The sequence below is a fragment of the Glycomyces tenuis DSM 44171 genome, from assembly GCF_000427885.1.
In the GTDB taxonomy this organism is placed as follows: domain Bacteria; phylum Actinomycetota; class Actinomycetes; order Mycobacteriales; family Micromonosporaceae; genus Glycomyces; species Glycomyces tenuis.
Map to the genome: position 1 here is coordinate 57,672 of NZ_ATYW01000011.1, position 54,909 is coordinate 112,580.

Consider the following 54,909-nt stretch of genomic DNA (forward strand, 5'->3'; position numbering starts at 1 on the left):
CGCGGGCGGCTTCGAGCGGCTCGCCGGTGGACAGGTCGGCGACCGTCCCGCGCACCAGGCCGCCCTCGATCGGGCCGCATTCGGCGGCGTCGCCGACGAGGACGTTGTCGATCTGCCACCACCAGGCCCAGTCCTCGTTGTCGGTGTAGTGGAACTTCAGGCGGGCCTCGGTGGCGTCGGCCCACTCGGACAGGTCGACCGAGATCGCGGTGCCGCGGGCGTCCCCGTCGGACGCCCACGCCTCGGTCCAGGTCTCGCCGCCGTCGGTCGAGACGGCGACGTCCGCGCTGGTCTCGTAGGAGCCCTGGCGGTAGTCGGTGTCGAACGTCAGCGTCGGGTCGTCCACGCCGGACAGGTCGAAGGCCGGCGAGATGAGGTCGGTGTCCATGAGCTTGCCGCCCGAACCCTGCGCGTCGGAGTTCGCGGTCGCGAAGCCGCCCGAGCCGGGCGTCTGGTTTCCTTCGTCGCCGAAGTCGTCGAAGCGCCACGGCTCGACGCCGCGGTTGACGACGGACCAGCCCGGCGGGGCCGCCTCGGACTCGAAGCCGGTGCCGATCGGGCCCAGGGCGTAGCCGGGGGCGATGCATCCTTCGGCGATCGGCACCTCGATCAGCGTGTCGGCCGCGGCGACGACGTCGACGGCGACCTCCTGGTAGCCGGGGTACTCGGCGTCGACGAGGAGCTCCCATTCGCCTTCGGGGAGGGTGATCGCGAAGTCGCCGGTGAGCGGGTCGGTGGCGGCCGAGGTCTCGCCGCCCGCGGTCGAGACGGTCGCGGCCAGCGGCCAGCCGTGCCCGGAGCCGTCGACGACGGTGCCGGTGACCGTGGTGGACGGCAGCGCGGTCAGCGTCGGGTCGAAGGCGGTGGTCTCGTCGGCGGCCACCGTCACCGAGCCGGTGGCGGTCTCGTAGCCGAACTTCGAGACGGTCGCCTCGTAGGTGCCCACCGGCAGGCGCGGCACGCTGTAGGCGCCGTCGGCGCCGGTGGTGGCGGTGCGGGTGAACTCGCCGGCGAAGACGAGCGCGGCGTCCTCGACCGGCGCTCCGGCGGCGTCGGTGACGGTGCCCTCGACGGTCCCGGTGTCGCCGATCGGCGAGGCCAGGACCGCTTCGAGCGCGTCGAGCCGGCCGTGGCCGTAGACGTTGTTCAGCTCATCGGTGCCGCCGCACTCGTCGTCGGGGGTGGCGATCGCCGTGGAGGTGAGCAGCTCGTAGACGGCGTCGTAGTCGCCTTCGAGCGCGGGCGCGGCCGACAGCATGAGCGCGACGGTGCCGGCCACGTGCGGTGCGGCCATGGAGGTGCCGTCGCCGAGGGCGTAGCCGCCGCCGGGGTAGGCGGAGCGGACGTCCACGCCGGGGGCGGTCAGGTCGGGCTTGACCTGGCCGTCGCGGCCGGGGCCGCGGGCGGAGGTGGGGCTGATGACGTCGTCGATGTCGTGGGAGCCGACGCCGATGACGTTCGGATAGAGGCCGGGCGAGCCGGCGCTCTCGCAGCCGAGCTGGCCGTTGTTGCCCAGCGCGGCGACCGGGATGATCCCGGCGGCGTGCCACAGGGCGACGACGTCCTCGTAGAACGGGTCGTCGACCGCGGCGGTGGTGCCCCAGGAGTTGTTGACGATGTCGGGCGCCTTGGACGGGTCGGGGTCGTTCCCCTCCGCGTCGGTGGGCGCGGCGATCCACTCGCCGGCCGCCAGGAGCGTCTCGGCGTCGGGGCAGCAGGCGTTGACGGCGATCCACTCGGCGCCGGGGGCGACGCCGATCTGGTTGCCCGCGCCGTCGTCGCCGACCATGGTGCCCATGGTGTGGGTGCCGTGGCCGTCGTAGTCGCACGGCTCGCCTTCGCACAGGCCTTGGATGTCGTAGAAGTTGTAGTCGTGGGTGAAGGTGCCGTCGCCGTTGTTGCCGCGGTACTGCTCGACCAGGGTCGGGTGGTCGTACTGGACGCCGGTGTCGATGTTCGCGACGACGACGCCGGTGCCGTCGAAGCCCATGTCCCACACGCCGGGGGCTTCGACGTTCTCCAGGTTCCACTCGGTGGCGGCGGGCGCGGCCTCCATCGAGACGGGTTCGACCAGTTCGTATTCGGGCGCCTCGACGACGGCCTCGACCTCGTCGAAGGCGACGATGTCGGCGAGGAGCCCGGCGTCGCCGGTGACCTTGACGGTGGAGGAGGCCCAGAAGGACTCGTAGTCGGCTCCGGCCTCCTCGAGGGCGGCGATCACGTCGGCCTGGGACTCCTCGGCGAAGTCCTTGGCCGCCTCGACGGCGGCGGCTCCCTTGTCCGTCTTGGCCTCGGCGCCGAAGGCGGGCTGGTAGTCGGGGGATCCGCCGAACCGCAGCCAGAGTTCGGCTTCGCCTTCGGCGTCGAGGTGGGAGAGGAGGTCGGCGTCGACCTTCTGTTCGATCAGTTCGTCGACGTCGGACGCGGGCTGGGCCCAGGCGGCGGTGCCGGCGAAGGCCGATACCAGCGCGCCCGCGGAGGCGACCGCAAGCGTGTGACGCCATCGTTGTGACTGTGCCACGACGGCTCCTGTTCTGTTGGGGGGCTTCGGCGCGGGGGTTGCCGGCACCGACGCTTCGGGTGTGGCGGGGAACACGTTGGCCCCCGCGAGCCACCGTGCCAGTCCACACGAGAATGCACAAGACCCCACTTTGCACACATGCGGGGAAGTCCGGGTGCAAGGGAGGTAACGGACACGCGATCGAAACGGCACACGCCGCTCGAAATATTAAGGAGGTTGTCGATATATCGACGTCTCCTAGCTCGCGCCATTACCATCCGTAGTGGATAAAAGGGACTCGCTCCACCGAGCGGACACATTGGACCTTTGCATCGCCGATCGGGCATTGAATGTGACAAACATCACAAAAAAGAGCGGCTCGGCGGCAGTGCCGCCGAGCCGAGGCCATAAGGGACGTCAGAAGTCGAATCCGCCGAAGTCGCCCCCGACGTCACCGCCCCCGAAATCGCCACCGGCGTCGCCGCCGTCGCCTCCGGAGTCGCCGCCGCCGTCACCACCGCCGCCGTCGCCTCCGGTGTCGGCCGAGGCGCCCTCGACCGCCCCGGCGGCGTAGGCCGGCGCCAGCATCGCGTTGAAGACCATCATGCCGACCAGGGCGCCGCCGACACCGGCGAGCGCCGGCTGCCACCACGGCGTGTTGTACCAGCCGGCCGGGACGGGACGACCGTCCACGCGCCCGCCCGGGTAGTAGTGGCGGTTCTCGTCGTCGGGCGTGGGCGAGCCGGTGTAGGAGCGGCCCTCGACCTCGGCCGACACCGGCTCGGTCAGGGAGCCGGCGCCGCGCTGGCCCGGCAGCGCGGGCACCTCGGGGCCGGGGTCCATGCCCATGGCCTCGCGCGCGGCGCGGATGTAGTGAAGCCCCTCGACGGAGGTCTCGCAGGCCAGCCGGTACTGGCGGATGGTGGAGGCCGACTCGAGCTGCGAGCCGGCGGCGGTGTAGCGCTCCCCGGCGTCGGCCAGCGCCTGGCCGGCCGCGGGGTTGTCACCCGGCGCGGTGAGGTTCATGGTCTGGCCGCCGAGCCGCTCGTACAGGCGCCTGGCCTCGGCTTCGGCGTCGGCCAGCTCCCGCTCGGCGCGCCGCTTGTTGGAGTAGACCACGAAGGCGATGACCGCGATCGCGATCACGAGCAAGGTCAACCACAGTCCCATGTTCAGATCCTACTCGCGTCCGGGCTTCTAGACTGGCCGCTATGACGTGGGTCCTATTGGCAGTGGTGTGCCTGGCCGCGGGCGCGGTCGGAGGGTGGTTCGCCGGGCGTTCCAGGCAGGCGTCCGAGCTGGCGGCGGCGACGGCCCGGCTCGAGGCGGCCGCGGACAACGAGGAGCGCCTGGAGGCCAAGCTGAAGGCCGCGGCCTACGAGGCGACGGACCACTCGCGGCACGCCGTCGGCGAGGTGCTCGCGCCGATCGCGGAGACCTTGGCGCGCTACGAGACGCGCCTGGGCGACGTGGAGCGGGCGAGGCTCGACGCGTACGCGCAGCTGCGGATCCAGCTCTCGGGCGTCGCCGACATCTCAGAGGCCCTGCGGGACCAGACCGGGCGACTGCTGGGCGCGCTGCGCTCGCCGCAGGTGCGGGGGCAGTGGGGCGAGGTGCAGCTGCGGCGCCTGGTCGAGGCGGCCGGGATGGTCGAGCACTGCGACTTCGCAGAGCAGGTGTCCTCGTCCGTGGACGGGCGGGCGGTGCGCCCCGACCTGGTGGTGCGGCTGTCGGGCGGGCGGTGCGTCGTCGTCGACGCGAAAGCCCCGCTCCAGGCGTACCTGGAGGCGCTCGAGGCCGACGACGAGGAACTGCGCGAGGAGTCGCTGCGCACCCACGCCAAGCACCTGCGGCGGCACGTGGAGACCTTGGCGGCCAAGGAGTACTGGCGGGCGTTCGACGACTCACCGGAGCTGGTGGTGCTGTTCGTGCCCGCCGACGCCTTCCTCGACGGGGCGCTCAAGTCCGATCCGGCGCTGCTCGAAGACGCCTTCGCGCGCAACGTGGTCGTGGCGTCCCCGGCGACCTTGATGGTGCTGCTGCGCACCGTGGCGCACACCTGGCGCCAGGAGGCCCTCGCCGCGCACGCCAAGGAGGTCCACCAGCTCGGCCGCGAGCTCCACGAGCGGCTGGCGACGGTCTCGGGCCATTTCGCGCGGCTCGGGACGTCACTGGAGTCGGCGGTGGGCTCGTACAACGCGGCGGTGGCGAGCGTCGAGTCGCGGCTGATGGTGACGGCGCGGCGCTTCAGCGAACTGGAGGTGGCCGCGGCGCCGCCCGAGCCGCTCGCGCCGGTGGTGACGCCGCCGCGCAGGCCGGCCTGGGAGACGACGCAGGGCGCCCTCGGCGAGACCGACTGACGGCCCGCCCTCAGACCGAGCCGTTGGCCTTCAGGTCGCGGACGAGTTCGCGCGGGAGCTGGAAGGTGATCTTCTCCCTGACCGGCTCGACCTCCTCGACCTCGCCGAAGCCGCGCTCGGCGAGGTGCGCCAGCACCTCCCGCACGAGGTTGTCCGGCACGGAGGCCCCGGAGGAGACGCCGACCGTCGCGGCGCCGTCCAGCCAGGACTCCTCGATCTCGTGGGCGAAGTCGACCAGGTGCCCGGCGCGGGCGCCGTGCTGGACGGCGACCTCCACGAGCCGTTTGGAGTTCGACGAGTTCTGCGAGCCGACGACGATCACGACGTCGCAGTCGGCGGCGATGTCCTTGATGACCTGCTGGCGGTTCTGCGTGGCGTAGCAGATGTCGTCGCTGGGCGGGTCCTGGAGCATCGGCAGCCGCTTCTTGAGCCGGTCGACGGTCTCCATGGTCTCGTCGACCGACAGCGTCGTCTGCGAGAGCCACACGACCTTCTCGGGGTCGCGGACCTCGACCGCGTCGACCGAGTCGGGGCCGTCGACGAGCCGGATGTGCGCGGGGGCCTCCCCGGAGGTGCCGACGACCTCCTCGTGGCCCTCGTGGCCGATGAGCAGGATGTCGTAGTCGTCGCGGGCGAAGCGGCGGGCCTCCTGGTGGACCTTGGTGACCAGCGGGCAGGTGGCGTCGATGGCCTTGAGGTTCCGCTCCCGGGCCTGCTCGTGGACCTCGGGAGCGACGCCGTGCGCCGAGAACACGACGACCGAGCCGGGCGGCACCTCCTCGTTCTCCTCGACGAAGACCGCGCCCCGGGCCTGGAGGGTCTCCACGACGTGGCGGTTGTGCACGATCTCCTTGCGGACGTACACGGGAGCGCCGTAGAGCTCCAGCGCCTTCTCGACGGTCTCCACGGCCCGGTCCACGCCCGCGCAGTAACCGCGGGGCTTGGCCAGCAACACTCGCTTCTTGGGGTCTGCCACGCTCCGATGGTAACCGGAGACCCGGTTCTGTCCCAGGCGACGGATAGGCTGACCGCGTGACCGAAGCCGCGCCACGCACCGGACCGAACGCGCCGATGAGCGCGGAGAACCCTTGGCCGCTGCGGGTGGTCTCCAAGAAGATCGGGGACTGGATCGCACGCCTGGGCGAGGTGTGGACCGAGGGGCAGATCACGGAGATCAGCCACCGGGGCCGCACCGTCTACCTGACGCTGCGCGACCCGTCGGCGGAGGTGTCGATGCGGGTCGTCGACTTCACCGGCGCCGCCGCGGCGGTCGAGCCGCCGCTGCGGGACGGCGCCCAGGTCGTCGTCCGCGCCCAGGCGCAGTGGTGGGACAAGAACGGCTCGCTCTCGCTGCACCTGCGGGAGATCCGCCAGGTCGGCCTCGGCGAGCTGCTGGCGCGCCTGGAGCGGCTCAAGAAGCTCCTGGCCGCCGAGGGCCTGTTCGCGGCCGAGCGCAAGCAGACGCTGCCGTTCCTGCCCTACCGGATCGGGCTCATCACGGGCCGGGCCTCCGACGCGATGCGCGACGTGCTGAAGAACGCCCGCGCCCGCCTGCCCTCGGCCGATTTCGAGGTCCGGGAGGTCGCCGTCCAGGGGCCGAGGGCGGTCACCGAGGTGTGCGCGGCGCTCGCCGAGCTCGACCGCGACCCGGACGTCGAGGTCATCGTCATCGCCCGCGGCGGCGGCTCGATGGAGGACCTGCTGCCGTTCTCGGACGAGACGCTGTGCCGCGCCGTCGCCGACGCCGCCACACCGGTGGTCTCCGCGATCGGGCACGAACCGGACACGCCGCTGCTCGACTACGTGGCCGACTGGCGCGCCTCGACGCCCACCGAGGCCGGCAAGAAGGTCGTCCCCGACCTCGCCGAGGAGCAGCGCGGCCTCAACATCAGCCGCACCCGGCTGCGCCAGAGCCTGAACGCGCTGCTGACGCGCGAGGAGGACGGGCTCGCCGCGATGCGGGCCCGGCCGGTCCTGGCCCGGCCCGAGACGATGCTCGAATCGCGCGCCGAGGCGGTCGAGCAGCTCGTCCACCGCATGCGCGCCCGCGTCGACTCCCGCCTGGAGCGCTCGGTGGACGACCTGGGGCATCTGCGGGCGCGGCTGCGCTCGCTCTCCCCGCAGTCCACACTCGACCGCGGCTATGCGATAGTCGCCGATTCAGGCAGCGGCGCGATCCTGCGCGCCGCCGCCGACGCGGGCGAGCACATCAGCGTCCGCCTCGCCGCTGGCAGCCTGCGAGCGGCCGTCACCGAGAAGGAAGAGGGCCCATGACCGACAGCGAGAACCCCCGGGAGCAGCTCACCTACGAGGAGGCAAGGGCCGAGCTCATCGCCACCGTCGAGCGGCTCGAGGCCGGCGGCGCCACCCTCGAGGAGTCGCTGCGGCTGTGGGAGCGGGGCGAGACCCTCGCGGACCTGTGCCAGGCCCACCTCGAGGGCGCCCGCGAGCGGCTCGCGGCCCNCGCCNAACCGAACGGCGACGACTGAGCGGACGGCCGCTCACTCCGGCAGGCCGGCGGCGACGCCTTCGGCCAGCTCGGGCAGTTCACCGACGCCGTCCTGCTCGGCGGTGATGACCACCGTCGAGGCGTCGAGCACGGTCACCCACGCCTCGCCTTCGGGGATGTCGTACGCGGCCCACGACACGCCGCCGGCCTCGACCGGCTCGCCGGACCCGCTCAAGCCCTCGTGAACGTCGTCGACCGGGCCGGTGGTCTGCACCAGCTGCAGGCCGAAGCCGTCCGGCGAGTACCAGCCGGTGCGCAGCGTCACCGCCTCGCCCTCCGCGGCCAGCGCGCTCGAGATCGGCTTCCACTCCTGCGAGAGCTCGGGGCGCACGGCCTCCATGCCGAGCCCCTCGGCCGCCTGGCGGTCCTGGCTCGTGTCGACGACGCTGACCTCGCGGTCCTCGGCCGCCCAGTCCCACGCCCAGTAGAAGATCCCCAACGGGACGAGCAGTACCGCGAGGGACAGCGCCATGTCGCGCATCCGGCGCTGCTTCGGTCGGCGCGCGGGCTTCGCCGACTCGGCCGGTCCGGCCGCGGCCTTGGCGTCATCGCTGGACATGCCCCCATGGTGACCGACCGGTCCGCGGCGGGCCACACCGCCCCGCCGGCGGGTGGCGCGGTCGACGCCCCGCCCGGGCACCGGCCGCGCCCACTTGTCCACAGGCCGCGCCGGACGGTGCCGAAATGTGTTGGAATACCCTCACCATCACCGAAACTCCATATGCCCGCCCTTGACGAAAGGAGCCCCCTTGATCCTCGTGGCAGGCGAGAACGTGATCGACCTCGTGCCCGCGCCGGGAGGCCAGCTGCGCCCCGTCTGCGGGGGCGGACCCGCGAACACGGCGGTGGCACTGGCCCGGCGCGGGGTGCCGACGGCACTGGTCGGCTCGGTCGGCGGCGACCACTTCGGGCGGCAGGTGTGGCGGCGGCACATCGCCGCCGGAGTGCGGCGCGACTACCTGGAGCGGACCGACCAGCCCTCGACGCTGGCGCTGGCGATCGTCGACGAGGACGGGAAGGCCGACTACGACTTCTGGACCATCGGGACGGCCGACTTCGACTGGACGGGGCGGGAGCTGCCGCGGCCGGACCCCGCCCGCGTCGACCTCGTCCACTTCGGCTCGCTCGCGGCCTACCTCGAACCCTCGGCGCAGGTGATCGAGCACTGGGTGAACCGGGCCAGGGCCTCGGTGCCGGTCTCGTTCGACCCGAACCTCCAACTGTCGGCGATGGGCTCGCCCGAGCACGTGCGCAGGCGCACCGAGCGGCTCGTCGGCCTGTCGAACCTGGTGCGCGTCTCCGAGCGGGACCTGTCCCGGATCTACCCGGACACCGACATCGACAAGATCGCCGACGAATGGCTCGCGCTGGGCCCGGACCTGGTGGTGGTGACCCTCGGCGACGCCGGATCGGTGGCGTTCCACCGCAACCACACGACGGAGGCCCCGGCGGTGCCGGTGGACGTCGTCGACACGATCGGCGCGGGCGACGCGTTCACCTCGGGTCTCCTGGGCTGGCTGACCTCGGCCGGCTGGATGCGCCTGGACCGGATGGCGGCGTGGGGCAACCGGACGGTCGTGGCCGCGGCGCTGCGCTACGCCGGGCGGCTCGCGGCGCACGCCTGCACGGTGCCCGGCGCGCCGTGATCAGTGCGTCGGCCGCGACGGCGGCATAGGATCAGAGGGTGGCAGAACCAGAACTGCGAGTGTGCCTCGACGAGGACGACCTGGACGCGGCTCTGCGTTTCGAGGCCCGGTACGGCCTGACGTCCAGCCCGAAGCGCCTGCCGATGCGGCTGCACTACGACGGCCGCGGCGCGGCCCTGTTCGGCGAGCTGACCCGCCAGCCGGAGTACTACCCGACCCGCTGCGAGCGGCGGATCCTGGACTCGCACGCCGACGCGATCGCCGACGTCCTGGCGACCGAGTTCGGCACCGGCGGCTTCGAGAGCCCGATGGGCGCGCCGGTGTCGGTGATCGAGCTGGGCGCCGGCGCCGCCGAGAAGATCCGGGTGGTGCTGGACGCGCTGCACCGGGACGGCCTGCTCGCCTCGTTCTGGCCGTTCGACGTCGACGCGGGCTCGGTGCGGGACGTGCTCGCCGAGCTGGCCCCGGCCTACCCCGACGCCAGGCTGGGCGGCATCGTCGGCGACTTCACGATCCACCTGCGGCACCTGCCCGAGGACCACCACAACAGGCTGGTGGCGTTCCTGGGCGGCACGTTCGGGAACTTCACCGGGCCCGAGAGGGAGCAGTTCCTGCGGGACCTGCGGGAGGCACTGCACCCGGGCGACTGGTTCATGCTCGGGGCCGACCTGGTGAAGGACCCGGATACCATCCTGGCCGCCTACAACGACGCCGCCGGCGTCACCGCCGAGTTCAACCGCAACGTCCTGCACGTCCTCAACCACCGCCTCGGCGCCGACTTCGAACCCGAGCACTTCGAGCACGTCGCGACCTGGGACGGCGACGCCCAGACCGTCGAACTGCGGCTGCGGGCGCTGAAGCCGATGGCGGTGGCCCTGCCCGCGATCGGACTGGACGTCGCCTTCGACACGGGCGAGGAGATCCACACCGGCATCTCTGTGAAATTCCGCCCCGCCGAACTCGAGGACCAGTTGCGGGCGGCGGATTTCAGGCCGGAGCACCGCTGGAGCGACCCCGACGGCGCCTTCGCGGTCTTCCTCGCGCGGGTCGGGTGAGCGAACCGGCGCCGGCGACCCCTTAGGGTGGTCGGCATGGGAGAAATCGTGCTGATCCGCCACGGGGAGACGACCTGGTCGGCCTCCGGCCGACACACCTCGGTCACCGACCTCGACCTCACCGAGAACGGTGTGGCCCAAGCGAAAGCCCTCGCTCCGCTGCTGCGGCGCCGGGACTTCGCCGCGGTCTGGACGAGCCCCCGCAAGCGGGCCGTGCGGACCGCCGAGCTCATCGGCCTGCCCGCCGCCGAGGTCAAGGCCGACCTGGCCGAGTGGGCGTACGGCGACTACGAGGGCCTGACGCGCGAGCAGATCAACGAGACCGACCCCCAGTGGACGATCTGGACGGACGGCGGCAAAGGCGAGGGAGGCGAGACGGCCGCGCAGGTCGAGGCGCGGCTCGACCGGGCCCTCGCTGAGGCCGGGAGGCTGCTCGGCGAGGGCGACGTCGCGTTCGTCGCCCACGGCCACAGCCTCAGGGTGGCCGCGGCGCGCTGGCTGGGCCGCCCCGCCGTCGACGGCCGCGACTTCACCATCGACACGGCCTCGATCGGGGCGCTCGGCTTCGAGCACGGCCGCCCGGCCGTCACCTGCTGGAACCTGACCGCCGCCCTCGCCGAGCCGGACGGCGGCCCAGCGGCCTCGTGAACCGCGCCCGCGGTGCGGGGCGACTACGCTGGAAAACGGCAGGAGATCGGAAGGACCAAATGGAAGCGATCCTGATCTCGGTCGCCGCCGCGGCGGCCGGCAAGGCGAGCGAAGCGGTGGTGAAGGGCGGCGCGGTGGCCGTCAGGAAGGCCGCCGAGCTGGTGCGCGCGCGGTTCGCGGGCACGCCCGAACTGGAGCGGGCCGAGCGCGGGGACATCGCGGTCGAGGACCTCGCCGCGGCGATCCAGGCCGCCTGCGCGAGCGACGAGGCGTTCCGCCGGAGCCTGAGCCAGGCGGTCGGCCGGCCGATCGGGGCCGCGACGTTCCACAACGAGTTCCACGGCAGCGTCAAGAACGTCTTCCAGGCCCGGACCGTCAACGAACTCCACCTGAACTGAGCCCGCCTCGCGAACCCCCGCTCGGGGCTGATCGGCTCTGGTACGCTTCGGCAGCCATGAGCCCACTCCTCACGCTGGTCCGGTCCGCGGCCGCGCGCTGCCCCGCGCCCGTGTGGCTGGCCGCCTTCGCACTCGCGCTCGCCGCCGACCTGGCGGCGATCACGCTCGGCGCCGACGGCGCCCGATGGGTCACCAAGCCCGCCCTGATGCTCTCGCTGCTGGGCTTCCTGACGGTGTCGGCGCCGCCGGGGAACGCCGCGGCGCGCCTGCTCGGCGCCGGACTGGCCCTCGCCTGGGCGGCCGATGCGGCACTGCTCGTGGACGGCACCGAGGCGTTCCTGACCGGTATGGCGCTGTTCGGCCTGATGCAGCTGTGCTACCTGGCGGTCTTCGTCCGGGCCGGGGCCGTGGAGCGCCTGCGCCGCCGCTGGCCGGTGCCCGCGGCCTACCTGCTCTTCTGGGCCGCGGCGATCGCCGTGCTGTGGCCGCGCCTCGGCGCATTGGCGGCGCCGATCGCGGTGTACGGCCTGCTGCTGGTGGCGATGGGCGCCGCGGCCTCGGGCCTGGGCCGCTCGGCGGCGGCGGGCGGCGCGCTGTTCGTGGTCTCGGACCTCATGCTCGGCGCAGGGGTCGCCGGCCTGGACTTCCCGCTGCGCGAGCAGGCGGTCATGGCGAGCTACGGCGCGGCGCAGCTGCTGATCGTCCTCGGCTGCCTCAGGAACGCCGCCTTCGCCCCGGCGGTGGTGACGCGCCGGGCGCGGATCGAACCGGTCTAGTCCTCCTGGACCAGGCGGGCGATGCTGCGGCGCAGGAACGCGTCCCGCATCACCGAGATGAACGCGCCCTCACCCGGAGGGGCGAGCTCGCGGAGCCCGACGCCCTCGGCGAGCCGGCCGGCGTCGCCGCCGCGCCTGAGATAGTCGGTCGCCAGCGCCAGCCCGAACTCGGAGTCGAGGACCTCGGCGGGACGGCGGAGCACATCGCGGCGGGTCCGGACGATCAGCAGAGTCGTCTCGTTCAGCACGAGCATGGCCATGACCATCCAGGCGAGCATCACCTCCGGCAGATCGGCCGCGACCGCCACGGTGACCGGGACACCGAGCACGAGCAGCAGGAACACCGCCGCGACACCGAAAAGGTTCGCGAGGCCGGGCTCCTCGCCGTCCCGCCGGGCCCGGCGTCGGGCCTGGCCGACGCCGCTGACCGCCCGGACGACGCCGGCGGCGTCGACGGTGAACGAACCCATGCTGAACACCCCCAGGCGCTTCACGACCGGCCTGACGGCCAGGTAGACGGCCACCGCGCCGACGTCGGCCACCAGGCCGACCACCGGTCCGGCCAGCGTGAACGGCATCACCAGCGTGGTCACCAGGCAGCCGACGCAGAACAGGAGCAGCAGCACCAGACCGGCGCCCAGCTCGCCGCGCATCCTCCCGCGGGGCAGCGCCGCGGCCAGCATCCGCGGATCCGAGCGGGCCCGCAGCAGCCGCCGCATCCCCTCGTGGTCCGACTCGGGCTCCTCCAGGCGCTGCATCTCCATCACGAACCGCAGGTCCTGCCGGCTCATCCCCTCGGCCAGCTCGCGGGCCTTCGCCTCCGGCAGGCCGTCGGAGCGGGCCATCGAGAGGTATTCGGCCATCGTCGCCTCGTCAGGCGGATCGCCTCGCGCCATCGCCGCGCCTCCGTTCCCCTCCTGCAGCCGAAAGACCGTAGGCTCTCAGTGTATGAAACGCATTCTGTGGGGCCTGGCGTTCGTGGTGGGCGGCTACTTCGTCGTGCGGGCCCTGCTGGAGCCGTTCGTGATCGACTTCTCGGACCCCTCCAGCTACGAGGACGACTGGGGCGGCCCGAGCCTCATCGGCGTCCTGGCAGTCCACATGGGCCCCGGCGTCATCGCCGCGGCCCTGTTCGTCCACTGGCTCCTCAAATCCGACCGCAGAAAACCCACCGGCTCGACCGCTCCGGAATGATCCCCCGTGGCCCCCTCGACGATCCTGATCGACATCGCCGCCGTCGCGGTCTTCGCGTTGCTCGTCGCGGGCGTGGTCGGGGCGGCCCTGTGGCTGTTCCTGGGCCGCGACGCCGAGACGGCGCCGAACCGCCCCGCACCAAGACCGACGTTGCAGCGGCGGTTGCTCGGCTTCGCCAAGCTCGCACTCGCCCTGGCGGCGATCATGTTCGCTCACGCCGCCCAAGCGGCGTTCGGCGCTCCGGTGGGCGAGCGGAGCTCGCCGGTCCTCGAGGTGGTCGAGGCCCGCGAATGCGACCGCCCACTGACGGGATTCGGCCTGATCCGAACATGCGAACTGCAGGTCTACCGCTCGACCGAGGCGATCGAATACCCTGGCCGCCCGGGCACGGTCGTCGGCGACACCCCGGTCGAGCCGGGCGACCGCGTGGCCGAGTACTCCTCGTCGGGTTGGGTGCGGTGGATCCAGGTCTTCGGCGACGACCCGCAGTGGCGGTCGCTGGACGATGCCCGAAAACCGAATCTGGACTGGCTCCCGGCCGCGGCGCTCCTCGGCGCGGCGATCGTCCTGTCTGGGGCGGGACGGCGTGTCCGCCGCCGTCCCGCCCCCGAGGAGGCCGTCAGGTGATGTCGATCCTCGTCAGGCGCTGCGTGGACCGGGTCAGCACCACGTAGGCGACACCGGGGCCGTGGTGCTTCGCGATGCCGTCCAGGTCGGCGGCGATGACCGCGTCCCACTCCAGGCCCTTCGACTCCAGCGGGCCGACGAGCGTCACCCGGTCGTCGTGGACGACGCCGGCCAGCTCGCCGTGGCGGGCGTACGGCGCGATGATCCCCACCGTCCCCTCGACCGCTTCGAGCGCCTCGGCGACCGCGCCGGCGACCTCCGGCAGGAGCGCGTCGGCCGCCACCGCCCGCTCCTCGACGTCCACGCCGGTCTCGCGGACCGCCTCGGGCAGGTCGATGTTCTTCAGCCGCGGCTTCGCCCACTCGGCGGCGTAGTCGAAGACCTCTTTGGAGTTGCGGTAGTTCTTCGTCAGGTGGAACTCGTGGATCCGGCCCCTCGGCACGGCCCGGCGCCTGGCGTCGGCGCTCTCCTTCGGCCTCGGCCAGCTCGACTGGGCCTCGTCGCCGACGATCGTCCAACCGGCGCTGCGGCCGCGGCGGCCGAGCATCCGCCACTGCATCGGCGACAGGTCCTGCGCCTCGTCGACGATGACGTGGGCGTAATCCTCGTAGAAGGCGTCGCGGGCCTGGCGCTCGCCCCGGTCGTAATAGCGGTCCTGCGCCGTCGAGACCTCCTCGACGCCGCTCCAGGAGCGGATGCGGTCCCGGTCGCGCGGCTCGGGTTTGACGCCGAGGAGCAGCCGCAGCTCGTCGAGCAGGGCCACGTCCTGGATCGAGAAGTCCGAGGCCCGGAACGAGTCGGCGACGCCCTCGATCGAGGGGCGCTTCAGGTGGCCTTCGGCGGCCGAGGCGAGGCGGCGCTCCTCGCCGGCCCAGCCGAGGACCTGGGCCGGGTCGAGATCGGGCCACCAGTGGTCGAGGAAGGTCAGGAACTCGCCCCGGGAGCCGACGTCGCGGGAGAACTTCGCGGGCTCCGCGTCAGGAATCACCGGCTTGACCTTGCGCCACAAGGCGACCAGCAGCGCCCGGCCCGCCTCGGTCTTCGCGAGGTTCGGGCGCTGCTCCTTCTCGAAGACGCGGGCGCGGGCGGCGCCGAGCTCGGCGGCGTCGAGCCGGAACACCTCCCCGCGGTAGACGATGCGCAGCTCTGAGGGGGCGCCCGGCGGGGTCTGGCGGACCAGGCGGCGCAGGATCGGCAGCATCACGGTGCCGCCCTTGACCGAGGCGACCTCGGGCCGGTCCTGCCTGGTGGCCTCGACGCCGGCGTACAGCTCCCCGAGCGAGTACAGGGCGGCGGTCTCCTCGCCGAGGCTGGGCAGCACGCGGCCGATGTACCGCATGAACACCGCCGACGGGCCGACGACGAGGATCCCGGCGGCCTCGTAGCGGCTGCGGTCCTGGTAGAGCAGGTATGCGGCGCGGTGGAGGGCGACGACGGTCTTGCCGGTGCCGGGGCCGCCGGTGATGAGGGTGGCGCCGCGGCCGGGCGCGCGGATCGCGGCGTCCTGCTCGGACTGGATGGTGGCGACGATGTCCCGCATGCGCCCGGTCCGCTTGCGACCCAGGGCGGCCATGAGCGCGCCGTCGCCGATGACGGGCAAGCGGTCGGCGGCGTCCTCGTTGAGCAGGTCGTCGCTGATCTCCTCGACGTCGCGGCCGAAGGAGCGGATGACGCGGCGGCGGGCCACCTCTTGGCGGTCGACGGCGGTGGCGCGGTAGAACGGCGCGGCGGCGGGCGCGCGCCAGTCCACCAGGAGCGGCCGGTACTCGGCGTCGCGGACGCCGAGGCGGCCGACGTGGCGGACGCGGCCGTCGTCGAAGTCGAGGCGCCCGAACACGAGGCCCTCGTGCTGCGAGTCGAGGTCGGCGATGCGGCGGGCGGCGCGGTAGACGAACACGTCGCGTTCGAACTGGGCGCCGGGCACGGTCGCGTCGCGGTGGGCGTAGCCGGCCTCGCGGTGGCCTTCGGCGTCGGCGCGGAGCACGTCGACCCGATCGTAGACGCGGTCGACGAACGCCTGCTCGACGGCGATCTCCTCCTGCGGGGTGTTGGACGGGTTCGGGGTGGGGACGGCGTGGGACGTGTCGGCATCCTGTTGGCGTCGGGCGTCGACTGAGTCTGGTTTCTGGGACACAGCGCTCCTCGCTCGAATTCGGGAACGCACCAGCCTAGCGCGTCCGAGCGCCGGTCGTCCGCCAATCGCGGCCTATGTGCGGCCGGGCCAGCGCTTGGCCATCCACGTGGAGGAGTCGTCGTCGACCTCGGCGAAGTCGAAGCGCCGGTAGAACTCTTCGGCGCCTTGGGTGGCGAGGAGGACCCGCCGCAGCCCCATCCGGTCGAGGTCGTCGAGGACGTGGGCGACCAGCCGTTTGCCGATGCCGTCGCCGCGCGCTTCGGGGTCGATGTAGACGTCGCACAGCCAGGCGAACGTGACGCGGTCGGTCACCACTCTCGCGATCCCCAGCTGCCGCCCCGAACTGTGGTAGACGCCGTAGCACAGGGAATGCTCGATCGCCCGATCGCTGCGTTCCCGCGAGCGCCCTTCGGCCCAGTAGGTGTCGGTGGAGATGACCTTGTGGATCCATGCAAGGTCGAGTCGCTCGGGGTCGCCGCTGATGACGTATGGGGGCTCGCCCATGTCGTCCCTCCGGTTCCGTCAGCTGGTCAGGCCACCCTACCAGCCTGCTTGCGCCGCAGGTGGATCTCGATGAACAGCCAGTTGAAGACGACGGACGAGACGGCCGCGGCGGTGTAGGCGACGGCGAAGAGCGACTCGAACTCGCCGCCGTAGGCCGACTCCAGGAACGGGATCTGGAGGCCGATGAACAGGCCGAGGTAGAGCCGCAGGGTGACCGCGGCGAAGGTGAAGGCCATGTTGCGCAGCATCCAGCGTTCGTGCTCGGCGAAGTCGCGGGCGCGGACGGCCTTGTACGCGCGGTAGGCGGAGTAGAACCAGACGACGTCGAGGGTGATGAACGTGACTACCGCGATCGGCCCGGAAACGCTCAGCGCCGCCACGACGATGCCGGTGAGGCTGCTGGGAAGGACACCGCCGAGCAGGTAGGTGCGGCCGATGATCCGGTGGACCTTCGGGTGGCGGCGGCGGATGCTCGCGAAGAACTGGAAGGGCCCGAGCAGGAGCGCGATGCCGCCGGTGGCGGCGTGGACGATCAGGAACGGCAGGTGGATCGCGACGTCGTCGCGGACGCCGACCCGCGGTTCGACGTCCCCGGGGACGAGGTAGGCGGGCACGGCGTAGAGGACGATGCCGACGCTGAGCGCGGCGACGACGGCGACTGCGATGCGGCCGCGGCGGCGGGCGGGCGCGGGCCTGGGGGGCGTGGAGAGCGAGACCATGGGGTGGCTCCTTATCGTGAGTGATACTATCGATAGTGAAGGTATCACTAATTCGAAGCCGGATCAAACGAGGAGTCGGGTAAGAAAGACCAATGCGAATCGGAGAGCTCAGCGTCAGAACGGGCGTGCCGGTGGCCACGATCAAGTACTACGTGCGGGAAGGGATCCTGGCCGGCGGGGAGCGGACCGGCTACAACCAGGTCAGCTACGGCGAGGAGCACGTCCGACGGCTCCGCCTGGTGCGCGCGCTCGTGGAGACCGGGTCGCTGCCGATCGCGAAGGTCCGCGAGATCCTGGACAAGGCGAGCGACCCGGAGCGCGACGTCGACAGCGCGCTCGGGGTGGTCTCCCGCGCGATGGACAAGACGCGCGAGGTGGCCGAGCCCGCGCGGGACGACCTGGCGGAGGCCTACGCGATCGCCGAACGGCACGGCTGGAAGAGGGCACTGCCCCAGCGCGAGCGGGTGAAGGTGCTCGCGGACGTCATCGGGACACTGCGACTGCTCGGCATGGACGAACTGATCGAACGCGCCGACGACTACGCGCGGGCGGCGCAGATGGTGGCCGAGACCGACATCGAGATGCTGTCGGCACAGAGCGACCGGGACGAGATCCTCGAGTCGATGATCATCGGCACGGTGCTCGGCGACGCCTTCTTCTCGGCGATGCGGCGCCTCGCGCACATCGAAGTGTCGGGAAGACGATTCAAAGCACCCAGAGAAGCGCGGGACGACACCGACCGCGAGTAATCCTCAAGGGACACATCCCATACGGCCCGCAGACCGACCACATGCGCGAATGGCAATGTCTGCACCTGTCGGGTTTTTGACTTCGCAAGGCGATTGTGCCGCTGTACGGTATTTCCATATCGCTCCGTGATGGGCAGGCTACGGCAAGGTCACTGCTCGACAAGAGACATTGCCTCCATCACCAGGAGGCCGCTCGGCGAAAGTGGGGTAGACCGAGCGGCCCGCGGCGGGACTCCGATTACCTGGCCCGGAGTCCCGCCGCTCAAATCCGCTGGGATTTGCGTGGTGGGACTCCGGGCCAGGTAATCAAAGCAGCAGGGCACCTGGCCCGGAGTCTGCTGCGCAGCAGCGGTGCGAAGCGCCGCGGCTCGAAAATCCGTCGCCACATGTTCGGGCGTAAGCGGCCGGGCTTGGCAGGCCCGGCCGCTTCCGCCCCCGCGGGCGTCTGGTGGAGGTGCCGCGGCGCGGGTGCCATCCCGCGTCGCGATCTTTCGGCGGTCCGCGCGGCCCCCATCAACCGCCTACCTACACCAAAACTGAGCGCAGCGTTTCATAGGAAGTCAAGACCTTCAAGGAAAAGTTTTTGCCCTGTGGATAACTTCCGATGAGGGTGGTGGCGTTGCGGTTCGGAGGCGTGGGATTGGATTCCGGCGGGCTCGGTCCCTACGATGGAGGCCGACCACCGATCTATCCCAGGAGTGCGATACCCGTGTCACTCAACTCGAACATGGTGCCGCTCGGCACGCCCGCGCCGGACTTCACGCTGCCGGACCTCGAGGGCGTCGAGCGTTCGCTCGCCGATTTCGACGCGCCGGCCCTGCTGGTCGTGTTCGCCTGCAACCACTGCCCCTATGTCAAGCACATCGAGCAGGCCTTCGGGTCGTTCGCGGCCGGGCAGGCCGATCTCGATGTCGTCGCCATCTGCTCCAACGACGCCGAGAACTACCCCGACGACGCCCCCGCGGGCCTCGCCGAGCAGATCGCCCGCGCCGCTTGGACGTTCCCGTACCTGGTGGACGAGTCGCAGGAGGTCGCCCGCGCCTACAAGGCCGCCTGCACGCCCGACTTCTTCCTCTACGGCCCCGACCGCACCCTCGCCTACCGGGGCGCGTTCGACGGTTCGACGCCGGGCAACGGCGTCGCGGTGACCGGCGAGTACCTCGCCGCCGCCGTCGAATCCGTCCGCAAGGGCGAGCCGGTTCCCGAGCCGCACTACCCGTCGACGGGCTGCGGCATCAAATGGCGCGATTAGCGATGCCGGCCGCGCGGGCTCCGGCCCGCGCGGTCAGGACCGCCACAGGTCGGTCAGGGCGATCTCGAGTTCGCCGAGCATGCCGCGCAGCAAGGGCATCGAGAGGCCGATGACGGTGCCCGGGTCGCCTTCGATGCGGTCGATGAACGCCGATCCGTAGCCGTCGAGTGTGAACGAGCCGGCGACGTGGAGCGGCTCACCGGTGGCGACGTACGCGGCGATCTCCGCGTCCGAGACCTCCGCGAAGTGGACGACGGTCCCCGAGGCGCGGATGATGCGCCTGTCGGCGGCGGCGTCGATCAGGCAGTGGCCGGTGTGCAGGGTGCCCGAGCGTCCGCGCATTCGCTTCCAGCGGGAGCTCGCCTCTTCGGGGCCGTCGGGTTTGCCGAGGATCTCGCCGTCGAAGTCCAGCACGGAGTCGCAGCCGAGGACGAGCGATTCGCGGCTGACGAGGTTGAGGACGGCCTGGGCTTTGAGTTCGGCGAGGGTGGAGGCCAGTTCGGCGGCGTCGTGGCCGATGACTCGGCTCTCGTCGACGCCGGAGACGATCACCTCGGGGGTGAGGCCCGCGGCGTCGAGCAGTGCCCGTCTGGCGGGTGACTGGGAGGCCAGGACGAGGGGGCGGGTCAACGGTCCGTCCCCCGGCGGGCGGGGACGGCGGTGTCGCGCCAGGAGCGGCGCACTCGCAGCCGCAGGCCCGGGTCGGTCCAGGAGGCGCGGCGGCGGGCGGCGTCGTCGGCGGGTTCCTCCTCGCGCGGCAGTGCGGTGAGGACGCCGACGAGGGCGGCGAGTTCCTCTGCGGTGGGGTTGCCGTTCAGGACCTTGACTTCAAGGCTCATCGCTGTGCTCACTCCTCGATGTCGAATTCGCGGTGGACCCTCTCCCAGAATCCGTCGCGGACCCAGATTCTGGCTTCGGGGTGGTCGCGTAGAGAGTAGCCGAGTTCTTTCTCGGCCTCGACGAGCAGCTCCTTGTCGATGACGGTGGGGAGCTGGGGGCCGGGGAGGAGGTCGGCGATGTTGTCGGCGCCGCGGGTGAGGAGCCATTTGTGCCCCACGTACTCCCCTACCGAGCGGACGGTCTCGGGGTCGAGTTTTTCACCTGTCTGGGTGGTGCGGACGAATTTGGGCCGGGCCGATTCGGCCTGGGCGAGGGCGTCGGCGGCGTTCATGGTGACGGCGACGGACTGGCGTTGCCCGAAGACGGCGGCCGGGCTGGGCACGACCGGTTCGGGTTCGGCCATGGGGGCGCCGACCATGCCGCGGGTGGCGGCGGCGGCGGTGCCGCTTTTGGCGAAGTAGGGTTTGAGTTCTTCGGCGTCGATGGTCTCGACGGTGTCGGATTCCCAGACGAGTCGTTCGGCCTGGTTGGTGCCGTACGGCGGTTCGACGCCCCATAGGTGTATGCGGACGCCGTAGGCTTGGGCGACCTCGACGGCGGGGACCATGTCCTCGTCGCCGGCGAGGAGGATCGCGTCGTGGATGGCGCGGTGGCGGGCGAGCAGTTCGAGGTCGGATCGGATCTGGGCGTCGACGCCTTTCTGCTGGCCGCGTGAGTTGAGGTTGCCGAGTCTGACTTTGACGAATTCCATGTTGGCGATGACGCGCTGGTCGACGGTGGGGACGCGGTCGCGGGCGGCGTCGAACCAGTACAGGCGCAGCAGTTCGCCGTCGGGGAGGTGGTGGCCGGCGCGTTCCATGAGGGTGCCGATGAGCTTCTCGGCGTCGACGCGGTAGTCCTTGCGCGATGTGGCGTCCAGGAGGAGTTCGGCGGCCGCCGCGTAGAGGTAGCCGACGTCGATCAACATGGCGTATCGCCTGGTCAGCAGCCCAGGAAGCATCCCTACAGTCTGTGTCATGGCCCACTCCCAATCTCGGGCGGGACGAAATGTCCCGCTTCCCCCGGCTCTCTAAGACGGTACCCGGATCGGGCTCTTGAGGTGGGAGTGGTGGGGTCGGCCGCGCGTGCCGCGACTGGTCGGCGGGGTGGGGCGCCGGGCCCCGGGCGGGTGGCCGGGGCCCGGTGTCGGGCCGGTCAGAGGGGGATGTTGCCGTGCTTCTTGGCGGGTAGTTCGTCGCGCTTGGAGGCGGTCATGCGCAGGGCTCGGGCGAGTTGGGCGCGGGTCTGGCGGGGTTGGATGACCGCGTCGATGTAGCCGAGTTCGGCGGCGATGTACGGGTTGTTGAGCTTCTCCTCGTAGTCGGCCATGAGTTCGGCGCGTTTGGCCTGTTCGTCGTCGGCTTTGGCGAGGTCGCGCCGGTAGAGGATGTTGACCGCGCCTTGGGAGCCCATGACGGCGATCTCGGCGGTGGGCCAGGCGAGGTTGAGGTCGGCGCCGACGTGTTTGGAGCCCATGACGCAGTAGGCGCCGCCGTAGTTCTTGCGGCAGACGACGGTGAGTTTGGGGACGGTGGCCTCGGCGTAGGCGTAGATGAGTTTGGCGCCGCGGCGGATGATGCCGTCGTGTTCCTGGGAGGTGCCGGGCAGGAAGCCGGGGACGTCGACGAAGGAGATGACGGGGATGTTGAACGCGTCGCAGAAGCGGATGAAGCGGGCGGCCTTCTCGGAGGCGTCGATGTCGAGGCAGCCGGCGAAGTGCATGGGCTGGTTGGCGACGACACCGACGGGGCGGCCGTCGAGGCGGCCGAAGCCGGTGATGATGTTCTTGGCGAACAGTTCTTGGGTCTCGCAGAATTCGCCGTCGTCGAGGACGGCTTCGATGACCGTGTGCATGTCGTAGGGCTGGTTCGCCGAGTCGGGGATGAGGGTGTCGAGTTCGATGTCGGTGGCGGTGAGGTCGAGTTCGGCGTCTTTGCTCTCGTAGATCGGCGGTTCGTCGAGGTTGTTGGAGGGGAAGTACGACAGGAGCTGTTTGACGTATTCGAGGGCGTCGTCTTCGTCGCTGGCGAGGTAGTGGGCGTTGCCGGCGACGGCGTTGTGGGTGCGGCCGCCGCCGAGTTCTTCCATGCCGACGTCTTCGCCGGTGACGGCGCGGACGACGTCGGGTCCGGTGATGAACATGTGGCTGGTCTGGTCGACCATGACGGTGAAGTCGGTGATGGCCGGGGAGTAGACGGCGCCGCCGGCGCATGGGCCCATGATGAGGGAGATCTGGGGGATGACGCCGGAGGCGCGGACGTTGCGGAAGAAGATGTCGCCGTAGCCGCCGAGGCTGGCGACGCCTTCTTGGATGCGGGCGCCGCCGGAGTCGGAGATGCCGATGATGGGGCGGCCGGTGCGCAGGGCGAGGTCTTGGATCTTGGTGATCTTCTCGCCGGAGACTTGGCCGAGGGAGCCGCCGAGGACGGTGAAGTCCTGGGCGAAGACGCATACTTCGCGGCCTTCGATGGTGCCGTAGCCGGTGACGACGCCGTCGCCGTAGGGCCGGTTGGCCTCCATGCCGAAGTTGGTGGAGCGGTGGCGCGCCAGGGCGTCGAGTTCGACGAACGACCCCTCGTCGAGCAGCGCCTCCAGGCGCTCGCGTGCGGTGCGCTTGCCCTTCTCATGCTGCTTTTCGATGGCGCGGGGGTTGCCGGTGGCGGCCTCGTCGAGGCGCTCGGCGTGATCGGTGAGCTTCCCGGCCGTCGTGTGGATGTCGATGTCGGTCACGCTTCGGATCGTATCCGTCCCGTCTGTGGCTACGCTGGGTGCGTGAGCACACCGATGAGGACGCCACTGGACCGGGCCCGGCTGCGGTCCTTGTTGTCGGAGAAGTCCGACTTCTGGACCGAAGTGGATGTGGTCGAGGTCACTGGTTCGACGAATGCGGATCTGGTGGGGGTCGCGCGGCGCGGCGGCGGGGAGGGGCGGGTCCTCATCGCCGAGCAGCAGACGGCGGGGCGGGGCCGCCTGGACCGGCGGTGGACGTGCCCGGTGGGGGCGGGGCTGATGATGTCGGTGCTGCTGCGGCCGGGCCGTCCGCGGCGGGAGTGGGGGACGTTGAGTCTGGCGGCGGCGGTGGCGTTGGAGGAGACGCTGCGGGCGGTCGCGGGTGTGGCGGCGAGGCTGAAGTGGCCCAACGACGTGCTCATCGGCGGGCGCAAGGTGTGCGGGATCCTCGCGACGGGCGGCGCGGAGGACGGCTCGGTCGTGCTCGGGCTGGGGCTCAACGTGTCGCTGACCGAATCGGAGCTGCCGGTGCCGGAGGCGACCTCGCTGCTGCTGGCGGGGGCCGCGACGCTCGAGCGGGAGGTGATCGCCGCGGAGTTCCTGGCGCATTTCGCGGCCGTCTACCGCACGTGGGGCGAGTCCGGTCCGGCGCACGTCGTCGAGCGGTGGCGCGAGTATTCGGCGACGCTCGGACGCAACGTTGAGGTATCTTTCCCGAACGGCCGCAAGGTGGCGGGCGTGGCGACCGACATCGCCGCGGACGGCCGGCTGGTCGTGGCGGGACGCGACGGGGAGGGACGCGAGGAGGTGGTGACGGTCGCCGCGGGCGATGTGGTCCACCTCCGGCGAGGCGACTGAGGAGTGGCGTATTGACCGAGGACGTGCGGGCGGAGCCCGAGGACACCGCCACCGGGCTGGGAGCCGACTCCGAGCGGCTCTACCGGGTGCTGCTGTCCAAGGCCGACGCGTCGGTGGCGCAGCTGGCCGCCGAGAGCGGCTTGTCGGCGTCGGACGTGCACCGGCTGCTCGGCGAGCTCGTCGACGCCGGTTTCGCCACCATGACCGCCGATTCGCGCTATCGCGCCGTCGCGCCGGACCTCGTCTTGGGCGGGCGGCTCGCCTCGCGTCTGGATGCGGTCCGTTTCGGCTACGAGGCGCTGCGCGAGCTGCTGGAGATCCACCGCACCGGGCCGGGTCGGGGCGGGCGGGACGACCGGGGCCGCTGGGAGCAGGTGACCGGCGCCGTCGCCATCCAGTCGCGCCTGACGCAGCTGCGCGACACCGCCGAGCGGTGCGTCCGCACCTTCGTCAAGCCGCCGATGGTGCTGCCGCTGCCCGACGGCGCCCAGCATCGCGAGCTCCAGGCGCGGGGGGTGGGGTACCGGCTGCTGTTCGACCGCTCCGTCCTCGACGCCGACGGTGAGGGCGCCTATCTGCGTCAGCATCTGGACTGGAGCGATGAGATCCGTTTCGCCAAGCGTTTGCCGCTCAAGCTGCTCGTCATCGACGACCGCGCCACGATCATCGAGGACCCCGGCTCGGACAAGCCGCGGGCGCTCATCACCGCGAACGAGTCCATCGTACGGCTGACCGCGGAGCTGTTCGAGCAGTTGTGGGAGACGGCCATCCCGTCCCGGTCGGGGCCGCGCGAGCGGGCGGGCGCGGGTCTGGACGACGATGACGCGCTGCTGCTGAGTCTGCTCATCGCCGGGCTGACCGACCAGTCCATCGCCTCCAAGCTGGGGATCGGGCTGCGCACGGTGCAGCGCCGCGTCCGCGATCTGATGGATCTCGCCGAGGTGGACACGCGCATCCAGTTGGGCTGGCACGCCGCCAAGCGGGGATGGGTGTCCTAACAGGTCGGTTCGGTGGGCCGGGGCCGGCGGGCCTCGAATCTGGCGGACCCGTGTGCGGACGCGGTGTTGTACTGTGCAGGAGCAACGATTACCGCCCTTTCATCACGGCGACGCTCGCGAGCCGCGCATCGGCGCAGCGGTGGCATTCGCGGACCGCACAGCGGTGCGGCTCGCGGGGCCGCGGCCCGGTGCGGCGACGGCGCCTGCGGACCGTGCATGAATACCGCCCGTCACGCTCACTCCTGGAGGTCACGCAGTGGGGTATCCCGACGATCAGCTTGCCCGCGGCGAGCAGGTCAAGCTTCATTCGCACCCGCACTGGAAGGAGGCCGTCGGGCCCGTCCTCTGGTTCGTCGTCTTCCTCCTCATCGGCGCCATCGCCGTCTACTACACCGCCGGCACCGACTGGTCGGTCAAGACGTGGCTCATCCTCACCGAGGTCGTCGCCACCATCGGCCTGCTCGTGTGGCTCTCGGTCATTCCCTGGATCAAGTGGCAGACCACGCATTACGTCATCACCGACCAGCGCGTCATGTGGCGGACCGGCATGGTGACGCGCGAGAGCCGCCACATCCCGCTGGTCCGCGTCAACACCGTCTCCTACACGCAGTCGATCTCCGAGCGCATCTTCGGCTACGGGGACCTGAAGATCGACTCGGCCACCGACGACGGCGAGATCGAGCTCACCGACGTTCCCAAGGTGGACAAGGTGAAGGCCGTCATCTACCAGCTCGCCGAGGACGACCGCAACCGCCGCGCCCAGGCCGGCGACGGCACCTGACGGCGGGGCCGACGCACGCGGAACGGCGGGCCTTCCGGGGCATGGTCTCCCGGAGGGGCCGCCGTTTCGCGTTGCGGCTCAGCGGTGCTCGGAGCGCCGGAAGACCCAGGTGCGGTAGGCGTAGAAGCGGAACGTCGAGGCCAGGCCGACGCCGACGAGGTTCGCGGCGATGTTCTTCGCGAGCACCGTGTCGAAGTACTGCGGCCAGACCTCGGCGAGGCCGTTGTTGGCCCACAGGCAGGCCAGCGAGATGAGCAGGCCGATCCCGTTGAAGAAGAAGTACAGCAGGTACTGGCGGTGGGCGGCGCTCGAGCCGAGGCGTTCGCGCCACGTCCAGTGCCGGTTGCCGAAGAACGCGAACGTCGTCGCGATCACGGTGGCGACGGTCTTCGCGGCCCAGTCGGGCCAGTCCAGGCCGAGCAGCAGCAGGTTGAACAGGCCGACGTCGAGGACGTAGGCGGTGCCGCCGACGCCGACGAAGCGGGACAGCTCGCCGCGGTGCCGCATCAGCAGGCGCCAGCCGCGCGCGATCGGGTTGCGCGGCCCTGAGCGGGAAGGCGTCTCAGGCGAGGTATCGGTGGAGGTGCTCGGCACCGTCTCAGCGTAGCGTGCGGCGGCCCTCACCCGCTCGGTGCCGCGACGGCCACGGCCCCGACGATGAAGGGGTCGCCGCCGCGTTCGAAGCGGATCACGCCGTCCTCGGCGGGCTCGGCCGAGTGCACGGCGACGTCGACGCCGAAGGTGTACCAGTCGGGGTTGTTCAGCGCGCCGTTCGCGTGGCACCGCGCCGGCTCCCCCATGGCGGCGCCGCCGATCGCCAGGCCGTCGCCGCCGCTGTAGGCCGAGCCGCCCCACAGGGTGTGGGCGACGGTGACCTCGCCGCCGCCGCGGACCTCGATCGCGGTGTCGGCCGCTCTCGCGCCGTCGTAGACGGCGGCCTCCCGGGGCTCGGCGCCCGGTTCGGCGTAGACGACCGCCAGGGACCACCCGGCCCAGTGCGGCTCGAGGCAGTGGGCGTCGCCGTGCGGCGGCCAGTGCTCGCACTCCGAGGCGGGCAGGGCGTGGTTGTCGACGGCCACCCAGTACTCGCCGGGGCCCCGCACCAGCTCGGTGACGTCCGCGAAGGCCTGCTCGCCGGGTTCGGTGTCGGTGACGGCGGCGGCGCTCAGCTCGGTCCAGGAGCCGCCCGGCCCGGCCAGCGCCACCTGTTCGGGCAGGTCGTCGTGGACGCCCGCCCAGTACAGGCCCGCCCACAGGATCTCGGCGTCGGCCGGGACGTCGAGGGCGGCGCCGCTGGCGGTCTCGCCGTCCTTCCCGGCGGGCGGCTGCGGGTGGCCCGGGGAGGGTTTGTAGGGCCGCATCGGGTAGCGGTCGCCGAGGCCGGCGCCGGTGGTCTCGCGGCAGGCGATGACGTCGCAGGTGAGCCAGGTGTTGCCGGCGGCGGTGACGCCGGTGGCGTCGAGGTCGGCGTAGGCGACCGCCGAGCCGGCGGGGGCGACGGGGACGCGCAGCTCGGTGGTGCCGGAGAAGCCCGGGCCGCGGGCGGTGACGGTGAAGGTCTGGTAGCCGCTGACGTCGTCGGCGATGGCGATGCGGACTTCGGCGACGGCCGGGTCGGGCAGTTCGCGGATGGTGCACCGGGCGAGGGGGCCGTCGCCCTCGCAGCGCCAGCCGGGCGCGGCCGTCTCGGAGGCGAGGGTGATGCCGGCGGGGAGGGTGATCTCGATGGCGACGCCGCCGTCGGCCGCCTGCCCCCACGCAGCCGGGCGCGCGGGCGCGGATTCGGGGGTCCGGTCGCCGTGGCGGGCGGCGGGCGCGTATCCGCCGCCGGAGCGGCCCGGGTCCAGGCGGATCGGCAGGACGCTCTCGCCTCCGGCGACGAGGCCGGAGCTGCCGAGGCCGTGCTCGATGCCGTAGGCGGCGGGTTCGGCCTCGGCGGGCTCGTCTTCCTCGTCGGGGGCCGGTTCGGCCGGCTCGTCCGGGTCGGGCTCGGGGTCGTCCGGTTCGGGCTCGGGTTCGGCGGGCTCGTCCTCGTCGTCGGGCGGCGGGGCCTCCTCCTGGGCCTCGGCGGCGGGCGGCTCGGGTGCGGCCTGCGGTTCGGTCTCGTCGCCGGAGGTGAGCACGAAGACGGCGACGGCGGCGGCCACGGCCGCGGCGGTGCCGCCGGCGATCGAGCCCTTGGTGCCGATCTGCTGGACGATGCGCCTGATCCAGTTGCCGAAGGCGATGAACGGGGAGAGGAGGACGCCGAGGACGCCGCCCGCGGCGATGCCGGCGGCGGAGGCGGCTCCGGCGAGGTAGGGGCCGGCGGCGGTGCCGAGGATGACCGGGCCGAGGATGAGGCGCAGGCCGGAGTTGAGCTCGGTGAGCTCGGCGAACAGCAGGTTGCAGGAGACGCAGCCTTCGAGGTGGGCGTCGACGCGGTCGGCGTCGCGGGCGCCGAGTTTGCCGCGGACGCGCGCGCCGAGCCGGTCGACGGTCCAGCGGCACTCCTCGGGCGGGGAGTCGGCGGCGTGCTCGGTGAGGTAGTTCTGGCGCAGCTTCTCGCGGGCGCGGTAGGCGAGGGCGGAGACCCCGCCCGCGGTCATGCCGAGCATGGTGGCGATCTGGGCCGGGGAGTCCTCTTCGACCTCGGTGTGCCACAGGACCATGCGCCAGCGTTCGGGGAGTTTGCCGAAGGCGAGGGCGGCGTAGCGGCGTTCGGCGCCTTCGACGGCGCTGTCGACGGTGGGGTCGGTGTGGATCTCGCCGGTGTCGAGGGCGGAGAGGTCGTCGGTGAACTCGACGCGCTGGTCGCGTCGGAGGCGGTCGTAGAAGGTGTTGCGGAGGGTGCGGAGCATGTAGGGGCGGAAGGCGAGGTCGGGGCCGCGGCCTTCGCGGAGGGTGTGGAGGAGTTTCGCGAAGGTCTCGGAGACGAGGTCGTCGGCGCCGGCGGCGTCGTTGGACAGGACGCGGGAGAGGCGGCGGGCGGCGTGGACGTGGCGTTCGTACAGGACCGCGTAGGCGGCGGTGTCGCCGCCGCGGGTGGCGGCGAGCAGTTCGGGGTCGGACAGGGCGTCGGGCTCGGTGGTGTCGACGCTGCGGGGATCGCCGGCGGGCGGGTCGTCGGGCATGGTTCGCCGGGGCTCCTTCCTCATGGCGCCGAGCTCGTAGGATTCGGGGGCTCGGGTCGTGCTCGTGTGCGTCGATGCCGAACGGGGCCGTGAGCGGTGTTCGTCACCGTCATCGGGTTAACGAGTGACTACGGTTCGGGTTGTGCCTAGAGATTAGGCGAAATCTCAACACCCACAAATAAGACATAACACGCATTTTACCATAAATAGCCATCATTATCGTGAATCGTGATTCGATTGTGACCATCCGTGACGGTATCGGTCATGCTCAGCGACGTTCCAGCCAACTGTCGGAAATCTGTCAGGCTATTGCGTACCGTTGGGAAACGCACGGATCTCGCGAACGACCCCGGGAGGTGAGCAATGCCCGCTTCGGTCCTATTGGCCCTGCTGGTCGCCACCAGCCTGCTCGCGTTGACCCCGGCGCTGGTGCGCCGCTACGACCCCGACGAGCGCATGATCGCCGACCGCGCCGCCTCCGACGCCCGCGTCCTCACCCGCGAGGCGCGCAAGCCCGGGCCGCACCGCGGCGAAGGCGCCGACGACCAGGGCGAAGCGCCCCCCGAGGAGCCGTCCGCGTCCCCGACGTGGGAGCGGCGCGGCAGAGGCCGCGGCGAGTCGGTACGGTTGGAAGCCGACCAGTCGGTGACCGGCGAGGACCCCGAGATGCGTGAGACGGCCAGGCTTCGAGCAATGCGGGCGGAATGGTGGCGGCGGCGCCACCGCCGCATCCTCTACGTCCTCATCGCCTTGACACTGCTCGAACTGCTCGGCGTCGTCCTCGCCGGGCCCGGCTTCTGGATCGGCGCCGGACTCGCGCTCGCGCTCCTCGGCGCCTACGTGTACTTCCTGCGCGCCCGCGCCAAGCGGCTGCCGCGCGGCAAGGCCGCCCGCGCGGCGCGCGCCATGCTCACCGCCGAGCCCGAGCACGCCGAGGAGGGCCCGCCGACGTACGTGCCCGAGCAGCCCGGCGGCGAGGAGGGCTACGAGGAGGACGAGGAGCGGCGCGAGTCGTTCCTGTTCGAGAACGGCACGCTCGGCGAGGACGAGGACCCGCCGCCACCGCGGCCCGAGGCGCGCCGCCCGGACTCCACCGGCGGCATCAGGGGCCGCTCCTATGAGTCCCCCGCTAAGCTCGAAGGGTTATGCCTGAGCAGACCGAGCACCGCCACATCCTGACGTTCAACTTCCGCCAGGGCCGCAACAAGCCGCGCCACGACGAGGCCATGGCGCGGCTGTGGCCGCGCTACGGCGTGGAGTGGGACGCGGCGGACGGCCCGATCGACTTCCGCGAGCTGTTCGGGCGCACCGCCCCGGTGATCCTGGAGATCGGCTCGGGCAACGGCGAGGCCGCCGCCGCGATGGCCGAGGCCGAGCCGGGGCGGGACCTGCTGGCCGTCGAGGTCTACCCGCAGGGCGTCGCCGACCTCATGGCCCGCGCCGAGCAGCGCGGCCTGGGCAACGTGCGCGTCTACTCCGGCGACGCGCTGCCGCTGCTGTGGCACGGGATCGAGCCGGGCTCGCTCGACGAGATCCGCGTGTACTTCCCCGACCCGTGGCCCAAGCAGCGCCACCACAAGCGGCGGATCATCCAGGAATCGCACGTGGCGTCGATGCGCCGCCTCCTGCGCGGCGGCGGCGTCCTCCACTGCGCCACCGACATCGCCGACTACGCCGAGCAGATGCTCGAGGTCCTCACGGCCGACGAGGGCCTGGAGAACACCGCCGAGGGCTACGCGCCCAGGCCCGAGCACCGCCCGGTGACGAAGTTCGAGCGCCGCGGCACCGCCGCGGGCAGGGACATCTTCGACCTGGTCTTCCGCAAAGCCTGAGTCCCGGCAGCGAACACATCAAGACGGGGCGATGCGCCTATGACACTGCGGTCACCGATATCGGGGGGAACATGTCCGTCACGCAGATCGACCTCGACGACGAGGTGCTCGGCAAGGCGATGAGCCTCATGGGGACCACGACCAGCAGGACACCGTCAACACGGCCCTACGCGAGTACGTGAAGCACATAGAGCGGCTGGAGGCGGCCGAGCGCCTTCACGAACAGGGCCGGCGCGGCGAGCCTGGCTGAGCCGCAGCGGTATCCCCAGCGATCGAGTCGCCCCCGAGAGACAGCTGCGAACAACGGCACCGCCCATTCAGCCGGAGCGGTCGGGGCCGAACCATTCGAGCGGCTGTCCGGTGACGGCCGCGATGCATTCGAAGTCGCGGTCTCTGTGGAGCAGCGACAGATCATGCAGTTCCGCCGTGGCCGCCACAAGGAGGTCGACCGGACCGGCGCTGCGGTGCTGTCCCCTGCGGGTGAGCGCCTGTTGCACCTCAACGGCTCGCCGGAACATGCGATCGTCCATCGGGACCCATCCGAACAAGCCTATGAAGACTTCTTCGAGACGCTGCCGGTCGGCCCACGAGCGGGCACCGTACAAGTACTCGAGCTCGACTACGGAGCAGAGCGCGATCAGACCCGCTTCCGCCGCCCGGTCCCAGCCGTGCTCTTCCGAACTCTTCAACAGCAACCTCGAAAGCGCGCTGGTGTCGATGAGGTACCGAGCTGGACTCATCGACGATAATTCCTCTTGTCCTCGAAGATCGACGTGTCGATCGCACCATCGGCGACCATGGCACGGAGCCTGGTCAGCGCCATCGCGCGCCGCCTGGTCTCCAGGACCTCCTTCAGCGCCGAGTTGACGGTGTCCTTCTTGGTCGAGGTGCCGAGGGCCTTGCTCACTTCAGCGAGCAGGTCGTCGTCGAGATCGATCACAGTACGGCTCATGACCGCACCTCCTTTGATATCACTCATGCCACCGAAGCTATCGGCAAGTATATCCAGATTCGGGCGGGACACACCGACGCGAAGAGCTTTTCTCAATGCCCCTGATCGGCGGACGGTCCGGGACGTCCGCCGGGGACCGAGCCGCCCGAATACACGTTTCGTTCTCCTCGGGCTGGAAAACCCAGGGGTCCGGGCCGAGCGGCTCCGGGGTGGGGGGACGTGCCATGGACACTCACTTCGAGCGCGGCGTCCTCGCCATGCTCGTCAGCCTGCTGGACGCGAGCCACCTGGTCGCCTTCAACGACATCCCGCAGGAGGTGAACCGGTGCGCGGCCATGGCCGACCTGGAGGACGTGGCGATCTACCTGGTCGACATCCAGCAGGAAGTGCTGCGGGAGATGACCGGCGTCGGCCTCGACGCCAAGCTGGACGCGCACGAGTGCGCCGTCGAGGGCACGCTGGCGGGCCGCGCCTTCCAGTACGGGCAGCCCGTCTTCGGGACGGAGGGCGAGCAAGGCCGCCCCCAGTGCTGGGTGCCGCTGATCAAGGGCACCGAACGCCTGGGCGTGCTGCGGGCGGACGTCGCGGACGACAGCCCGGAGACGCAGCGGAAGGTGGAGCGCTTCGCCTCGATGGTCGCGCTGGTGCTGCTGGCCCGGCGCCGCTCCAGCGACGCCTACCCGCGCCTGCTGCGGACCAAGCGGATGGGGATCGCGGCCGAGCAGGAGTGGCAGCTCATGCCGCCGCGGACGTACGCGGACACCCACGTGGTGATCAGCGGCGTCATGGAGCCCGCCTACGAGGTCGGGGGCGACGCCTTCGACTACGCCATGGCCGGCGAGGTGGCCCACCTGGCGGTGTTCGACTCCATGGGGCACGACACGGCCGCCGGGATCGCGGCCAACCTGGCCGTGGCCACCTACCGGAACCGGCGGCGCCGGGACTTCGGCCTCGCCGAGACCAGCGTGGAGATCGAGCGCGTCCTCATCGAGCAGTTCGGCGGGGACCAGTACGTCACCGGCGTCCTCGCCGCCCTGGACACGCGCGACGGCGTGCTGACCTGGGTCAACCGCGGCCATCCGCCACCGATCGTCATCCGAGGCCAGCGCTGGTCGACCGTGCTGGAATGCCCCCCGGCCCACCCGATGGGCACCGACCTGGGCCTGGAGCCCGTGGTGTGCGACGAGCAGCTCGAGCCGGGCGACCGCGTCGTGCTCTACACCGACGGCATCATCGAGGCCCGCAACCACAGCGGTGAGGAGTTCGGGCTGGACCAGTTCACCGACTTCCTCATCCGGCGCCACACCGACCGGCTGTCGACGCCCGAGACGCTGCGTCGGCTCGTCCGCAGCATCCTGCACCACCACGGCGGGAAGCTGACCGACGACGCGACCGTGCTCCTGGCCGAGCGGATCGACTCCGAGGCGATCGGCCGGCGCCGGCTCGAACGGCTCGCCGGCCTGCCGCAGCTGTGAGCGCCGCCTCAGGCGGTCGAGAGCCCGGCGTGCCAGGCGGTCGCCGAGGCGTCGGTCAGGGACGCCACCTGGTCGATCACGACGCGCAGGCGCTCGGCGTCGTCGCCGGCCGAGCGCCAGGCGGCGGCGAACATCGGCTCCATCGCCTCGGGGCCGCGCTCGCCGAGCAGGGCGACGAGCTCGGTGAGGATCTCCCGCTGGCGCGCGTAGTAGGGCTCGGCCGTCCTCGGCCGCATCACATAGCGCCAGGCGATGCCCTTGAGGAGGGCGCACTGGATCCGCTCGCGTTCGGGGACGACAAGCCTCGCGTCGTAGCGGCGCAGCGGCGCCTCGCCGTAGCGTTCGCGGGTCGCCGCCACCGCGGCGTTCACGAAGCGGCCCACCATGGTCGAGGTGAAGGACTTCAGGGCCACCATCGCCGCGAAGGAGCCGTCGTAGTCGTGGAGGCCCCGCATCACCGGATCGCGCAGCAGCTCCCCCAGCGCCTCGGCGAGGGTCGCCTCGGACTCCTCGGCGTAGCGTCCGGCCGCGTCGGCGCACACCCCGGCCTGCTCGTCCGCGTCGTCCATCAGCGTCGCCAGGTCGATATAGCCGCCGTGGAGGCCGTCCTCGAGGTCGTGGACCGAGTAGGCGACGTCGTCCGACCAGTCCATCACCTGCGCTTCGAGGCACTGCTCCCCCGCCGGCGCCCCGGCGCGGAACCAGTCGAAGACCGGGCGGTCGTCCGCGTAGACGCCGAACTTGCGCGTCCCGGGCCGGGCCTCCCACGGGTACTTGCAGGCCGCGTCCAGGGAGGCGCGCGTCAGGTTGAGGCCCACCGAGGCGCCGCCGGCGTCGAGGACCTTCGCCTCCAGGCGGGTCAGGACCCGCAGCGTCTGGGCGTTGCCCTCGAAGCCGCCGCACGGGCCCGAGACCGCGTGCAGCGCGTCCTCGCCGTTGTGGCCGAACGGCGGGTGCCCCAGGTCGTGCGCCAGACCCGCGACGTCCACCACGTCCGGGTCGCAGCCGAGCTTGTCGCCGGTCTCGCGGGCGATCTGGGCGACCTCGAGGGAGTGCGTCAGGCGCGTGCGGAGGAAGTCGTCCGTGCCCGCGGTGTGCACCTGCGTCTTGGACGCCAGGCGGCGGAAGCCCGCCGAGTGCAGGACTCTCGCCCGGTCCCGCTGGAACGGCGAGCGCACCGACGCCGCCTCGCGCACACGGCGCTCCTCGGCGGGTCCGAGGCGGGACGCGCGAAGCACGGGATCGGTCACGCCGTCGAGCCTAGCGTGACCGATCCCGTGCTTCGAGGCGTTACTTCAGGTAGAGGCGGGCCAGGCCGGTGCCGTCGCCGTCGACCGAGCCCTGGGCCCAGGCGAAGGCCGACAGCGGCTCGGCGCCGCTGAACTCCTCGTACGAGGAGACGTCGGCCAGGTCGACCCACACGCCGAAGGCGGCGCTGTCGGGCGCGGCGTCGGCGAAGGCGCTGAAGCGCTCGTCGTCGGCGAGGGTGCCGTCGGCGACGCCGCCGCCCTCGTAGGACAGTGACGAGCCGTCGACCTCGACGCCCTCGGGGAGGGCCTCGCCGCCGCTCATCTCCTCGATCATCGTGTTGAGCTCCTCGGCGCGGTCCTCGGACAGGACCACGGAGGCGAACAGCGTCTCGGGGTCGAACTCCCCGCCTTCGGCGGGGAAGTCGGCCGCGATGGACAGCTGGGCGCCGGAGAGCAGGTCGATGAACTCCTCAGCCTCGCCGAGGGCGTCCTCGTAGTCCGAGCCGGTGTCGTAGTCGGTCTCGACGGGGTCGTCCTCGGTGCCGTAGGTCCAGTAGCGCTGCTCGAGTTCGTAGTAGCGCTCCTCGTCCTCGGGGGCGAGGGTGTCGTCCCACCACTGCTGGTCGAGTTCCTGGTATTCGGCGTACTCCTCGTCGGTGAGCGGGCCGCTGTCGGTGGTCTCGGAGCCGCCGTCGGTCTCGCCGGAGAGCCCTTCGAGCTCGCTCGTCCACTCCTCGGTGATCTCGGCGAGGTTCTCGGGGACGTCGGCGGTCACGGCGATGTCCGAGGCGGGCATCTCGCCCATGTCGGCGAGCAGCTCCTCCGAGCCGGTCCACGGGTTGTCCTCCTCGCCGAAGTGGCGGTAGGACAGCTCGAAGCCCTCGTCGAAGGCCGAGAAGCCGGCGATGAAGTGGCCCGAGAACGTCGAGCCGAGCGCGGTGACCGTGCCCTCGTCGCCCATCATCCCGACCGTCTCGGTGAAGGCCTCGACGTCGAACCAGTAGACGGCGAGCTGGTCGCCGTCGAGCCAGGAGCGGGCCTCCTCGTAGGAGTCCGAGCCCGACAGCGGCGAGGAGCCGGCCTCGGACTCGGCGGCCTCGAGCGCCGCGGCGGCGCCCGAGTCGCCGGCGACCATCAGGACGGAGTCGTCGCCGACGGTGTAGGCCCACTGGTCCTCGCTGACGCCGGAGGACTCGCGGATCTTCTCCAGGCCGGCCTCGGCGGCCTCGGCGTCGGTGCTGGCGAGGTTGACCACGGCGTACGGCTGCTCGTCGTGGGACCACATGGCCATGCCGTGGCGGCGGCCGAGCCAGGAGGCGATGTCCTCGTCGGCGTCGACGTCCTCCATGCCGGCCTCTTCGAGCACGTCGGCGAGGATGTCGTTGGTGTCGTCGTAGTCGAGCCCCTCGAACTTGTTCAGGTGGTCGATGAGCTTCGGCGTCTGGTCGAACGACGGGTCGAGGTTGACCTCGAGGTACATGGACGCCGAGGACGGGAACCGCTCGGCCGGGTCGGGGCCGGAGGTCCAGAAGAAGTTGAAGAACACGAACGCCCCGATGGCGGCCACGAGCGCGACCGACAGCACTGAGGCGAGGATGACGGGCCCGCGGCGGCGGCGCGGCGCCGGGCCGGGCGGCATCGGGGCGTAGCCGCCCGGCGGCTGGAACGGCGGCTGCCCGCCGTAGGCGCCCGGCGCGCCCGGCGGGGGCGGGGGCTGCTCGGCGTAACCGGGCGGCGGAGGCTGCATCTGCGGCTGCGGCTGGTACTGCGGTGAGGGCTGCCCTCCCGCCGCGGCGGGCCCGGGACCGGGCTCGACGTTGTACTGCTGCGGGTTGTTGAAGCTCGACATCCTTCGACGCTAGGCCGTCAGTGCAACACGAACATCCCGGGATTGTGCCAAGCGGGTATCAAAACTCGTAGACCTGTCCCGGCCTGACCACTTCGACGGGGCCGGTGTAGGCGCCTCGGGCCTCGGCGAGGGTCGCCTCGCGCGAGCCCCACGGCTCCACCAGGTGGGTGAGGAGGAGGCGTCCGGCGCCGGCCTTGGTGGCGTAGTCGCCGGCCTCCTTGCCGGTGAGGTGGACGTCCTTCGGGTTCTCGCGGCCTTCCAGGTAGGACGCCTCGGCGAGGAGCACGTCGCAATGGGCGGCGAGGGATTCGAACGCCTCGCACGGGCCGGTGTCGGAGGAGTACGCCAGGGAGGACCCGGCGTGCTCGACGCGGACGCCGAAAGTCTCGACCGGGTGTGCGACGCGGTCGACGGTGATCGACAGCGGCCCCGATTCGAAGGCGCCGGGCTGCAGTTCGCGGAAGTCGTAGACGTCGCGCATCGACGGGTGGCACAGCTCGCCCTGGCCGCCGTAGGCGGCGACGATGCGCTCGGCGACGCCCGCGGGCCCGTACAGCGGGATCGGGTGCTTCGGCGCGGCGGGCGCGTAGCGGCGCATGACCGCGTAGGCGCAGCTGTCGAAGAAGTGGTCGGCGTGGAGGTGGGTGATGATGACCGCGTCGAGCAGGTGCGGGTCGAGGTGCTTCTGGAGCTCGCCGAGCGAGCCGGTGCCGAAGTCGATCAGCAGGCGGTGCCCGCCGGCCTCCACCAGGTAGGCCGAGCAGGGCGTGTCGGGTGCCGGGAAGGAGCCGGCGCATCCGATCACAGTGAGTTTCATGGCAGATCACACCTCGTCCAGTGCTGCCGCCGCGGCGTTCGGGAACAGGTTGCCCAGGAAGCGGCGTGCGGTGCGGGTGAAGGCCTCCGGGTCGCCGGTGGCGTAGAACGCGTGCTGGGCGGGCTCCTCGCGTTCGGCGAGGAGTTCGCGCTCGGTGAGCACGCGGTACAGTTCGCGGGCGCTCTCGTCCGCGGACGACACCAGCGTCACGTCCTCTCCCATCACCAGTCCTATGAGCCCCGACAACAGCGGGTAGTGGGTGCAGCCCAGGACGACCGTGTCGACGCCGGACTGCTGTAGCGGCTCAAGGTACCCCTGGGCCAGGCCCAGGAGCTGTCGGCCGGTTGTCACTCCCCGTTCCACGAAGTCGACGAACGCCGGGCAGGCCGCCGCGCTCACCTCCACGTCCGGCACGGCGTTGAAGGCGTCGAGGTAGGCCCCCGAGGCGATCGTCGACCGCGTCCCGATCACTCCGATCCGGCCGGTCCTCGTGGTCGCGAGCGCGCGGCGGACCGCGGGCCGGATGACCTCGACGACCGGGATGTCGTAGCGGTCCCGGATGTCGGCCAGGCTGGCCGCCGACGCCGAGTTGCAGGCGATCACCAACGCTTTGACCTCCTGTTGGACCAGGTGGTCGCAGATGTCGAGGGTGAGCTTCCTGACTTCGGCGATCGGTCTGGGGCCGTACGGGACGTGCTCGGTGTCGCCGACGTAGACCAGCCGTTCGGCGGGCAGCTGCTCTGCGACCGCTCGGGCGACGGTCAGGCCCCCGACACCGGAGTCGAAGATCCCGATGGGCGCATTATTCATCTACGCTTCCGCATGCGTCATCGTGGGCGTTCATGGGCTCCGAGCGTACGTCCGGAAAGGCCGACGGCGCCGCCCCTCGGCACGGGATTGTCGCCAAAATGACATGGTGGCGCTCGCCACAGAAAAAGGTGTCGCGGCCCTGCCGCGGCGGGGCCGGTCAGGCCATCGAGAGCATCGCGAAAGCGGCCAGCAGCGTCACGGACGCGGCGCCCATGAACATCCACGGCACGCCCTTGAAGCGCAGCGTCGCGAACGCCATCATCGTCAGCAGCATCCCGACCACGCCGGTGGTGATGAACGCCGGGGTGAACCAGCCGGGGCCGTCGCCGAAGATGTGGAACAGGCCCACGATCGCCGAGGCCGAGCCGGCCAGGACCAGCGCGAGCGCCCACACGGCGACGCCGGCCAGGCGCCGCAGCCGCACCCGCTGCGGCTCGGCCGCGGCGGTGCCGGACCCGGCGGACGCCGCGCCGTCACCGCCGCCGAGCGGCGAGGCGCCCTGGCGGGGGATGTCCACGGCGCTCCCCGAGAGGAACGTGCTCGTCTGCTCGGTGGAACTCATGCGGCCAGGCTAGCAAGCTGGGCGCTCAAGCCCATACCTGGCCGTCCAAGGTGTCCACGGCGGCGTCGAGGCCCGCGGAGTAGGCGCCGGTCGACAGGTACTTCCAGCCGCCGTCGGCCACCAGCAGCGCGATGTCGGCGGCGCGGCCGGCGCGTTCGGCCTCGCGGGCGAGCGCGAGCCCGGCGTGGAGGACCGCGCCGGTCGACAGGCCCACGAACAGGCCTTCGGCGGCGAGGACCTCCCGGGTGCGGGCCAGCGCGTCCTCGGTGCCGACGGACAGCCGCCTGGTGAGGACCTTCTCGTCGTACAGCTCGGGCACGAAGCCCTCGTCGAGGTTCCGCAGGCCGTAGACGAGCTCGCCGTAGCGGGGCTCGGCGGCGACGATCTGGACGTCCCGGACGCGCTCGGTGAGGTAGCGGCCGACGCCCATGAGGGTCGCGGTGGTGCCGAGCCCGGCGACGAAGTGCGTGATGCCCGGCAGGTCGCGCAGCAGCTCGGGGCCGGTGCCCTCGTAGTGGGCGGCCTCGTTGGCCGGGTTCGCGTACTGGTTGAGCATGACCCAGTCGGGGCGCTCGGCGGCCATCTGGCGGGCCTTGGCGACGGCGGCGTTGGAGCCGCCGGCGGCCGGTGAGAACACGATCTCGGCGCCGAAGGCCGTCAGAAGCTGGCGGCGCTCGGCCGAGGTGTTCTCCGGCATGACGCACACCAGGCGGTAGCCCTTGCGGCGCGCGAGCATGGCGACGGCGATGCCGGTGTTGCCCGAGGTGGGCTCCAGGATGGTGCTGCCCTCGGTGAGGCGGCCCTCGTCCTCGGCGGCCTCGATCATCTTGGCGGCCACGCGGTCCTTGACCGAGCCGGTGGGGTTGGCTCCTTCGAGCTTGGCCCACAGCCGGACCTCGGGGGACGGGGAGAGCCTCGGCAGGCCGACCAGCGGCGTGTCGCCGAGGGTGGCGGTGATGTCGGCGAAGCGGGTCACGGTGCTCACGCCCCTTCAGGGCGAGTCGTCGGGCGCGGGCCCACGACGGCTCGCCCTCACATGCCGCCCGCGACGGCGGGCAGGATCGTGACCGAGTCGCCGTCGGACAGCTTCGCCTCGAGGCCGCCGATGAAGCGGACGTCCTCGTCGTTGACGTAGACGTTGACGAAGCGGTGCAGGTGCCCCTCGTCGGTGACGATGCGGGCCTTGAGGCCGGTGTGGGCGGCGTCGAGGTTCTCGAACAGCTCGGCGAGGGTGTCGCCGGAGCCGGAGACGACCTTCTGGCCGCCGGTGTGGCTGCGCAGGATGGTGGGTACGCGGACTTCAACGGACATGGAGATTCCTTCTTCGATCATGGGAAAACGGCGGACTCGTCTCGCCGCCCGGGGCGGCGGCGGTTCAGTGACAGTCGTAGACGGTCGAGTCGGGGCTGTGCGCGAACTTGTACGTCTGCACCGCGTCGGCGCCGCCGACCGCCTCGATGGGCTCCTCGGCGGCCTCGCCGTCGGCGATGCGGAACGACCGGACCTCGGCGATGTCGGGGTCGCGGGTGGTCACGAGCACGTAGTGCGCCTGCGGGAGGCCCATCTCGGAGGCGATCCCGATGTCGGAGCGCGAGGGGCGGGCCTCGGTGGCGGTGTGGGAGTGGTAGGCGACGACGACTTCCTCGTCCCTGTCCCACATCTCGTCGTAGACGCGTTTCCACTCTTCGGCGTCGAACTCGTAGAAGGTCGTGGAGCGGGCGGCGTTGGTCATCGGGACGTGCCGTCTCGGCTCTCCCGTGCCCTCGGGGCCGACGATGAGTCCGCACGCCTCGTCCGGGTGGTCGGCCCGGGCGTGGGCGACCACCGCCTCGACCAGTTCATGCGCTATCCGCAACACGCCGACAAGCGTACACGCGGCGGCGGCCTCGTCGCCGCCGTCGCTCAGGTGGTGAGACGCGACTGCGCTTCATGATGAGCGCGGGGCAGCGGGGCGGTGAGCGCGCCCACCATGACCGCGAGCGGGACGAGCGCGGACAGCCACAGCACCAGGGAGAACGAGCCGGTCCAGGCGTAGAACAGCGAGTAGAGCAGGGGCGCGAAGGAGCTGCACGTGATGGTGACGCCGGAGACGACGCCGCGGATGGCGCCGATGTGGGCGGTGCCGAACAGCTGCGGGGTGATGCCGTTCTCGATGGCGCGCAAGGCGTTGCCGCAGGCGCCGAAGACGACGCCGAAGCCGACGGCCGACCAGCCGGGTTCGGCGACGGTGCCCCAGGCGAAGGCGGCGGCGAAGGCGAGCATGGAGACGGCGATGACCAGCCGGGGGCTGGCCCGGTCGATCACGGAGCCGACCAGGAGGGTGGCGGCGGTCCCGGCGATCGCCTGCGGCAGGAAGTTCGCGGCGGCCTCGGTGGCCGACAGGCCGCGCTCGCCGAGCAGGGCGATGAGGTGGAAGCCGATGGCGGCGTTGAAGAACCCGGCGGTGGCGAAGACGCCCACCAGGACCCAGAAGAACGGCTGGCGGACCGCCTCGGCGCGGGTGGCGCCCCATTCGGCGCGCGAGCCGCGGCCGTTGGCCGGGTCCCCGTCGACGAACTGGCCGAGGTCGGCGGGGCGGCTACGGGCCCAGATCAGGGCCAGGGGCAGCAGGACGCCCACGACGACGGCGCCTTCGACGAGCATCGCGGTGCGCCAGTCGGAGGCGGCGATGATCCGCTCGAGCGGGACCGGGGAGAGGGCGATGATGCCGCCGCCGACGGCGATCTGGACGCTGAGCACGCGGCCGCGCCGCTTGGCGTACCAGCGGGCGACGAGCGTGGCCGCGCACAGGCCGAGCGCGCCCTGGCCGAGCATGCGGACGCCGATGAAGCCGAAGGCGAGGCCGACGAGGTTCTGCGCGAAGGACAGGCCGACGCAGGCCGAGCCGAAGGCGACCACGACGACGGACATGACGCGGCGCACGCCGTACCGGTCGACCGCGCGGCCCACCCACGGCAGGGCGAAGGCGCCCGCGAGCGTGCCGATCATGTAGGCGCCGGAGACGGCGGTGCGGCCGAGGCCGAGGTCGGCGATCATCGGGTCGATGAAGACCGAGATGGAGGCGGTCTGGCCGGGCGCGGTCAGGCCCATGGCGAGGGTCGCGATGACGACCATGCGCGGGCCGGAGAACTTCCGTTCGGCGGTGCGGGCGATCACGGGGCGCTCCTTGGGGGGAGTCGGCTACTGGCCGACCGGCTAGGCAAGCCTTTTCCAGCGTAGGCCCCGCGACGCCCGACCCCGCCGCCGGGAAGCCCGAAGGCAAGCCGGAGTGCGAATCGTGCTCGTGCATTAGGCTCGTCGCATGTCCGTCACGCTCCCGCGCACGCCCCTGTACACCGACCACTACGAGTACACGATGCTCGAGGCCTCGCTGCGCGACGGCACCGCCGACCGCCCATGCGTGTTCGAGGTGTTCGGCCGCCGCCTGCCGACCGGCCGCCGCTACGGCGTGGTCGCCGGGATCGGGCGCCTCGGCGAGGCGATCGGCCGCTTCCGCTTCGACGAGGCGATCCTCACCGACCTCACCGCCAACCGGGTCATCAGCGACGACACGGCCTCCTGGCTGGCCGACTACCGCTTCTCCGGCGACATCGACGTCTACGCCGAGGGCGAGCTGTACTTCCCCGGCTCCCCGATCGTGACCGTCACGGGCACCTTCGCCGAAGGGATCCTGCTGGAGACGCTGACGCTGTCGATCCTCAACCACGACTCGGCCGTGGCCTCGGCGGCGGCCCGCATGGTCACCGCCGCGCGGGGGCGCCCGATCCTGGAGATGGGCTCGCGGCGCACCCACGAGGCCGCCGCCATCGCCTCCTCGAGGGCGGCCTACCTCGCCGGATTCGCCGCGACGTCCAATCTGGAGGCCGGGCGCCGCTACGGGGTGCCCACGGCGGGCACCAGCGCGCACGCCTTCACGCTCCTGCACTCCTCCGAGACGGCCGCGTTCGAGGCGCAGATCGCCGCGTTCGGCACCGAGACGACGCTCTTGGTCGACACCTACGACATCACCCAGGGCATCCGCAACGCCATCGAGGTCGCCGGCCCCAGACTCCGCTCGATCCGGATCGACTCGGGCGACCTGGACGTCATGGCGACCGGCGCCCGGGAGCTGCTCGACGAGCTGGGCGCGACGGACACCAAGATCGTCGTCTCCGGCGACCTCGACGAGTACTCGATCGCGGCGCTGGCCGCCGCGCCGGTGGACATGTACGGGGCCGGGACGGCGGTGGTGATCGGCTCGGGCGCGCCGACGGCGCAACTGGTGTACAAACTGGTCGAAGTGGAGGGACGACCGGTCGCCAAGCGCTCGGAGCACAAGGGCACCACGGGAGGACGCAAGACCGCGGTCAGGCGGCACAAGCCGACCGGCACCGCCGTCGAGGAGGTCGTGGTCTCCCAAGGGGAGCCCGAGTCGGCGCCCGGGGACAAGCGCCTCCAGACACCGCTGCTGCGCGGCGGGGAGCTCGTCCCGCAGCCGAGTCTCGACGAATCGCGCGAGCTGCTCCGCCAGCGGCTGATCTCGATCCCTTGGGAGGGACTGAAACTCTCCCCGGGCGATCCCGCCGTGCCGGTAGTGATGCGCTCTGCCAGCTAGCACGATACGATTCAGTCACCCGATTGAGCAACTCCCCCAAGATCCTCCCGGAAAGGACTCACCCCAGTGGTGTTCAACATTGTCAAGTCGGTCTTCGGTGTCGGAATCTCCGTCGACACCACTTTGACCAGCACCCACATCACTCCCGGTGGGACGCTCCCGGGCTCGGTGTCGTTCACCGGCGGTGAAGTGCCCGGAAAGGTCGAGGGCATCGAGATCGAGTACACCGCCGTCGTCGAGGACGACTCCAAGGGAGAGGAGAAGACGTTCACGACCGACTTCTTCTCCGCTCAGGTCTCCGGCCCGTTCAACCTCGCGCCCGGGACCGGCCACTCCATCGACTTCGAGGCCGCCGTCCCGTGGGAGACGCCGCTGAGCACCGTCGCGGGGCGCCCGCTGCCGGGCATGAAGCTCGGCGTGGCCACCAAGCTCGCGCTCGACAACGCCTTCGACAAGGGCGATCTGGACGAGCTGACGATCGAGCCGCTGCCGGTCCAGGCCGCGGTGATGGACGCCCTCGAGGGGCTGGGCTTCGTCTTCCAGTCCGCCGACCTCGAGAAGGGCACGATCGCGGGCTCGCACATGCCGTTCTACCAGGAGGTCGAGTACTGGGCCACCGGTGAGTTCGCCGACAAGCTCAAGGAGGTCGAGGTGACGTTCGTGGCGAGCCAGTCGAACACCGACGTGATCTTCCAGACCGACAACCCCGGCGGCCTGCTCACCCCCGACCACAACCGCTTCGTGCGCTTCGGCATCGCCACCGACGAGGCCGGCGACATCACCGAGACGGTGCGCGCCCAGCTCGAGCAGCTCATCCAGCGCAAGGGCATCTGACACCGGAAGCCCGTACGACACAGCTTGACGACGGCCGGCCCGGCCACCGCGCGACGCGGTGGCCGGGCCGGCCTTCTCCATCGGGCGCGGCGGCAGGGCGCGGCGGGAGGCGGCCTTCGGATCGGCCCGAGCGGAGCGCCGCCTCCGCGCGACGATGCGCTCGCCGCTCGCCGGGTGCCGCACAGCGCCGCCGCGCAGCGCTCGCGGACACCCCGGAAGTTCTCCGGAAGTTTCAGTACTGAAGGCCCGATTCTCGGCCTTGTCGTCGCGTCGCTCATCGTTCTGTTCCGAGTTTCGCGGTTTTTCGATGGCGGTACGCAGGCATGACGCTACTCCGCGGAGCAAACCGACCAAATTGGATTATCGAGAAATTTCCGGAAATTATTGACAAACCGGCGGAGCCGGACAATACTGTTGCTGTCGGCGGCATCGACGACTGTCGATCCGAGTCGCCTCGTGCGGCCCGATCCTCCAGTCGTCGGCCGCACGACGACCGACCAGAACTCACTGCGTCGCGCGATGCCGGCGGGCGGCCTCGTCCACCGGGGCCCTCAGGTCGCGCCGCGCCGGCCGGCCTCCCGCCGGCCCGCACAAGGAGGAAGCATGTCCATCGACAAACCCAACCCGCTCAGGCGCAGAAGCCTCCTGCTCGGCGGCGCGGGCGCCCTGGCGCTGGGCGGCTCCGCGCTGCTGGCGAAGGGCACCGCGAGCGCCCAGGACACCATCACCACCAACCAGGAGGGCACGCACAACGGCTACTACTACTCGTTCTGGACCGACAGCCAGGGCTCGGTGTCCATGACCCTGGGCCCCGGCGGGAACTACACCTCCCAGTGGAACGGCACCAACAACTGGGTCGGCGGCAAGGGCTGGGCCAACGGCGGGCGCCGCACCGTCACCTACGACGGCTGGGTCAACCACGGCAGCAACGGCTACCTCGCGCTCTACGGCTGGACCTCCAACCCGCTGGTGGAGTACTACATCGTCGAATCCCACGGCCCGTACAACCCCAGCAGCGGCGCCGAGCAGCGCGGCACGCTCAACACCTCCAGCGGCACGTACACCCTCCTCCACTCCATGCGGTACAACGCCCCGTCGGTGGAGGGCACCCAGACCTTCCCGCAGTACTGGAGCGTCCGCCAGAGCCTCCGCAGCTCCGGCACCATCAACACCGGCGAGCACTTCGACGCCTGGGCCCAGGCCGGGATGAACCTCGGCAGCTTCAGCTACTACATGATCATGGCGACCGAGGGCTACCAGAGCTCCGGCAGCTCCGACATCACGGTGAGCTGACGACCGCCTCCCGGCGGGCGTCCCGCTCCCCGACCGCACCTGTGGCGCGGTGGCCTAGGCCACCGCGCCACTGGCATGTCCGGGGCTTGCGGAAGGCATACGTATACGTATATGATATACGTATACTCATAACCGAGCCGCCGAGGAGGTTAAGATGCCGCCATGCCCAACAAGACGATCTACGTTTCCGACAAGGACCTGCCGCTCTACGACCGGGCGCAGGAGCTCGCGGGCGGCAACCTGTCCAAGGCCATCGCGAAGGCCTTGCGCAAGTACGTCGAGGCCGAGGAGGGGCGCCTGGCGGGCTATGACGAGATCACCGTGAAGGTCGGCTACGGCCCGGCCCGCAAGCGCCGCCGCCAGCGCTTCGTCGGCGTCAAGCTCGGCGAATGGGGCCGGGGCGACAGCAAGCGCGCCGAGATCTGCCGGGTCTACCGCTCGCGCACCGGCAAGTACGTGATCCACACCGAGCGCACGCCGGACGTCAAGCACGACAAGAGCGAGACCGGCTGGAGGGGCGCGCTCGGCATGGGCGAGCAGACGTGGGCGATCGGCCCCGAGGAGGGCACCCTCGAAGTCGTCGACACCCTTGAGGAGCTCAAGGAGAAGGTCCCCGCCGAACTCTACGAGATGGTCGCCGCCGCCGGAGAGGCCCCGCCGGTCGAAGACCTCGACATCTGACACCCGCGCGGCACCCGCCGCGCCGCACCGGCCCGCCCGCTGAGCGCCCGGGCCGTCCCCGACCATGCGCCGCAAGGCCCCCGGGGGCGGAGCCTGCGCTCGAAATCAGTCTACAAAGCACAGTCAAACCGGGACGCATTCCCCGTCCCGCTCTCGAAACGAGGCATCATGTCCACCGCGAAACCACTGGCCATCGAGGCCCGCGGCCTCCGCAAGTCATACGGCGACAGCACCGTCCTCGACGGCGTCGACCTCGCCGTGCCCGAAGGGACGATCTTCTCCCTGCTGGGCCCCAACGGAGCCGGCAAGACCACCACCGTCAACATCCTGTCCACGCTCATCGGCGCCGACGGCGGCGAGGCCTTCGTCGGCGGCCGCGACGTGGCCCGCGACGCCGACCGCGTCCGCGAGGCCATCGGCGTCACCGGCCAGTTCGCCGCCGTCGACAAGCTGCTCACCGGCGCCGAGAACCTGCACCTGATGGGCCGCCTGCACCACCTGGGGCGCAGGGAGACCCGCCGCCGTGCCGCCGAACTCCTCGAGCAGTTCGACCTGGTCGGCGCCGCCGGGCGGCTCCCGTCCACCTACTCCGGCGGCATGAAGCGCCGCCTGGACCTGGCGATGAGCCTCATGGGCGAGCCGCGCGTCATCTTCCTCGACGAGCCCACCACCGGCCTCGACCCGCGCACCCGCCGCACCATGTGGACGATCATCCGCGAGCTGGTGGCGGGCGGCGTCACCATCTTCCTGACCACCCAGTACCTGGAGGAGGCCGACCAGCTGGCCGACCGGATCGCCGTCCTCGACGGCGGCCGGATCGTCGCCGAAGGCAGCGCCGAGGAGCTCAAGCGGCTCGTCCCCGGCGGCCACGTCAGCCTGCGGCTGCACCGCCTCGACCAGCTCGAGAAGGCCGCGAACCTCCTGGGGGCCACCGCCTCCGACCCCGAGCAGCTCACCGTCCAGGTGCCCGGCGACGGCTCCGTCGCCTCGCTGCGATCCCTGATCGAGGCCCTCGACGGCGAGTCCATCGAGGTCGAGGACCTGACGATCCGCACCCCCGACCTCGACGACGTCTTCCTCGCCCTGACCGGGCGGCCCGAACACCGCAAGGAGTCCACGCGATGAGCACCGTGAACCACGCCCTCAACGACACCGCGACCATGTTCCGCCGACAGCTCCGGCACATGGCCCGCTACCCGTCCCTGACCGGGATGGTCATCGGGATGCCGGTGGTCTTCCTGCTGCTGTTCGTCTACGTCTTCGGCGGCACGCTCGGCGACGGCCTCGGCGGGCCGGGCGGCGGCAGGGACGCCTACCTGGCGTACGTGACGCCGGGGATCCTGATGATCGCGATCGCCGGGGCCGTGCAGGGGACGTCGATCGGCGTCGCGATGGACATGACCGAGGGGATCGTCGACCGCTTCCGCACCATGGCCATCGCGAGGGTCTCGGTCCTGACCGGGCACGTGCTCGCCAGCATGGTCCAGATCCTCCTGGGGCTGGCGGTGGTGCTGGGCATCGCCGTCGCGATCGGCTACCGGCCCGAGGCGGGCCCGGGCGACTGGCTCGCGCTGCTCGGCGTGCTCGCCTTGATCGCGTTCGCGCTCACCTGGATCACGGTGGCGGCCGGCATGACCGCCAAGAGCGTCGAGACCGCCAGCAACACGCCGATGCCGCTGCTGCTGCTGCCGTTCATGGGCTCGGCCTTCGTGCCGACGGAGTCGATGCCGGGCGCGATGCGGTGGTTCGCCGAGTACCAGCCGTTCACGCCGTGGATCGAGGTCACGCGCGGCCTGCTCGACGGCACCGGCGTCGCGGGAGGCGATCTGGCGCTGACCGTCGCGTGGGCGGCGGCGATCGGCCTGTTCGGCTACCTGGTCTCCAGGGCCAGGTTCAACCGGCGGTAGGCCGGGGGGCGGGCCCGCGGGCCCGCCTCAGTCGTCGCCGAGGAAGCGCAGGTCCGGCGGGACGAGGGTGCGGGAGTGGAGCAGCTCGACGATCAGGTTGTGGTTGAGCATGTTGCCGACCGGTTCGCCGACCTCGTCGCGGGTCAGGCCGGGCACGCCTCCTTTGGACAGGCGGCGGCGGACCGCGGCGACGACGCGCTCGACCTTCTTGTGGGTCCAGCCGGCGTCGGGCTGGAGCTCCCCCAGCCGGTCGGCGGCCTGCCGCCAGGCGAGCGGCTGCGGATAGGCCTCGTGGAGCAGGTACCGCTGCGCCAGGGCCACCAGCGCCAGCCGCTCGACGTCGCTGAGCTTCCAGGGCTTGTCCTTCAGGGTGGAGGCTTCGGGCGCGGGACTGGGCAGGCGGCCGTCGTCGCCGGTCACGTACAGCTCCATCAGGTGGCGTCTGCGGGAGGTGCCGCTGATGAAGACCGGCGTGTAACCGGTGCCGAGCGGGAACGGCTCGTCCTCGGGGAACAGCATCCGCGACCCGGGCAGCTGCAAGGGCAGGTGCCCGACGTTGTGCAGCCACCAGTGATCGCCGCGGCGGGCGACGCGGCCCTGGCTGCGGCTGACGCGCCGGTCGTCCTCGCCGACGCACACGTGCACCTCGGGCCGGTTTCGTCCGAAGAGGACGAACCGGTCCTCCTTGGGGCGGAAGCGGACGCCTCCCGAGACCGAGAGCGCGTAGATGGTGCCGGGCGTGGTCTCGGCGACGCCGAACGCGAGGCTGGCGTGCTGCGGCGGCAGTGGTTCCAGTCCCTCGACCTGAAGGATGTCACTCATGTCGACCTCCATGTGTCTCCTGGCCGCCAGCGTGCCACGGTCCGGCGGGGAGCCCTCCCGGACAGTGTCGGATATAAACGGGACCGGCGGCAACTCTGCGAGCCGAGGAGGCACCATGACCCGCACCGTCTCCTTCCTCGCCCTGCCCGCGGCGGCCATGCTTGCTCTGGCCGGATGCGGTGCGGGCGAGGAAGGTTCCATATCCGATGCCGAGACCGCCGAGGCGCCGGACCCCGAGGAGCCGGTGCCGACAGTGGTGCCGACCGACGGCACGCCCGAGGAGGCGGCCGACGGCACCGACTACGAGGCCTGCTACGACGGCTCGTGCGAGGTCGTCGTCACCGAAGGCGTCGAGATCGCCTTCGCCCCGGAGTTCCGCACCGACGTGCTCGTGGTGACGGGCATCGACGAGGAGAACATCTCGCTGGCGTCCGAGTTCGTCGCGATGAGCGCGAGCCCGGGCGGGTGCGGGTCGGTCAACGACCTCGGGCTCACCGTGGGCTCGGTCAGCGGCGGCGAGGCGGTCGTCACCTTCTATCCCGCCGTCGACTGCTTCTAGACCGGAGGCAGCGCGGCGGCCAGCGGCTCGGCGAGCAGCATGGCCTGATCGCACAGCGCGTCCACGGGGTCGTCGCCTTGGACCTGGAGGCGCACCACCTCGGCGGTGGTCGTGCGGTCGGGGTCCGGACTGGGCCGTTCGAGGTGGACGATGCTCACCAGGCACGAGTCGTCACTCCAGCGGTCGTGCTGGAGGAAGACCTGGCGGCCGGCGATCGTCAGCTCCTCGCCGTCGTCGGCGGTGAGGGGCCTGATCCGCTCGAACAGCACCCGCAGGTCCTGGTCGCTGGTCGTCGAGTGCCAGGTGCAGTCCCAGCCGCCGAAGGTGGTGACGGGATGGGTGGCGTCGACGCCGGGGAACAGCTCCAGGGCCTCGTTGTCGAGCAGAGCGCAGGCGTCGGCGTGGATCAGCGAGTTCGCGTCGGGCTCGCTCGCGAGTCTGGGGATCTGGCCCTCGTTCATCACCGACACCGCCGTGCCGACGGCGATCTCGGCGATGCCGCACAGGTCGGCCTCGCCGTCCCGGGACTGCTCGGCGTCCACTGAGATGTAGTGCTCGCCGTCGGGGAGCGCCAGCGTCCGCTCGCACTCCTCGGGCTGGGGCTCGTGGCGGATGACGGCGATGCGTCCCTCCTGCTCGATCTCGCCCAGCTCGGGTTCGTCGCCGGTGCGGTATACCAGCAGCTCGATCTCGACCTCGCTGCCGCTGTGGACGGTCACGATCGCGCCGCAGCGGACGAAGGAGCCGCGGTCGGCGGCGAGCCAGGCCTCGCCGACCTCGTCGAAGGCCTCGGCGTCGAGCAGCGCGCACGGGTCGAGCGTGGCGGGGTCGCCGAGGATGTCCCCTTCGGCCGTGTCCGATCCGGAGGCGCCGGGCGAGCCGAAGGTGGCGTCCGCGGGGCCCAGGTACCGCCAGGCGCCGAGCGCGGCGACGGCGAGCACCAGGACTGCGGCGACGGCGGAGACGACCCAGGCGGCGGTGCGCAGCCGGTTCGTCTCCGCGGCGGCGCCGACGGGCGTCTCGCCGCTCATGGCGCCCAATTCGAGGCGCAGCCGCTCGGGGCGGGGGCGCCGCCGCGGGTCGTTGTCCAGCATCCGCTCGAGCACCGGGGCGAGCGCGCCGGCGTTCCTCGGCGCGATCCGCTCGTGCCGCGAGGTCCGCAGGATCAGTGCGTGCGGGTTGTCGTTCCCGAACGGGGAGGTGCCCTCGACGGCGTGGAACAGGGTGGCGCCCAGGGAGAAGACGTCGGACTCGGCGGTGGAGGGGCCGCCGTGGACCACTTCGGGGGCGACGTAGCCGGGCGTCCCGGTGACCATGCCGGTGCCGGTCAGCGTCGCGTCGGCGTGGACGTTGCGGGAGATCCCGAAGTCGGCGAGCTTCGCGAGGCCGTGGTCGGTGACCATGACGTTGGCGGGCTTGATATCCCGGTGGAGGACGCCCTTGGCGTGCACCGCCTCGAGTCCGGCGGCGAGCTGGGCGCCGTACCGGGCGGCCTCGGCGACGGAGGCGGGGGGCCGGTCGGCGAGGGAGGCGCCGCGCACGTACTCCATGACGATCCACGCGTCGCCGTCCTCGGCGACGGAGTCGTGCACCGTGACCACGTTGGGGTGGTTGATGTTCGCGAGGATGCGGGCCTCGCGGCCGAGCTTCGCCGCGGCGGCCGGGTCGCCGCCCAGGAGCGCCCGTTTCATCGCGACGGGGCGGTCGAGCTCCAGGTCGCCGGCGCGCCACACCTCCCCGTGGGCGCCTGAGCCCAATCGCTCCTCAAGCCGATACCGTCCACCAACGATCTGCCCGGCGCGCAACGCTGTCTCCGCTCCGTAGAAGCCTTGAACCGTACCCCGTGTGATCGAGACCAACTTTAGTGCAACGGTCCGAAGCTGTCTCATGCGGCGAATCGGCAGCGCCCGGACGACGCGTCCGAGTGAACCGGCGGCGCGGAACGGCGGGCAAACCGCTTGCCACGCCGATTAAGGTCGGGGCATGGACTGGGTCGACGACTTCTACTCCCGCACCGGACACTGGTGGGGCCGAGCCGAATCCGGCATCGGCGAGCGCGATCGCGGACGGGTCGAGCAGGCGCACCGCCTGCGCGGCGCCGAGCCGGGACGCGTCCTCGAACTCGGCTGCGGCTACGGCAACACCGCCGCGGCCTTCGCCGAGGCCGGGCACCGGGTGGTCGGCGTCGAGCTCACCGACCGGGCCGACCGCGCCGCCGTCCACACCGACCGTCTCGGCGCGGAGGCGCTGCGAGTGATCCGGGGCGACTTCTACACCGTGGAGCTGGACGGCCGCTTCGACGTCGTCGCCTACTGGAACGGCTTCGGCATCGGCACTGACGCCGAGCAGCGCCGTCTCCTGCGGCGCATCGGCGACGAATGGCTGGCCCCGGACGGGGTCGCGCTCGTCGACGTGTTCAACCCGCTGGTGTGGGCGAGCTGGGACGGCGAGGAGGACCACCTCACGCCGAACCCGGAGCGCGGCTACGAGCACGAGCTGATGCAGCGCCTCAGCTTCGACCCGGTCTCCTCCACCGCCGTCGACACCTGGTGGGACGCGGCCGAACCCGAGCGGAAGATCACGCAGCGCCTCCGCTGCTACGGTCCGGCCGATCTGCGGCTGCTGCTGGAGGGCACCGGCCTGGCGCTCGATGCGGTCATCGCCGGCGGCGAGCCGGTCGACCTCGGCGGCGACCACGCCGGACACGCCGCCATGCTGCGCGAGCGCCACGAGTACCTGGCCGTGCTGCGGCACGAGCCGCTCAGCGGCTGAACGGTCCGGCCGCCGGGAAGGCGACCGAGACGCGCAGGCCGCCGCCGCTCCTGGGGGCCGCCTCGAGCTCCGCGCCGTGGGCACGGGCCACCGACGCCACGATCGACAGGCCGAGCCCGACGCCGCCGGAGGAGTCGACGCGGTCGCGGCCCTGGCCGCGCCGGAACGGCTCGAACAGGGCGTCGACCTCGTAGGGCGGCACCACCGGGCCGGTGTTGGACACGCTCAGGACCGCCTTCCCGTCGCGGACGGCGGTCACGGCCGTGACCTGGCCGCCGGCGTGGTTGTGCCTGATCGCGTTGGCGATCAGGTTCTCGACCAGGCGCTCCAGGAGGGTCGCGTCGCCCGCGGTCACCGCCTCGGCGGCGTCGAGGCGCACCACGACCTCGGCGTCGGCGGCCTCCCGGGCGAGCCCGTCTGCCGCATGCGACACCACGTCGGCCAGGTCGACCGGCACGGGCTCGGGCGAGGCGTGCTCGGTGCGCGCCAGCGTCAGGAGGCCGTCGATGAGCCGCTCGTGGCGGGCGTTGACGGCGAGGAGGTTCTCGGCGAGGGTCTTCAAGCGCTGGTCGGCGCCTGGCCCGGCCGCGGCCACCTCGATGAGGGTGCGATTGATGGCGAGGGGCGTGCGCAGCTCGTGGGAGGCGTTGGCGACGAACCGCCGCTGCCCTTCGAAGGCCCGGTCGAGCCGGGCGAGCATCTCGTCGAAGGTGTCGGCGAGGCGTTTGAGCTCGTCGTTCGGCCCCTGCAAGGTGATGCGCTCGTGCAGGCTGCGGTCGGCCACGCGCCGGGCGGTGCTCGTGATCGCGTCGATCGGGCGCAGGGCGCGGCCCGCGAGGAGCCAGCCGACGGCGAGGGCGAGCAGGCCGACGGCCAGGAGCGCGATCGCCGACCAGGTCAGCAGGGCCTCGAGGGTCTCGGTGTTGACCGTCTCCTGGCGCCGGGTCATCTCCTCGGCGAGGGCCAGCCGCTCGTCGGTGTCGGCCTCGGTGAGCTCGCGGACCTCGATCTCCCCGCCGGCCCCTCCGAGCAGCACGTTCATCTCCCCGCCGCTTCGCAGCCGCTCGCTGACGAGCAGGTAGACCACGGTGATCAGAACCGCGCCGGCGGCGAAGAACGCCCCCGAGTACCACAGGGTCAGCCTCGTGCGCAGCCTCATGGTGCGGGCTCCTCTCTGACGGCGTAGCCCGAGCCGGGCACGGTGACGATCACCGGCGGGTCGCCGAGCTTGCGCCGCAACGTCATCATCGTCACTCGCACCACGTTCGTGGCCGGGTCGATGTGCTCGTCCCAGGCCTTCTCCAGCAGCCGCTCCGATGAGACCACGGCGCCGTCGGCGCGGAGCAGCTCCACGAGCACCCCGAACTCCTTCTTGGACAGCGACAGGTAGCGTCCGTCGCGGAACACCTGGCGGCGGGCGGTGTCGACGCTGATGCCGTCGAATTCGAGCACCGGCGGCACGGCCGGGGCCGAGCGCCTGGCCAGGGCGCGGACGCGGGCGACGAGCTCGGCGAACGCGAAGGGCTTGCCGAGGTAGTCGTCGGCGCCGAGCGAGAGGCCCTCGACGCGGTCGCCGACCTCGGCGGCGGCGGTCAGCATGAGGACGCGGGTGCCGTGCGGGCCCTCGACGACCTTCCGGCACAGCTCGTCGCCGCCGACGCGCGGCAGGTCCCGGTCCAGGATCGCCACGTCGTAGTCGTAGACGGCCAGGCGCAGCCGCGCCGAGTCGCCGTCGTAGCAGACGTCGACGGCCATCGCCTCGGCGCGCAGGCCCTCGGCTATGCCGTCGGCGAGCATCCGCTCGTCCTCCACCACCAGTACGCGCATACCCCATCCTCTCGCCCGGTCCGTCGGCAAGTGTGCCGGGCGGCGCATAAAGCCGGTGTAAGCGCGAACGCTGACGCCGGCCACATGCGCCGCCGGATTCACTGGGTCGCTCCAGAGCACTCCACAGATGGGAGCTATGACGATGAGACGACTACTGCTCGTCGCGGGCGCGGTCTCGGCGCTGATGCCGGCCGCCGCGTGCGGCGAGGACGCCGCAGAGGACGACTCGGTGGCGAGCGTCGACGGCGGCGCCACGCAGTCGGAGACCGCCGAAGAAGAAGAGGTGAGCCGCGAGGAGGCCCTGCAGAACTACGTCGAATGCATGCGGGACAACGGGGTCGAGGCCATGCCCGACCCCTCCCCGAACGGCGGTATGCAGCTCACCCCCGAGGTCGGCGAGGACCCCGAGTTCGAGGCGGCCCAGGAGGCCTGCCAGGAAGAGCTCCCCGACGGGGGGCCGGGCGGCGGTGGCGGACCCGACCCGGAGCTGGTCCTCGAGTTCGTCGAGTGCATGCGGGACAACGGCGTCGAGGACATGCCCGACCCGCAGAGCGGCGGCGGCATCATGATGGGCCCCGAGACCGCCGAGGACCCCGACTTCGAAGCGGCCATGGCGGCCTGCGAGGACGTCCTCCAGGAGCTGCGCGGATGAGGTCGGTCAAGCGGATCCTGCTGCCCGCCGGCGCGGTGGTGGCGGCCGCGGCGGTCGCCGTCGCGGCCACCGCCTTCGACGGCGACGAGGCCCCTGCCGGGGGCGATGAGACGGCCGGCGCGACCGCGGAGGTCGTGCGCCGGGACCTGGCCCGCTCCGAGGAGGTCGACGGGACCCTCTCGTACGGGGAGGTCCAGACGATGACCGGCGCGCTGCCGGGCACGATCACGTGGCTGCCCGAGGTCGGATCCACGATCGGGGCCGGGGATGCGGTCTGGAACGTGGACGACCGGCCGGTGACGGCCATGGACGGCGTGCTGCCGATGTGGCGGCCCATGGGGGCGGGCACCGAGGGAGCCGATGTGGCCCAGTTGGAGGAGAACCTCTCGGCGCTGGGCTACGGCGGCTTCACCGTCGACGACGAGTACACCGGCGCCACCGCCGAGGCCGTCGAGCAGTGGCAGGAGGACCTCGGCGCGCCCGGGACGGGGACGGTCGCGCTCGGCGAGGTCGTGTTCCTGCCCTCGGCGGTGCGCGTGGCCGGGCACGCCGCCGACGTCGGCTCGGCCGGGAAGGGGCCGGTGCTCGGGTACACCGGCCACGAGCAGCACGTCACCGTGGACCTCGAGGCCGCCAAGCAGGACTTGGCGGTGGAGGGCCAGGCCGTGACGGTGACGCTGCCGGACGGGACCGAGCTCGGCGGCGAGGTCGCCGAGGTGTCCGCGACCGTGGCCTCGGCCCCCGCCGAGGACGGCGGCGGCCAGGAGGACGAGGCGGAGAGCACGGTCGAGGTGACCGTGGCCGTCGACGACCCCGAGGCCGTGGCCGGACTGGAGTCGGCTCCGGTGAAGGTCGAGCTGGTCGCCGAGACGCGCGAGGACGTGCTGGTCGTGCCCGTCGAGGCGCTGCTGGCGCTCCGCGAGGGCGGCTACGCGGTGGAACTCGTCGAGGGCGACTCGGTCGAACTGGTGCCGGTCGAGACCGGGATGTT

The 54,909-nt window shown here is 71.5% G+C and carries 58 protein-coding genes (2 of these 58 running past the window's edge); 29 read left to right on the top strand and 29 right to left on the bottom strand.

Translation table 11 applies throughout. From position 1 onward, the window contains the following. On the bottom strand, positions 1–2,521 hold the 5' portion of the coding sequence (locus YWW_RS30465; protein ID WP_051325818.1) for a S8 family serine peptidase. Its footprint begins 815 nt before the window's first position; 2,521 of the gene's 3,336 nt are visible here — the first part of the coding sequence; the start codon lies at positions 2,519–2,521; the stop codon falls past the left edge of the window. 396 nt (positions 2,522–2,917) lie between these two features. Next, entirely contained in the window at positions 2,918–3,670 is a 753-nt protein-coding gene (locus YWW_RS0114280; RefSeq protein WP_211228564.1) for a hypothetical protein, read from the bottom strand. 41 nt (positions 3,671–3,711) lie between these two features. Between YWW_RS0114280 and YWW_RS30470 the strand changes: the two genes are divergently transcribed. Then, positions 3,712–4,860 carry a DNA recombination protein RmuC gene (locus YWW_RS30470; RefSeq protein WP_051325819.1) on the top strand — a complete coding sequence of 383 codons (1,149 nt, stop codon included), beginning with the start codon at positions 3,712–3,714 and terminating at the stop codon, positions 4,858–4,860. Between the two features lie 10 nt (positions 4,861–4,870). Here YWW_RS30470 and YWW_RS0114290 read toward each other — a convergent pair whose 3' ends face one another. After that, positions 4,871–5,836 carry a 4-hydroxy-3-methylbut-2-enyl diphosphate reductase gene (locus tag YWW_RS0114290; protein ID WP_026930647.1) on the bottom strand — a complete coding sequence of 322 codons (966 nt, stop codon included), beginning with the start codon at positions 5,834–5,836 and terminating at the stop codon, positions 4,871–4,873. A gap of 56 nt (positions 5,837–5,892) precedes the next feature. Between YWW_RS0114290 and xseA the strand changes: the two genes are divergently transcribed. Further along, complete coding sequence (xseA, locus tag YWW_RS0114295; RefSeq protein WP_026930648.1) at positions 5,893–7,134, top strand: exodeoxyribonuclease VII large subunit; 1,242 nt, start codon at positions 5,893–5,895, stop codon at positions 7,132–7,134. After that, on the top strand, positions 7,131–7,349 hold the full coding sequence (locus tag YWW_RS0114300; protein WP_026930649.1) for an exodeoxyribonuclease VII small subunit: 219 nt from the start codon (positions 7,131–7,133) through the stop codon (positions 7,347–7,349). The genes xseA and YWW_RS0114300 overlap by 4 nt, the downstream gene beginning before the upstream one ends. Positions 7,350–7,361: 12 nt before the next feature. On the opposite strand, the gene YWW_RS0114305 is transcribed toward YWW_RS0114300, so the two are convergent. Next, positions 7,362–7,928, bottom strand: coding sequence for a DUF4245 family protein (locus YWW_RS0114305; protein ID WP_026930650.1), 567 nt, complete (start codon positions 7,926–7,928; stop codon positions 7,362–7,364). Between the two features lie 199 nt (positions 7,929–8,127). Here YWW_RS0114305 and YWW_RS30475 point away from each other — a divergent pair, with 199 nt between their 5' ends. From YWW_RS30475 to YWW_RS0114330, 5 genes are read left to right on the top strand one after another with little or no spacing between them, the layout of a single operon-like run. Beyond that, positions 8,128–9,015: a carbohydrate kinase family protein gene (locus YWW_RS30475; protein ID WP_245595435.1), complete on the top strand. Its 888-nt coding sequence runs from the start codon at positions 8,128–8,130 to the stop codon at positions 9,013–9,015. Between the two features lie 38 nt (positions 9,016–9,053). Then, a complete protein-coding gene (gene egtD / locus YWW_RS0114315; protein ID WP_026930651.1) occupies positions 9,054–10,070 on the top strand; it encodes an L-histidine N(alpha)-methyltransferase in 1,017 nt (338 codons plus the stop codon). A gap of 36 nt (positions 10,071–10,106) precedes the next feature. After that, positions 10,107–10,718 (top strand): histidine phosphatase family protein, encoded by a 612-nt coding sequence (locus tag YWW_RS30480; protein WP_051325820.1) that lies wholly within the window; start codon positions 10,107–10,109, stop codon positions 10,716–10,718. Between the two features lie 59 nt (positions 10,719–10,777). Continuing rightward, positions 10,778–11,116, top strand: coding sequence for a hypothetical protein (locus tag YWW_RS0114325; protein WP_026930652.1), 339 nt, complete (start codon positions 10,778–10,780; stop codon positions 11,114–11,116). Between the two features lie 56 nt (positions 11,117–11,172). Then, complete coding sequence (locus YWW_RS0114330) at positions 11,173–11,892, top strand: lysoplasmalogenase (RefSeq protein WP_035704547.1); 720 nt, start codon at positions 11,173–11,175, stop codon at positions 11,890–11,892. Here YWW_RS0114330 and YWW_RS0114335 read toward each other — a convergent pair. Further along, complete coding sequence (locus tag YWW_RS0114335) at positions 11,889–12,788, bottom strand: hypothetical protein (RefSeq protein ID WP_026930654.1); 900 nt, start codon at positions 12,786–12,788, stop codon at positions 11,889–11,891. The genes YWW_RS0114330 and YWW_RS0114335 overlap by 4 nt on opposite strands. Before the next feature lie 52 nt (positions 12,789–12,840). Between YWW_RS0114335 and YWW_RS30485 the strand changes: the two genes are divergently transcribed. Then, positions 12,841–13,086, top strand: coding sequence for a hypothetical protein (locus YWW_RS30485; protein ID WP_211228565.1), 246 nt, complete (start codon positions 12,841–12,843; stop codon positions 13,084–13,086). A gap of 6 nt (positions 13,087–13,092) precedes the next feature. Beyond that, entirely contained in the window at positions 13,093–13,713 is a 621-nt protein-coding gene (locus tag YWW_RS0114345; protein ID WP_026930655.1) for a hypothetical protein, read from the top strand. Here YWW_RS0114345 and YWW_RS0114350 read toward each other — a convergent pair. From YWW_RS0114350 to YWW_RS30490, 3 genes are all read right to left on the bottom strand, one after another. Beyond that, complete coding sequence (locus YWW_RS0114350; protein WP_026930656.1) at positions 13,706–15,745, bottom strand: UvrD-helicase domain-containing protein; 2,040 nt, start codon at positions 15,743–15,745, stop codon at positions 13,706–13,708. The genes YWW_RS0114345 and YWW_RS0114350 overlap by 8 nt on opposite strands. 174 nt (positions 15,746–15,919) lie before the next feature. Next, entirely contained in the window at positions 15,920–16,351 is a 432-nt protein-coding gene (locus tag YWW_RS0114355) for a GNAT family N-acetyltransferase (RefSeq protein ID WP_026930657.1), read from the bottom strand. Positions 16,352–16,377: 26 nt separating this feature from the next. Continuing rightward, entirely contained in the window at positions 16,378–17,070 is a 693-nt protein-coding gene (locus tag YWW_RS30490; RefSeq protein ID WP_051325821.1) for a DUF2306 domain-containing protein, read from the bottom strand. 92 nt (positions 17,071–17,162) lie between these two features. Between YWW_RS30490 and YWW_RS30495 the strand changes: the two genes are divergently transcribed. Both YWW_RS30495 and YWW_RS0114370 read left to right on the top strand, forming a co-directional pair. Further along, the gene (locus tag YWW_RS30495; protein ID WP_035701980.1) at positions 17,163–17,819 is read left to right on the top strand and encodes a MerR family transcriptional regulator; all 657 of its coding nucleotides are present in this window, start codon (positions 17,163–17,165) and stop codon (positions 17,817–17,819) included. A gap of 709 nt (positions 17,820–18,528) precedes the next feature. Then, the gene (locus YWW_RS0114370; RefSeq protein ID WP_026930658.1) at positions 18,529–19,071 is read left to right on the top strand and encodes a thioredoxin family protein; all 543 of its coding nucleotides are present in this window, start codon (positions 18,529–18,531) and stop codon (positions 19,069–19,071) included. Positions 19,072–19,104: 33 nt separating this feature from the next. Here the strand turns inward: YWW_RS0114370 and YWW_RS0114375 are convergent, their stop codons facing one another. From YWW_RS0114375 to YWW_RS0114390, 4 genes are all read right to left on the bottom strand, one after another. Further along, complete coding sequence (locus YWW_RS0114375) at positions 19,105–19,701, bottom strand: Maf family protein (protein ID WP_026930659.1); 597 nt, start codon at positions 19,699–19,701, stop codon at positions 19,105–19,107. Further along, positions 19,698–19,910, bottom strand: a complete 213-nt coding sequence (locus YWW_RS0114380; protein WP_035701983.1) for an acyl-CoA carboxylase subunit epsilon — start codon at positions 19,908–19,910, stop codon at positions 19,698–19,700. Before YWW_RS0114380 ends, YWW_RS0114375 begins: the two co-directional genes overlap by 4 nt. Positions 19,911–19,918: 8 nt before the next feature. Continuing rightward, the gene (locus YWW_RS0114385) at positions 19,919–20,929 is read right to left on the bottom strand and encodes an NYN domain-containing protein (protein ID WP_051325822.1); all 1,011 of its coding nucleotides are present in this window, start codon (positions 20,927–20,929) and stop codon (positions 19,919–19,921) included. Positions 20,930–21,105: 176 nt separating this feature from the next. Next, positions 21,106–22,680 (bottom strand): acyl-CoA carboxylase subunit beta, encoded by a 1,575-nt coding sequence (locus tag YWW_RS0114390; RefSeq protein ID WP_211228566.1) that lies wholly within the window; start codon positions 22,678–22,680, stop codon positions 21,106–21,108. A 42-nt stretch (positions 22,681–22,722) separates the two neighbouring features. Here YWW_RS0114390 and YWW_RS35125 point away from each other — a divergent pair, with 42 nt between their 5' ends. The 3 genes from YWW_RS35125 (at position 22,723) to YWW_RS30510 (ending at position 25,317) form a co-directional block, all read left to right on the top strand. Then, positions 22,723–23,538, top strand: coding sequence for a biotin--[acetyl-CoA-carboxylase] ligase (locus YWW_RS35125; protein ID WP_035702032.1), 816 nt, complete (start codon positions 22,723–22,725; stop codon positions 23,536–23,538). 11 nt (positions 23,539–23,549) lie between these two features. Continuing rightward, positions 23,550–24,536 (top strand): TrmB family transcriptional regulator, encoded by a 987-nt coding sequence (locus YWW_RS34145; RefSeq protein WP_051325823.1) that lies wholly within the window; start codon positions 23,550–23,552, stop codon positions 24,534–24,536. Positions 24,537–24,792: 256 nt separating this feature from the next. Further along, positions 24,793–25,317, top strand: a complete 525-nt coding sequence (locus YWW_RS30510) for a PH domain-containing protein (RefSeq protein WP_035701989.1) — start codon at positions 24,793–24,795, stop codon at positions 25,315–25,317. 78 nt (positions 25,318–25,395) lie between these two features. Here the strand turns inward: YWW_RS30510 and YWW_RS30515 are convergent, their stop codons facing one another. Both YWW_RS30515 and YWW_RS37790 read right to left on the bottom strand, forming a co-directional pair. Continuing rightward, the gene (locus YWW_RS30515) at positions 25,396–25,911 is read right to left on the bottom strand and encodes a GtrA family protein (RefSeq protein WP_155830181.1); all 516 of its coding nucleotides are present in this window, start codon (positions 25,909–25,911) and stop codon (positions 25,396–25,398) included. A gap of 26 nt (positions 25,912–25,937) precedes the next feature. Then, entirely contained in the window at positions 25,938–28,430 is a 2,493-nt protein-coding gene (locus tag YWW_RS37790; RefSeq protein ID WP_051325825.1) for a sigma-70 family RNA polymerase sigma factor, read from the bottom strand. A gap of 363 nt (positions 28,431–28,793) precedes the next feature. Here YWW_RS37790 and sepX point away from each other — a divergent pair, with 363 nt between their 5' ends. The 3 genes from sepX (at position 28,794) to YWW_RS38255 (ending at position 30,444) form a co-directional block, all read left to right on the top strand. Then, entirely contained in the window at positions 28,794–29,609 is an 816-nt protein-coding gene (sepX, locus tag YWW_RS30530; RefSeq protein WP_155830182.1) for a divisome protein SepX/GlpR, read from the top strand. After that, positions 29,576–30,262, top strand: a complete 687-nt coding sequence (gene trmB, locus YWW_RS0114425; protein ID WP_026930662.1) for a tRNA (guanosine(46)-N7)-methyltransferase TrmB — start codon at positions 29,576–29,578, stop codon at positions 30,260–30,262. Before sepX ends, trmB begins: the two co-directional genes overlap by 34 nt. 71 nt (positions 30,263–30,333) lie before the next feature. After that, positions 30,334–30,444, top strand: a complete 111-nt coding sequence (locus YWW_RS38255; RefSeq protein ID WP_425402697.1) for a type II toxin-antitoxin system VapB family antitoxin — start codon at positions 30,334–30,336, stop codon at positions 30,442–30,444. Between the two features lie 135 nt (positions 30,445–30,579). Here the strand turns inward: YWW_RS38255 and YWW_RS0114435 are convergent, their stop codons facing one another. Together YWW_RS0114435 and YWW_RS0114440 are read right to left on the bottom strand one after the other, a co-directional pair. Beyond that, the gene (locus tag YWW_RS0114435) at positions 30,580–31,002 is read right to left on the bottom strand and encodes a PIN domain nuclease (protein ID WP_026930663.1); all 423 of its coding nucleotides are present in this window, start codon (positions 31,000–31,002) and stop codon (positions 30,580–30,582) included. Further along, positions 30,999–31,214: a type II toxin-antitoxin system VapB family antitoxin gene (locus YWW_RS0114440; protein WP_026930664.1), complete on the bottom strand. Its 216-nt coding sequence runs from the start codon at positions 31,212–31,214 to the stop codon at positions 30,999–31,001. Before YWW_RS0114440 ends, YWW_RS0114435 begins: the two co-directional genes overlap by 4 nt. Before the next feature lie 224 nt (positions 31,215–31,438). On the opposite strand from YWW_RS0114440, the gene YWW_RS30540 reads away from it, so the two are divergent. Then, positions 31,439–32,689 (top strand): PP2C family protein-serine/threonine phosphatase, encoded by a 1,251-nt coding sequence (locus YWW_RS30540; protein ID WP_211228567.1) that lies wholly within the window; start codon positions 31,439–31,441, stop codon positions 32,687–32,689. Between the two features lie 8 nt (positions 32,690–32,697). On the opposite strand, the gene YWW_RS0114450 is transcribed toward YWW_RS30540, so the two are convergent. The 9 genes from YWW_RS0114450 to YWW_RS30545 all read right to left on the bottom strand — a co-directional run bounded on the left by YWW_RS0114450 (position 32,698) and on the right by YWW_RS30545 (position 41,133). Beyond that, the gene (locus YWW_RS0114450) at positions 32,698–33,939 is read right to left on the bottom strand and encodes a deoxyguanosinetriphosphate triphosphohydrolase (RefSeq protein WP_211228568.1); all 1,242 of its coding nucleotides are present in this window, start codon (positions 33,937–33,939) and stop codon (positions 32,698–32,700) included. A gap of 40 nt (positions 33,940–33,979) precedes the next feature. Further along, complete coding sequence (locus YWW_RS0114455) at positions 33,980–35,788, bottom strand: hypothetical protein (RefSeq protein WP_026930666.1); 1,809 nt, start codon at positions 35,786–35,788, stop codon at positions 33,980–33,982. 58 nt (positions 35,789–35,846) lie between these two features. Further along, on the bottom strand, positions 35,847–36,605 hold the full coding sequence (locus YWW_RS0114460) for an MBL fold metallo-hydrolase (RefSeq protein ID WP_026930667.1): 759 nt from the start codon (positions 36,603–36,605) through the stop codon (positions 35,847–35,849). A gap of 6 nt (positions 36,606–36,611) precedes the next feature. Further along, the gene (gene murI, locus YWW_RS0114465; protein ID WP_026930668.1) at positions 36,612–37,415 is read right to left on the bottom strand and encodes a glutamate racemase; all 804 of its coding nucleotides are present in this window, start codon (positions 37,413–37,415) and stop codon (positions 36,612–36,614) included. Between the two features lie 157 nt (positions 37,416–37,572). Further along, positions 37,573–37,977, bottom strand: a complete 405-nt coding sequence (locus YWW_RS0114470) for a hypothetical protein (protein ID WP_026930669.1) — start codon at positions 37,975–37,977, stop codon at positions 37,573–37,575. 25 nt (positions 37,978–38,002) lie between these two features. Further along, a complete protein-coding gene (locus YWW_RS0114475; protein ID WP_026930670.1) occupies positions 38,003–38,953 on the bottom strand; it encodes a cysteine synthase in 951 nt (316 codons plus the stop codon). Positions 38,954–39,009: 56 nt separating this feature from the next. Beyond that, entirely contained in the window at positions 39,010–39,288 is a 279-nt protein-coding gene (locus YWW_RS0114480; protein WP_026930671.1) for a MoaD/ThiS family protein, read from the bottom strand. A gap of 64 nt (positions 39,289–39,352) precedes the next feature. Further along, entirely contained in the window at positions 39,353–39,835 is a 483-nt protein-coding gene (locus tag YWW_RS0114485) for a M67 family metallopeptidase (RefSeq protein ID WP_026930672.1), read from the bottom strand. A 44-nt stretch (positions 39,836–39,879) separates the two neighbouring features. Then, on the bottom strand, positions 39,880–41,133 hold the full coding sequence (locus YWW_RS30545; protein ID WP_051325827.1) for an MFS transporter: 1,254 nt from the start codon (positions 41,131–41,133) through the stop codon (positions 39,880–39,882). A gap of 145 nt (positions 41,134–41,278) precedes the next feature. On the opposite strand from YWW_RS30545, the gene YWW_RS0114495 reads away from it, so the two are divergent. The 6 genes from YWW_RS0114495 (at position 41,279) to YWW_RS0114520 (ending at position 47,286) form a co-directional block, all read left to right on the top strand. Beyond that, positions 41,279–42,571: a nicotinate phosphoribosyltransferase gene (locus tag YWW_RS0114495; RefSeq protein WP_026930673.1), complete on the top strand. Its 1,293-nt coding sequence runs from the start codon at positions 41,279–41,281 to the stop codon at positions 42,569–42,571. 66 nt (positions 42,572–42,637) lie between these two features. Next, the gene (locus YWW_RS0114500) at positions 42,638–43,405 is read left to right on the top strand and encodes a sporulation protein (RefSeq protein WP_026930674.1); all 768 of its coding nucleotides are present in this window, start codon (positions 42,638–42,640) and stop codon (positions 43,403–43,405) included. Between the two features lie 603 nt (positions 43,406–44,008). Further along, the gene (locus YWW_RS0114505) at positions 44,009–44,698 is read left to right on the top strand and encodes a glycoside hydrolase family 11 protein (RefSeq protein ID WP_026930675.1); all 690 of its coding nucleotides are present in this window, start codon (positions 44,009–44,011) and stop codon (positions 44,696–44,698) included. Between the two features lie 162 nt (positions 44,699–44,860). Continuing rightward, the gene (locus YWW_RS0114510; RefSeq protein ID WP_026930676.1) at positions 44,861–45,379 is read left to right on the top strand and encodes an EXLDI protein; all 519 of its coding nucleotides are present in this window, start codon (positions 44,861–44,863) and stop codon (positions 45,377–45,379) included. A 168-nt stretch (positions 45,380–45,547) separates the two neighbouring features. Next, on the top strand, positions 45,548–46,504 hold the full coding sequence (locus tag YWW_RS0114515) for a daunorubicin resistance protein DrrA family ABC transporter ATP-binding protein (protein ID WP_026930677.1): 957 nt from the start codon (positions 45,548–45,550) through the stop codon (positions 46,502–46,504). Continuing rightward, a complete protein-coding gene (locus YWW_RS0114520) occupies positions 46,501–47,286 on the top strand; it encodes an ABC transporter permease (protein ID WP_026930678.1) in 786 nt (261 codons plus the stop codon). The genes YWW_RS0114515 and YWW_RS0114520 overlap by 4 nt, the downstream gene beginning before the upstream one ends. Positions 47,287–47,313: 27 nt before the next feature. On the opposite strand, the gene YWW_RS0114525 is transcribed toward YWW_RS0114520, so the two are convergent. Then, complete coding sequence (locus tag YWW_RS0114525; RefSeq protein ID WP_155830183.1) at positions 47,314–48,108, bottom strand: FHA domain-containing protein; 795 nt, start codon at positions 48,106–48,108, stop codon at positions 47,314–47,316. A 115-nt stretch (positions 48,109–48,223) separates the two neighbouring features. Here YWW_RS0114525 and YWW_RS34155 point away from each other — a divergent pair, with 115 nt between their 5' ends. Next, positions 48,224–48,667 (top strand): hypothetical protein, encoded by a 444-nt coding sequence (locus YWW_RS34155; RefSeq protein ID WP_051325828.1) that lies wholly within the window; start codon positions 48,224–48,226, stop codon positions 48,665–48,667. Here the strand turns inward: YWW_RS34155 and YWW_RS0114535 are convergent. Continuing rightward, positions 48,664–50,556: a serine/threonine-protein kinase gene (locus YWW_RS0114535; RefSeq protein ID WP_081687461.1), complete on the bottom strand. Its 1,893-nt coding sequence runs from the start codon at positions 50,554–50,556 to the stop codon at positions 48,664–48,666. The genes YWW_RS34155 and YWW_RS0114535 overlap by 4 nt on opposite strands. 94 nt (positions 50,557–50,650) lie before the next feature. On the opposite strand from YWW_RS0114535, the gene YWW_RS0114540 reads away from it, so the two are divergent. Further along, on the top strand, positions 50,651–51,439 hold the full coding sequence (locus YWW_RS0114540) for a class I SAM-dependent methyltransferase (RefSeq protein ID WP_026930681.1): 789 nt from the start codon (positions 50,651–50,653) through the stop codon (positions 51,437–51,439). Here YWW_RS0114540 and YWW_RS30555 read toward each other — a convergent pair. Continuing rightward, complete coding sequence (locus tag YWW_RS30555; protein WP_035697641.1) at positions 51,429–52,598, bottom strand: sensor histidine kinase; 1,170 nt, start codon at positions 52,596–52,598, stop codon at positions 51,429–51,431. The genes YWW_RS0114540 and YWW_RS30555 overlap by 11 nt on opposite strands. Next, positions 52,595–53,266, bottom strand: a complete 672-nt coding sequence (locus YWW_RS0114550) for a response regulator transcription factor (protein ID WP_026930682.1) — start codon at positions 53,264–53,266, stop codon at positions 52,595–52,597. Before YWW_RS0114550 ends, YWW_RS30555 begins: the two co-directional genes overlap by 4 nt. Positions 53,267–53,408: 142 nt before the next feature. Here YWW_RS0114550 and YWW_RS30560 point away from each other — a divergent pair, with 142 nt between their 5' ends. Both YWW_RS30560 and YWW_RS0114560 read left to right on the top strand, forming a co-directional pair. Continuing rightward, positions 53,409–53,918 (top strand): hypothetical protein, encoded by a 510-nt coding sequence (locus YWW_RS30560; protein ID WP_155830184.1) that lies wholly within the window; start codon positions 53,409–53,411, stop codon positions 53,916–53,918. Next, a protein-coding gene (locus YWW_RS0114560; RefSeq protein WP_026930683.1) for a peptidoglycan-binding protein crosses the window boundary here: on the top strand, positions 53,915–54,909 show its 5' portion. 70 nt of this gene lie beyond the right edge of the window; the window shows 995 of its 1,065 coding nt (coding positions 1–995); its start codon is at positions 53,915–53,917; its stop codon lies beyond the right edge, outside the window. The genes YWW_RS30560 and YWW_RS0114560 overlap by 4 nt, the downstream gene beginning before the upstream one ends.

Excerpts from the sequence above, each read along its gene's own strand:
- YWW_RS37790 (WP_051325825.1), bottom strand. The coding sequence starts at position 28,430 with ATGCCCGACGACCCGCCCGCCGGCGATCCCCGCAGCGTCGACACCACC.
- trmB (WP_026930662.1), top strand. The coding sequence starts at position 29,576 with ATGCCTGAGCAGACCGAGCACCGCCACATCCTGACGTTCAACTTCCGC.
- YWW_RS0114505 (WP_026930675.1), top strand. The coding sequence starts at position 44,009 with ATGTCCATCGACAAACCCAACCCGCTCAGGCGCAGAAGCCTCCTGCTC.
- YWW_RS0114330 (WP_035704547.1), top strand. The coding sequence starts at position 11,173 with ATGAGCCCACTCCTCACGCTGGTCCGGTCCGCGGCCGCGCGCTGCCCC.
- YWW_RS0114520 (WP_026930678.1), top strand. The coding sequence starts at position 46,501 with ATGAGCACCGTGAACCACGCCCTCAACGACACCGCGACCATGTTCCGC.
- YWW_RS30470 (WP_051325819.1), top strand. The coding sequence starts at position 3,712 with ATGACGTGGGTCCTATTGGCAGTGGTGTGCCTGGCCGCGGGCGCGGTC.
- YWW_RS0114455 (WP_026930666.1), bottom strand. The coding sequence starts at position 35,788 with ATGTCGAGCTTCAACAACCCGCAGCAGTACAACGTCGAGCCCGGTCCC.
- YWW_RS0114380 (WP_035701983.1), bottom strand. The coding sequence starts at position 19,910 with ATGAGCCTTGAAGTCAAGGTCCTGAACGGCAACCCCACCGCAGAGGAA.
- YWW_RS30555 (WP_035697641.1), bottom strand. The coding sequence starts at position 52,598 with ATGAGGCTGCGCACGAGGCTGACCCTGTGGTACTCGGGGGCGTTCTTC.
- YWW_RS0114355 (WP_026930657.1), bottom strand. The coding sequence starts at position 16,351 with ATGGGCGAGCCCCCATACGTCATCAGCGGCGACCCCGAGCGACTCGAC.
- YWW_RS0114305 (WP_026930650.1), bottom strand. The coding sequence starts at position 7,928 with ATGTCCAGCGATGACGCCAAGGCCGCGGCCGGACCGGCCGAGTCGGCG.
- YWW_RS30560 (WP_155830184.1), top strand. The coding sequence starts at position 53,409 with ATGAGACGACTACTGCTCGTCGCGGGCGCGGTCTCGGCGCTGATGCCG.
- YWW_RS0114335 (WP_026930654.1), bottom strand. The coding sequence starts at position 12,788 with ATGGCGCGAGGCGATCCGCCTGACGAGGCGACGATGGCCGAATACCTC.
- YWW_RS0114510 (WP_026930676.1), top strand. The coding sequence starts at position 44,861 with ATGCCCAACAAGACGATCTACGTTTCCGACAAGGACCTGCCGCTCTAC.
- YWW_RS30495 (WP_035701980.1), top strand. The coding sequence starts at position 17,163 with ATGCGAATCGGAGAGCTCAGCGTCAGAACGGGCGTGCCGGTGGCCACG.
- YWW_RS34155 (WP_051325828.1), top strand. The coding sequence starts at position 48,224 with ATGACCCGCACCGTCTCCTTCCTCGCCCTGCCCGCGGCGGCCATGCTT.
- YWW_RS30480 (WP_051325820.1), top strand. The coding sequence starts at position 10,107 with ATGGGAGAAATCGTGCTGATCCGCCACGGGGAGACGACCTGGTCGGCC.
- YWW_RS0114480 (WP_026930671.1), bottom strand. The coding sequence starts at position 39,288 with ATGTCCGTTGAAGTCCGCGTACCCACCATCCTGCGCAGCCACACCGGC.
- YWW_RS0114280 (WP_211228564.1), bottom strand. The coding sequence starts at position 3,670 with ATGGGACTGTGGTTGACCTTGCTCGTGATCGCGATCGCGGTCATCGCC.
- YWW_RS0114325 (WP_026930652.1), top strand. The coding sequence starts at position 10,778 with ATGGAAGCGATCCTGATCTCGGTCGCCGCCGCGGCGGCCGGCAAGGCG.
- YWW_RS30540 (WP_211228567.1), top strand. The coding sequence starts at position 31,439 with ATGGACACTCACTTCGAGCGCGGCGTCCTCGCCATGCTCGTCAGCCTG.
- sepX (WP_155830182.1), top strand. The coding sequence starts at position 28,794 with ATGCCCGCTTCGGTCCTATTGGCCCTGCTGGTCGCCACCAGCCTGCTC.
- YWW_RS0114385 (WP_051325822.1), bottom strand. The coding sequence starts at position 20,929 with ATGACACAGACTGTAGGGATGCTTCCTGGGCTGCTGACCAGGCGATAC.
- YWW_RS30490 (WP_051325821.1), bottom strand. The coding sequence starts at position 17,070 with ATGGTCTCGCTCTCCACGCCCCCCAGGCCCGCGCCCGCCCGCCGCCGC.
- YWW_RS0114540 (WP_026930681.1), top strand. The coding sequence starts at position 50,651 with ATGGACTGGGTCGACGACTTCTACTCCCGCACCGGACACTGGTGGGGC.
- YWW_RS0114460 (WP_026930667.1), bottom strand. The coding sequence starts at position 36,605 with ATGAAACTCACTGTGATCGGATGCGCCGGCTCCTTCCCGGCACCCGAC.
- murI (WP_026930668.1), bottom strand. The coding sequence starts at position 37,415 with ATGAATAATGCGCCCATCGGGATCTTCGACTCCGGTGTCGGGGGCCTG.
- YWW_RS0114515 (WP_026930677.1), top strand. The coding sequence starts at position 45,548 with ATGTCCACCGCGAAACCACTGGCCATCGAGGCCCGCGGCCTCCGCAAG.
- YWW_RS0114535 (WP_081687461.1), bottom strand. The coding sequence starts at position 50,556 with ATGAGACAGCTTCGGACCGTTGCACTAAAGTTGGTCTCGATCACACGG.
- YWW_RS0114440 (WP_026930664.1), bottom strand. The coding sequence starts at position 31,214 with ATGAGCCGTACTGTGATCGATCTCGACGACGACCTGCTCGCTGAAGTG.
- YWW_RS0114435 (WP_026930663.1), bottom strand. The coding sequence starts at position 31,002 with ATGAGTCCAGCTCGGTACCTCATCGACACCAGCGCGCTTTCGAGGTTG.
- YWW_RS0114550 (WP_026930682.1), bottom strand. The coding sequence starts at position 53,266 with ATGCGCGTACTGGTGGTGGAGGACGAGCGGATGCTCGCCGACGGCATA.
- YWW_RS38255 (WP_425402697.1), top strand. The coding sequence starts at position 30,334 with ATGTCCGTCACGCAGATCGACCTCGACGACGAGGTGCTCGGCAAGGCG.
- YWW_RS0114525 (WP_155830183.1), bottom strand. The coding sequence starts at position 48,108 with ATGAGTGACATCCTTCAGGTCGAGGGACTGGAACCACTGCCGCCGCAG.
- YWW_RS0114495 (WP_026930673.1), top strand. The coding sequence starts at position 41,279 with ATGTCCGTCACGCTCCCGCGCACGCCCCTGTACACCGACCACTACGAG.
- YWW_RS30485 (WP_211228565.1), top strand. The coding sequence starts at position 12,841 with ATGAAACGCATTCTGTGGGGCCTGGCGTTCGTGGTGGGCGGCTACTTC.
- YWW_RS0114470 (WP_026930669.1), bottom strand. The coding sequence starts at position 37,977 with ATGAGTTCCACCGAGCAGACGAGCACGTTCCTCTCGGGGAGCGCCGTG.